A 57671-nucleotide genomic window follows, 5' to 3' on the forward strand; every position below is an offset into this window, starting at 1 on the left:
GAAACAGCAGCGGATCCGGCAGCGGATCCGGCAGCGGATCCGGCTCCGGAAGCAGCAGCGGCAGCAGCAGTGGCTCCGGAAGCAGCAGTGGCTCCGGAAGCAGCAGCGGAGGCGGAGGCGGAGGCGGCGGAGGCGGAGGAAGCAGCAGCAGCGGAGGCAGCGGCGGAGGCGGAGGCGGCGGAAGCACCAGCGGCAAAGGCAGCGGATCCGGCAGCGACAGCACCGGAGGCGGCAGCACCGGGACCGGCAGCGGCGGCAACCACGGCAACGGAACGTCCCCCAAGACCGCCGCTTTCAGCTCCGGCGGCTCCTCGGGCTCGGGGCTCTCCCTGGGCTCCACCGGCCTGAGCGGTTACTCGTCCTTCGGCCAGAGTGGTGTCGGCAGCCCGTTCAGCGGCGCCTCGGGGGCACTGTCGTCGCTCGAGAACATGCTGCAGACCATGGCTTCCGGCGCGTTCGGCGCGTCGTCCGGTTCGCCCGGTCACTCCGGATCCGGATCCAGGACATCGGGCGTGAGCGGTCTCTGGGGCAGCGGCAACCCGTTCGGATTCGACACCCGCCCGGCGGGTATCGGTGGCGGCGGCGCGGGAGGGGGCGGCGGCAGCTCCGTGATGGCAGCCCCCGACGAGTCCAGGCTGTTCCCCCGCGCGGCCGGTGTCGCCGCCGTGAGCGGCGTAATGGACGTGGCCGCCGAGGCGGCCGTCCCCCGGGCGGGCGTGGTGGAGACCGCCGCTGGGCCGGTGGGCGGCTATCCGATGGGCGGCGGCATGGGCGCCGGTCAGGGTGGTCAGGGCAATCAGCAGAAGGAGCGCAAACGCGCGCCCTATCTGGACGGTAAGGAACATCTCGAGGAGGCCGTCGGCGAGGACCCACTGTCCGTGCGCCCCATTATCGACCGCTGATCCCGACGTGCCCCGCCTCGTCCCTCTGTTCCCGAATGTGAGCCTCCGCCTTGCGATTCCACGTCGTCAACCAGCCCAATACGCAGACCACCCAGTACTACCAGCCGTGCGCGTACACGCAGAAGAACCGTCGCTTCGCGACCATGATGACGCGGCTGGGCCACGAGGTGTTCCTGTACGGCGGCGAGGAGAACGACGCGGAGTGCACCGAATTCGTCACCCTCGTGACGAAGCAGGAGCAGGCCGAATGGTTCGACAACTTCGACCCCTACCGGCAGCTGGCCAATATGACCTGGGATCAGCGCGCCCCGCACTGGGTGGCCTCGAACGATCGCGCCATCACCGAGATCGCCCGGCGCAAGCGGGACCGCGACTTCATCTGCATTCTCGGCGGCACCTGCCAGAAGCCCATCGCCCAGACGTTCCCGGAGCTGATGACCGTCGAGTACGGCATCGGCTACAGCGGCGTATTCGCCAACTATCGGGTCTTCGAGAGCTACGCGTGGATGCACTCGGTGTACGGATCGCGCACCACCGTACCCGGCGTGATGAGCGCCCGCGGCCGGTTCTACGACACGGTGATCCCGAATTACTATGAGGTGGACGACTTTCCGTTCTCGGCGGAGAAGGACGACTACTTCCTGTTCATCGGACGGTTAGTGGAGCCCAAGGGCATTCAGGTCGCCATCGACACGTGCAAGCGGTTGGGCGCGAGACTCGTCGTGGCCGGGGCGGGGCAGCCGCCGCCGCCGGAGGTCGCCGAATATGCCGGCGTGGTCGATCATGTGCGCCGCGGCGAGCTGATGAGCCGCGCCCGCGGAGTATTCGTGCCGTCGCTGTATCTGGAGCCGTTCGGTGGCGTGCACGCGGAGGCGATGCTCTGCGGAACCCCGGTGATCACCACGGACTGGGGTGTTTTCACCGAGACCGTGCAGCAGGGTGTGCAGGGCTTCCGCTGCCATACGCTGCGCGAGTTCTGCGATGCCGCCGAATCGGTGGACAAGCTGGACTATCGGGGCATTCGCGAGTACGCGATCTCCCGTTTCTCCACCGATGTCGTCGGCCCTCAGTACGTGAGGTACTTCGAACGCCTGGAGTCCCTGTGGGGCGATGGGTGGTATGCCGCGTGAGTAGCGACAACTCCGGTGGCAGCGGCGCCTCGGGCAGCGGCAACGAGGCCCTGACCACCTTCGGCAGCGGCTCCCATGTCGTCGAGGTCCGGCCCGACGCCCTGATCGCCGATGGCAAGAAGCTGGCATCGCTGCCGGAATTGGTGGGCGGAATCTTCGACACCCTCACCTCACTGCACAACAACATCACCGCCCTGGGCCAGCCCTGGGGCGACGACAAGACCGGGGAGCAGTTCTCGCAGGGCGCCTCGGGCTATCTGGCCGCGTTGAATTCGCTGGTCGGGAACGCAAGCACGGGTAACGACGCCTCCGGGGCGATTCCGGTCTTCGGGCAGATCCTGGTCAACTACGGCGAGACGATCCAGACCGCGGGACAGGCGTTCGCCTCCGGCGACGACCTCTATGCCGAGTGGATCCTGAAGAACTACGTCGACGAGAGCGCCTCCGGCGATCCGGGGAAGTACTCGGGCCCGCTGAGTTCGATTCCCGATTCGGGTGGCGGCGGCTCGACCGGCCCGAACAACTATTACTACAACACCGGCGGCGGTGGTGATTCCGGCGGCGGTGGTCATTCGGGTGGTGATCCCGGTGGCGGCGGATCGGACAACGGTGCCGGGGGCCTCGGCGACGGGTCGCTCGGTGGCGGCACCGGCGGTTCGGGGCTCGGGCAGAAGGACGAACTCAACGGCTCCCAGCCGGACCCGTCCGGCGACACCTCCGGCACTGCGCCCACCACCTCCGACCTCTCGCCCTACGGCGGCGCGAGCGGGGCTCCGGATCCGCTCGGTGCGTACGCTCTGGGCCCCAGCGGCGCCGTCCCCGGCGGGCCGTCCGATCCGGGTGGCGAATTCGACTCTGCCGGTGTACCTTTCGGCGCCGACGGGCCGAAAAGCTATGCGGCGGGCCTGGGCAAGGCGGGTGGCGGCGCCGCCGGGCTCAGCGCCGCGGAGAAGCTGGACCGCTCGCCGTTCCAGGGCGAGGAGCTCGCCTCGAAGCTGGGAGCGAAGGGGGTGAGTGCGCGCGCGGGCGGTGCGGGCGCCGGCATGCCCGGCATGCCGGGTGGTCTGGGCGGTGCGACCGGCAAGGGTAAGGACGACGAAAAGAACAAGCGTCGAGACCGGCGGCGGGGGATCTCGCCGGATGTGCAGATCGAATCGGGCGGCGACGATGCGCCTCGGCAGCCCGGCGACCCGTGGGAGCGGTCGGGCTGGACCACGGGTGGTGCGTGACGTATGACCTTGCCTCCGGTCATCCCACAGAGCGATATCCCGCTTCCTCAGGAACTGCACTGGCTGGCCGCCGTCACCGGCGGCACGTGGCCCAAGGGCAGCGAGGGCGGCATGTTCGCGCTCGCGGACGACTGGAACAACGCCGCGACCGCCCTGAGCAATCAGGTGCAGGGCATCCAGGACGTGGTGAACGACATCATCTACCACGCGTATCCGTCGGTGTCCGACGTGGACGCGACGATGGTCAAGACGCTGACCGATCTGATCGAGCCGTCGAGCGACGCCTCGTTGCCGTCGATCGTCACGTCGATGCAGAGCATCGCGAGCTCGTGCAACAAGGTCGGTTGCTCGATCCAGGAAAACAAGATCATGACGCTCTTCGCCCTGGCGCAGCTCGCGATCGATATCTTGCTGGCGTGGATCTTCCCGCCGACGGCGCCGGAGGAGCAGGCCGCGGCGATCGGCCTGTTCCGGGTCATCCTCGCGTGGGGGAAGAAGATCCTGCAAGAGGCGGTGCTCGAAGCCATCGCGGGTGCGGTGTCGCAGGGGCTGCTGGATTTGGCCATCCAGCTGGGGCAGATGTGGGGTGAGCACCGCCGGGACAGCGTCGACCTGAAGGAGCTGGAGGCCAGCATCGCCGGCGGTGCGCTGGGCGGTGCGCTGGGTAGCGTATTCGGCCATGCCATGGGCGGGGTGTTCAAGGGGCTCGGCAAGACGGGGGCCGCCGACCTTGTCAACAGTAGGATTGGAAATGGGTTGCGCCACTTGGCCGTCGGCGGTGCCGGCGGCGTGGGCGGCATGCTCGGCGGCGCCCTGGGCAACCAGGCGATCTACGGCGGCCCGCTCGAACTGAGTCCGAACGGCATGCTCGCCGGCGTGGTCGGCGGGCTGAGCGGCATCCGCGGCCACGGCGCCGGGGACTCCGGCATTCATGTCGAGGCGAACGAGCACGAGAACCTCACCGTGCCGAAGCCGGAAACTACGCTGCCGCCGGAAAAGGCCCCCGAAGCGACGACTGCGCCTCCGAAATCCATTGACGGTCAGCAAAATCCGGCCGATCAGCGGCCGTCCGCCGACGGCGCCGGGAATTCGCCCTCCGGGATCGAGAAGCAGCAGTCGGCGAACAACGAGTCGCAACAGTCGTCCTCGACGAGCATCGAGGGGCAGAACTCGGACCGCGACTCCAACCAGAACTCGCAGAACAACTCGTCCTCGAACGGCGACAGCCAGCAGCGGTCCGGTCCGACGGGCACGTCGAATGACAAGGGCGCGCAGGATAATCAGGCAAACCAGGTCGGTTCGGCACAGCAGAACGCCGGCGGCGATCAGAGCCGGGGGGACAGCCAGTCGCCCGGCGGCTCGCCCTCGAAACAGGACGGGATGTCGCCGCAGCCACCGCTGTCGTCGAAGATCGACCCGAACGCCTCCCGCGGCATCGATTCGAACGATCGGTCGCAGCTCTCGGACAAGCCGAGCGGCAGCACGTCCTCGGACAAGGGGCCGCTGGCGGGCGCGGGCAAGTCGGAGTCCGGGATCCAGGGTCCGGTCGCGGGGAAGAAGCAGGACGTCGCGGTCGGCTCGACCAGCGCCTCGGAGAAGGCACAGGGGCAGACAACCGAACCGGTGCACGATCAGCAGGCGTCGAATTCCACTGCGGGCAATTCGAAATCCGTTGTTCCAGAAGGGAAGTCGACCAATCCCGGAAACCACGAGGAGAGTGGCGGCGAGACGGTCGGCAAGGACGAGAACGGCAACGCCCGCAAGGGCATGGACGAGAACGGCAAGCAGGACAAGGGGGAGCCGGACAAGGGGGAGCCGGACAAGCAGTCCGCGGGCGGGAGGACGAAGGACCCGAAGACCCTCGAGCCGAGGTCGAAGCCGAAGGACGACAACAAGGGCGCGCGCGACGTGAAGGATGACGCGCCTCATGCTCCCGCCGCGGCGAAACGGAGCTGGGCGCGGCCGTCGAACTGGGTCGACCGCATGAACCAGATCACCGTCACCGTCGACCGCGATCTCTTCCGATCGTCGTGGCCAGGATGGGGACATTTCCTGCTGAAGTGTGTCGGCCTGCACGGCCTCGCCACCCTCCACGACGGGCTGAAGGCGCACGGCTACCTCACCAGCCGCCCCGAGACCCCGCCGCCGGTGCGCGGCAACGACGTCGGCAACGACCTGCGGATCGCCAAGAAGCACGGCACCGACGAGGACGGGCACGACCTGTCGCTCTCGCGCGGGGTGCGCCGGTTCACCACGCAGGAGGCGCAGGACCATTTCGTTCGGATCGCCAAGGGCAGGCCGCTGCGCGACGCCGAGGGTGATCGGATCGACACCGGCTTCGACGTCACCCGGCTCGTCAGTAAGAAGCACTGGTTCCGGGCCGAATCCGAATGGCTGCTGGTCGCGCCCCAGGACTTCGAGGACAAGGGCGGGGTGTACCTCGCGCCCGGTGACGGCACGACGATCACGCACGAGTCGTTCCACAACACCGGCCCGTACGCGGTGGCGACGGTCAAGGTGCGCGACGGAAAGATCGTGTCGATCACCGACAAGTCCCCGATTTATCACACCCGCCGCAAGATCGGCGACGGCGAGGTGGACTACTACAATTCCGCGCGCCTGCGGAACGTGTTCACGAAACTGCTGGGCAAGGACGGCTACGACGAGATCGCGCATCTCGACCGGTTCGGCAAGCCGTATTCCGATGAGGCCAAGGACAAGTGGCGTCCGGAGGATCCGCCGTCGGAGCGGGCGGAGGATTTCCTCGACGACTCCAAGTCGACGTCGTCCGAGAACGAGTTGGATTCCACGCGGGTCGAATTGGAACCGAAGGGCTCTGCCGAGGACTACGTCGAGCACCTGTCCACATCAGACCTGGCGGACGCGGTTCGTATTCAGAAGGATTTCATGGATCGCGAACTGTCCGCCGTTCCCGACGGGAAGCTGGGCGGCAGGCTGTTGCGCGATATGGTGCTGCACGGTTCGGAAGACGACGTGCTGGCCGCGCAGATCGAGATCGTCCGCCAAGGCGAACTGCGCAGCGGTGGTCACGGCAACATCATGTATCCCGAGCAGATCGCCGCGGCGAAAGCGCTGCTCGGTGCCCAGCACGACGGCTCGCGGACGTATAACGCCGTGATCAACATGGAGGCCGGTCAGGGGAAGACGATGGTCGCGATCGCGCATGTGGCCCGATTGGCGATGGAGCACAAGGCTGTTCATTATCAGCTCTCTCAGGAGCTGCTCGCCAGCCGTGCCTTCACCGAGGCGGTCGACGCATACCGGGCGATCGGGCTGGATATCCGCATGGTGGATCACAACAAGCCGGAAGAGCCGCCGAGCAATGAGTTCGGGACCGTGTATGTCGGTACGCCGAAAGATTTTGCGTTCTCCATCCTGAACGGTCATCCGGTCCCGGGGCGGCACCTGTTCGGCGACGAAATCGACCAGACGTGGATCCTCGACAAGGCGTCGTTCATTCAGTCCATGGGGGGCAGTCGTGACGCTCGTCCCGAGGTCGAGCGTGCTGTCGAGGGTGCCCGCGATTTCCTCGCCGATGCGTTGGGCAAGGGCGACATGAGCCATCTGGATTTCGGCCGCACCACCGATCGGCCCGGTGGCCCGGCGATGCTCACACCGGAGGGGGAGGCCAAGGTTGTGGAGCTACTGAAAGTCGATCCCGACAAGGTAGATGAGGTGATTCGCCGGGTAAACATGGCCGCCGCCGCCAAGTGGGAATATGTCAAGGGCGTGCACTACATCGTGTACAAGGGCAAGGTCGTCATCCTCGACCCGTTCAGCGGTGAGCCGCTCGCCGATCCCACCCAGTCCACCGAGAACCGTTGGAACGGCGGGCTGGCACAGGCCATCGAGGCCAAGGAGATTGCCGCGGGGAGTGGAAATGTGCGAATACGGGATGATTCCGATACGGGCGAGGTCAAGACGCTCACCGGCGACGTTTTCTACAGCAAGAAAACGTACGACGGGAAGGGGGGCATGTCCGGTACGGTGCGGCAATTCGCGGACATACTGCACGAGAAACATGGTATCGAGAAGGTCGTGGTCATTCCCTCGCACCACGTCTCCGGTCGGCAGTCTCTCGACGACACGGTCACCCACGGAGAAAGGGAGCACGTCGACACGATCGTCACAAAAATCATCGAGAGGCAGAAGACGGGTCAACCGGTGCTGGTCAACGTCCACGAGGACCACCTCGTGCAACGCGTCGTGGACGAGTTGAAGGCTCGCCAGGAGGCGACCGGAAACCATTTCGAAGTCAATTGGATCGATGCCGAACGCCGCCTCAACTGGATCGAGGAGGAGGGATCGCGAGCCGGCATGCAGGAACGGCTGCAACGCGACATCGTCGATAAGGGCGGTAAAACCGGTGCGGTCACCATTGGAACAGGACTGAACCGCGGCACGGATATGAAACCGGACAAGGAATGGAAGAAAAACGGCGGCATACATTCGATTATTACCGGCCACTCCGAACACGAGGTCGTCGATATCCAAACCATCTCCCGCGTCGGTCGCCAGGACGATGACGGTACGTATGAGTTCGTGATCGACGCCGACAGCCCCCTCTACGCCCTGTCCGACAACCCGTACGTCCAACATGCCGTCATCCAGTACAAGCAGGCTGTCGAAGCGCACGACACCGAAGGGACCGACAAGACAAAGGACGAGCTCTCCCGGGCCAGCGACACCTTGAGGGCTCTCGTGAAGCCGATTCAAGAGGCGGCCGCGGATCGCATGCGGCAGCAGTTGGGGGTGCACGGCCCGCTCACACACCCGGCCAACGCTCCGCCCGGTGCCGGTATCTCCGCTCCCGAGCAACAAGACCATGTCCCCGAGGGCCCTGCCCACACGGGATACACGCGGGCGCATGTGACGCCCGTGGTCTCCTCCCCGCTGGACGACGAGAACCGGTTGCTGGACTACGGACCGCCGAGGGGCACGGTGTCGCTGGATTCCGGCCTGTCGTGGCTGATGCTGCATGACGGAACCCGGGAACTGGCCGTGACCACGCCGCTCTTCGACGGCATGCCGAAACCCGGGGACGTGAAACAGGGCGGCGGGAACGACTGTTATCTGCACGCACCGCTCATCGAACTGGCGGAAAGTCATCCGAAGTGGTTGAAATCGCTGTTCGAAACCGATGACCACGGTCGGGTCGGGATGTGGTGGCGCGACGAGAAATCCGGCGAATGGGAGCTCGTCCCGAGCAATCTGACATTCCCGGCGAAAACGGACGACACACCGGTCTACGCCGATTTCCGCACCGTCTCCTGGGTGGCGGTCGCCGAGCAGACCTATGCGATCAAATTCGGCGGCGGTGACTACGCGAAGCTCGAACTCGGCAATTCCGGCGTGGTGACCGAGCGGCTGCTGCCGCCGGAGGTCGCGGGCTCCTTCGGCCAGCGGATGCCCCTGCGTGGCGCCGACAATCTGCACGAATTCCATCCCCTGCGCCTGGGGCCGGACGAGTTCCTGGACCGCTACGGCGACACCCCGTCCACTCGCGCGATCCTGGCCGTGGCCGACAGGTGGGAGCAAGACCTGCGTGGCTGGGCCGATTCGATCGCCACATCCGAGACCATGGCACTCGGTGAACGGCCGTCGTGGGCGCCGCTGGCAGCGGTGTACCACAAGGCCGGCGACACCCCGATGACTCCGGCCGAGGTCGAGGCCTGGCTGCTGGCCCACGATCCCGCCACCTCCCGCGGCTTCGAGGACGTCGTAGAACGGCATATCGATCCGAACCTCGAGCAGCAGACCCGCGACCGGATCGCGCACATCGCGAAAGAGATCGCGAAAGACCTGCGTGTGGTGGAAACGGCCGCAACCTTGCGCAACGACCAGATGCCGATGGCGAAACATGTGCTCGCCCAGGCGATCTGGCTCGCAAAACGGGGCGACACGGTGTCGTTCTGGGGCCGGACCACCGCCGGCGTCGCCGGCGGCGCACAGCATCCGGGCACGGGAGTGCGCGCCGCACACCAGTACACCTTCGGCGGCCCGCTACACAACAGCACCGGGGACCCGGTCGGCGTGTGGCTCATCGACCCGGCGAAAGATGGCGCCGACCCGGCCCGGGTGGTCGACGTGCCGCTCGAGCATATGAATCATCTCGCCGGCATATCCTCCGGCGGCGTGGGCGGATCCACCTTGCACCGGGACACCGTCCTACCACTCGACCAGGCCGATCCCGCCTACGATCATGCGGCGGCTCCGGCCCCGTCCCGCACATCCAAGCCGATAGGCAAGGCTCGATCCGGTTGGGGAACCGAACGGCAGCGCAATCGGCAGGGCCCTGCCGCGCCGTCGCCGCTTCCGGTGAAGAGCGAGCAGCGGCAGCGGGACCGCGCGCACGAGTTGTCCTCGGGTGTGGTGAATCCGGCGAGTGACGGTAGCGCGCCGCCGCTTCCGATGATGAGCGCGCGGCGGTCGGCGATCCGTGTGCGCGAACAATTCGGAATGTCCCCCGCAACCAGGGCGAAACTGACGCATGGTGCGGCGTCGCAGGCAAATCCGGGCAATGGGATGCCTCGCTGGGTGCCGGAGTGGCGGCGCATGGAGGTTCATGACCGCGCAGCCGCTTGGCACGCCGCCATGGTTCGCCCAGCTGTCTCCGTGGAATCCCTGACGGCTCTGGTGAATACGCTGGAATTCGACAACCTCACCCACCACGCCGTTCCCGACGAGGCCCTCGTGAACGTCACGTTGTCCCCGCCGCAACAGGCCACCGCCGAGCAGACCGGTACCCTCGACCACACCCGCCGCATCGTCGCCACCCAGGCGCAGGCCCGCGAGACTACTCAGCGCAATGCCGCGTGGTGGCAGGGTCTGTCCCTCGGCCAGCGGCGGATACTGATGGAGTTGTACCCCGAGCGGATCGGCAATGCGGACGGCATCCCGCCACGTGCCCGCCACGCGGCCAACCGGATCGCCTTCGACCGCGATCGTGCCGCGCTCAGCGAGCTGCGAGGCTTGCTCACCGCGCAGCAGCGGGCGTTCCGGAAGAACGTGCTCAGCCTGGACGACAGTCTGGGGAAGATCAGGGCGGAAGCCGCGCAGTTGCCGGACAACCCCTCGGTGCGGATGCTGTCCTACGACCCCAACGCCTTCCGGGGCAAGGGCCGTATCGTGGTCACCCTCGGCGACTTGGACACCGCCGAAGAGGTCACTTGGCATGTGAGCGGATTCACCGGACGGCTCTCGCGGCTGTTCGACGGCTGGAGTTGGGTGCGCAACCTCTTCCAGGAGACGGTGTCCCCCCGCGCGGGGGTCGCACGCGGGACACGGATGGCCTCGGTCATATGGATCGGCTACGACCACCCCACGGTACCGACGGAGGTCGTCACCCCCAAGCTGGCGAAGGACGGCAGCGTGCTGCTGGCCCGCGATATCGCGGCCTTCGGCGCTTGGCGCCGGGGCAGCGAGAATCCCAGGCCGCGTACCCATCTCCTCGCGCACAGCTACGGCTCCGCCATGACCGGCTGGGCGGCAGCGAATCGCCAACTGCGAGAGGAACTGTCGAGTATCACGCTGCTCGGCTCGCCCGGCGTCGGGCCCGTGCGCGAGGCCTCGGAGTTCGGGGTCGGAGAACACGTCTTCGTCGCCTCCTCCAAGTGGGACGTTGTCACCCAACTCGGCCGGGCCAGGCAGGGATTCCGCAATTGGTTCTCCGCCGTGCCCGGCATGGGCATCGACCCGTCCACTGCGAACTTCCGCGCCCGCCGCCTGCACACCGGATATAGACGCGGTGCCGTGCAATTCCCGAATATCATTGCGCCGCACACTCTCTACCTGGACACGGTCCCGGGCCCCGCCGGCACCCGCAACCCCAACGGGGTCCTCACGTTCCTGGGCGGCTTCATCCGAGGGGAGAGCGGCACCGGCAATTTCAAGGACCCGCGTCGCAGCGCCCGGCCGATCGTGAACTCGACTGTGGTGCAACCGATCGTGAATCCGGCTGTGGCGCAACCGATCGCGGACCCGACTGTGACGCAAGATGGTTTGGCGGTGCGTCCGGAATCCAATGGCGGCAACTCGGTGTACGACCTGCTCGATGACTACATCGACCCGCTCGTGGTGGCTGAGGAACCGCTCTCAGCCGATCGTGCCAATGCATTGCTGACAGTGCAGTGGCTGCAACAACATTCGCGGACCGAGCAGGATATCGATCCGTCCTCGCCGCAGCGGGACCAGTCGCGGGAGCCGTCCGAACTCTCGGTGCCGCCCGGTGGCTCGAGCGTAGACAGGTTTCTGGCCTGGGCAGAGGCCGCGCTCGGCGCGTCCTGGAGGAGGACCCACCACGCGGAGTTGGACATCGCCGCCCTGCCGCACGGCACCAAGCTCTGGTTGCCGGCGCCTCGCACGATCTACACCATGGCGCTGGTGCGCGACCACGAGGATTTCCTCGTGTACAACCCGCAAACGCGGTCGGCGGTCCGGCGGTCCGCGGCGGACGTTGCGCGAGAACTGAGGTTCGCGGCACCCATCGTCGGCTTCAGTCACGCGCTGATCCAGGAGCCGCCACGGTCGCTGACCTCGAATCCGGGTTCGAGCGTGAGTATTCCGGTGTCCGAGTTCGTTCCCACCTCGGGCGTGCCGGCGACGCACCTGGACGACGCGACCGCCGGCATCCTGCACGATCTCGAGACGCTGCCCCACGACCTCGCCGAATCGTCGGCGCCTCACGGGTACTACCACCCCGCTCCCGAGCATGACTCCGAGGATTTCGTCGACATCCCACTCGAGGCGCCGCAGGAGCTCTACCAGGATTCGCAGAGCGGCGACGAAACCTCCGATTCGGAGGATTCCGACATTTCCAGGCCTACCCCAACGAATTCGGGTCATGTCGTCAAGAATTTCGGCCATCAGCGGGACGGACACAAGGATCTGGTCCATCTCATGCCGCTGCCGGAGAGCACGGTGCGGGAGCTGCGCAAGCACGTGATCGACGAGGTGGAAACCCACGGCGGCCAGCGCGTCAGGGGCGATGACGACGACTTCCGGGACGACGATTTCCGGGCCGAGGTCGAGCAGAAGCTGACTTCTCGCCTGGGTGTCGCGGAATGGGATCGGCTGTTGAGCGAATCGGGCCTGCCCTTGGGTGTGAAGTACCAGGGCAGCCCGTATCCGGCGTTCCTGCGCCTGGCCCTGCATGCCCGCAACCCGCAGGAGCCGCTGGAAATCGGGGGTCCGGCGGTGAGTACCCAGCGGTGGACGCACGGGTTCACCGAGTCCGGTGACAGCGTGGGTAGCCACGACCTGCGCTCGGGGTCGATTCCGTTCTCCGACGTGTTCGATCTGTTCGAGCACGGGCTGCTCGATTGGGGCCTGACACCGCAGCTCAATGCCACCCACAACCAGTTGTCCACCGCCATGTCCGTCTTCGCGACGGTGCAGTCGATCATCAAGAAGCGCAGTACCGACGCCCACGCCAAGCCCTTCGACTTCGAGATGCGGTGGGAGATACGCCGCAACACCGAGGGGCAGGACGGTGTGCTGTCACCCGACGCGCCGAACAAGACCGACTGGAAACCCCTGCCCCCCATGCCGGACGATCTGGTGGCCTGGTTCCCGCAGCATCTGGCCGACAGTACCGAGATGCCGAAGGTACAGCAGGACAAGCCCGAAACCGTCCCCGTGCCATTCCAGCCCGCGGCGGCCGAGGACGATCAGACAAAAGAAATCACCCTGAAGCAGTTCCCCTTCTACGGCCCGCAGGACTTCCCGCATCACGACCGGCTCTTCGCCGATGTGATGGCGGGATTCCCCGACCGCGTCCAGGGCATCTCCGAGGGGTCGGTCGTAGCGTTGCGGGAGTTCTTCGGCCGCAACTTCCTCGCCAATACCCCGGGCGCGCACGGCGGTTCCATGCAGTCCCCGACCCTGAGGGCGCCGTCCGGTAAACCGCTCGGGTTCTTCAAGGTGAAGGTCCCCGGCTTCCGCGGCGGGAAAGACCTCACCGCCCCCACCATGAAGGGTGGCTCCCGGCTCGAATACAACGTGCTGCGGGCGCTGCGCACCCAGGGAAATTCCACGATCAGCAACTCCCTCGGCGCCTCGCTCGCATTTTCTCTCGGTCTGGGCAAGGGGAAGTCCGACAAGGAGACCGGCTACTCACCCATCGGCGCGACGCTCACCCCGCTGAAGGTCGGAGCCAGCTATCAGAACAGTCATTCACTGACCTACGGCGGCAGGGCCTACACCTTGCGCGCGCTGCGCCTGGTCGCGGATCTGCTGCACACGACGCCGGAGATGGCCGTGGAGGTCACCTTCGTCCGGCCCGACGGCAGCGAGGTCACCCCGCTCGCTGACACGCCCCTGGCCGGCGGGAACAGCTATCCGATCAACATGCTGGTGCCCTCGAAGCAGAGCATCGGCAAGGCGCCCGAGGAGGCCAGATACCTGCAGCCGGACCTCCTGCATCTGCAGCAACTCGGCCTGATGGTTACCCCGCTCGAGGTGGAGATCCCCGACGAGGTGTTCACCGGTATCAAGAAGGTCCTGACCGATCGCGGGTTCCTCCCGCCCGAACGCGACAACTCGACGTGGAAAGACTGGTTCGAGTCGAATTCCAGCAAGAATCAGCGGCTGGAGAATGTTCGCAAATTCGAGCAGATGAGCGGTCGGCTGGGTCTGCTCGCGGAGGCGGACGAGATGATCCAGGGCGGTACCCGCACCGTGTTCGAGAAGTCCGGCCTGGCCGATACCGAACGCATTACCGTCACAATCATCGCCGAGCGGGACTACGAGGACGAGAAGGCGCCGCACAAGGGCGTCACTCACGACTGGTCGGCGCCCGAGATTCAGACGATGAACTGCACCGGCGTCGTCATGTCCGGTGGAGAACAGTCCTCGAAGGCGCCGTTCGCGTGGGATGTCGGCATGAGTGCCGCGCTCACCAATCCATTCAACGCCAAGCGCAGTGAGGTGGTCGCGAGCCTCGGCGGGTCCTACGACCGCACCGGCAACGAGACCCGCACCGAGGAATTCGACACCGGCTTCGGCGAGGAAAACTATACGATCAGCCCCAAGAACAATACCGGCGAGTCCGGTCTCCAGCTCTTCGGCGTACCCACCCGCTACCGCGTGGAGATTTCCTACAGTCACGGACCCGACCCGGAAATGATCAACGCCAACGGCAGCATCCACCTGGCCGTCCCCACGTATCTCACCACCAAGGAGGAAACCGACAGCGCGCCCCGGCCGGCACCCACCACGCGCGAGCATCCCACCGACAAGAGCAGAATTCCCGACGAGGACGCCCGCCTGCTCGACTTGCCTACCGCGAGCCACCTGACGGACAAGGTGCTGAAGGACGGGGTCGGGCTGCTGCCCATGTCCGCCGTCGTCACGGGCCACCCCGTCGCCAAGATCCTGCAGGACACCGTGTTCGACCTGATCGGCTCCATCGAACGGGACGGCGCCGACGCATCCGACTCGAAGCTGCCCGGCAGTTACCCGGTCGAGAACGACCATCCGACCGAGACGCTGGCCACCGAAATGTCCACCCGGGCTTCCCGGTCGCGCTGGACCCGGAACACGGGCTCGTTGTTCCGGTACTTCCGGCCGCGAGGGCCCGTGAACGAGGAATACGTCCTGCCGCGCTGGAACCCGGCCTCGGGCTCGACGTCCCGGCCGCAGGACTCCAGCACCGAAAGAGTAACCCCGGCAACCAATCCCACCGACCTGGTCGCCCTCGGCACCACCACCACCACCGAGACCACGGACCCGTCCCGGAAGGGGCCCGGTACCCCGAAGGAGGGGGACGCCGACGAGGGCGCCGAGCAGGGCTGGGGTTCCTGGGCCCTGGGCAAGGTCGTCGGCGCCGGTACGTGGGCCTGGCGCAACGCATTCGGTGACGCGGCCACGAATCCGACATCGACGGCCCACTCGATCATCCACACCGCGCTGTCGCCGCATCACGCGAGCTCCTACGCCCCGTTGATGTTCCGCGACTCCTACGAGTTCGAGGTGCCGGTCCCGGGCGGCGTGGCCGGCACGGACTACAAGATCAAGATCAAGGCGTACTTCGACAACGTCAGCGTGAAGGAACCGGTGGCGGTCGACACCGAGCACTGGCTGGAGGCAGTCAATGCCGCGGTCCGGACCGAGTCACGCAACCGCGGCAACCAGGGCTCGGTCACCGTACAGGGTATCTACGGCGACAAGTCCGACCCCAGCTACCGGCCGAGCGGCGGCTGGCAGGGCAACGCGTCTTCGTCGACACAGTCCACCGCCACCGACGGGATCGACACCCTGCGAGCCGTCTCCGACTACGGCGGCAACGGCGTCCACCAGTTCACCGCGGACGCACACTACGTCATCACCGTCGAGGCCGGCACCCGCAACATCGTCAACGGGATCCTTCGCGGCGGGCCGCATACGACTCGCACGCGCGTCATCGACGCACCCCGGCGGCTCGATTTCCTGCTGGTCGACAACGACCTGCACAACAATCCGGCACTGCAGGCTCTTGTCGAGCAGGCCGCCCACGACCGCGGCGAGGAACCCGCGATCGCCGAGAAACAGGAACCGACTCGCAAGCTGGGCGCCACCTACACCGACAAACTCAGGGGCACGGACCAGGCGAAGGGGCAGATCGCCTTCGGTGGCGTCACAGAAGTCATCTTCGCCAACCGCAGCGCCTTCCAGGACGCCGCAACCGCTCTCGTCGAGGAGATATCACCCGGCGCCACCAAGCCCGGCTCGGCCAACTTCCACCCGGGCGTCGCGCCGCTGATCGACCAGCACACCACCAGCTTCGGCGTGCGGACCCTCGCCAACGCCGGATCCGGGGGCAATCACTCGTTCCACTTCGTCGACCGTTCCGGCATCTTCGGCCCGCGCGTGGTCGGTGTCACGTTCACCCAGCGCCCCCGGACCGGGGTGGACCTCGCCGCCCTGCGCGGCAGACTGGTCCCCAGGAGCGCCGCGCTGGACAATGTCCATCGCCACGACCGCGCCGACGGCAACGCCCTGATCACGCCCGGCGCCACCAGCGTCGGCACCAGCAACACCAGCGGCCAGCAGCTGAACGCCACCCTCCTCGGCGGCCAGATCCACAAGCAACGTCCCGCAGTCAGTGTCGCCGTTCAGCGCTCGGGCACCGACAGCGGTACCCAGAACTCCAGCCGCGCGCTGAGCGCCTGGGAGCGCAGTGGCGACGAGCAGTACCAGTTCGACGTTCCGACCGAGTACGTCGTCACGGTCGATTGGCGCCCCATGACCGAGACCGCGTCGAAATACCTGGCCGACTTGGCCGGCGAGGGCCTCAGCCGCACCGGGCAGGGCCTCGGTTACGTCGGGCAGCTCATCCACGCCGGGCAGTGGGCGGGAACGTTTACGGACGTGGACGCCACGCAGCTCCCCGCCCCGAGCTCCCACTCCAAGTCCACCACCGTCAACGCCGTGTCCCACCTCCGTCTCCACAAGATCGACACCGAACCCGCACCGGAATTCGCCACCGGAGACACCCCCGAGAAGCCTGTTGTCGCCCGCACCGCACCCCGCATCTACGGGTTCGATCCCTCCGTCCGGCCCTCACCCCGCAAGACTCTCGACCGCAGCATCGAGGCCCCGGCGACCCGGAATTCCGACGCCACCGACCTGGAAGCGAACCGTCAGGGCGCCGACGAGGTACCGCACAGCGTGCAGACCCTGCTGTCCGTCGACAACTGGGTGCCCAAGCTTCCGTTCGTGATCTACGACTTCGACGCCGCGAAGGAATTCGGCCAGGCCCTCCTGGCCGTCGACCCCGCACTGAAGGCCAACAAGCAGACTCGCTCGGCCGAGGGCATGAATATCCGCCTGAACACACTGATCACGAGCAACCGCCAAACCCTCTTGGCCCCCGAAGCCACCGCCCCCTTCCTCAACGTCGAGGCGGCCGACCAGGACGACATGCCCCGGCCTCAGCCGCACGCTCCGGGCACCAAGGTCACCGGCATCACGGTCAGGGTGAGCCTGTACTCGCCTCGCGCCGAGGACAGCGGCACGTCGATCGTCACCGACCGTTTCGAATTCTCGAACGACAGCTTCCAATCCCAGGAGAGCAAGTCCACCACGGTCGCTCCGACCTTCACACCCAGCGGCCCGATCAGCGCGGACGGCAACCACCGCGGCGGCATCTCCGGCTTCCCTCTCGGCGGTGAGACCGCGAGCAAGGGCCAGGCCGCCGCGACCGGCAGCGTCCGGCGCCTACTGAAGCGCCAGAACGCACCGGCCGACGGGCACCGCCTGCGGGCCGTGGCCCTCGTCGAGGTCCGCGGTCCCAAGGGCACGGTGTGGGTCACCGGCGATGTCGTGGGCCAGTACCAGGAGACGCCGCCGCAGGTGGCAAAAGTCCTGCCGCTCTCCACAGGACAGTCGACGACGCACCCGCCCGCCCGGCCTTGGACGGAGTTCGCGGAGTTGTTCGGCACGGATTACCGGGAGCTCACCAAGGTCTCGTTCGGGAAGTCCCCCGAGGCCGCCTCCGCCATCGCGGTACTGGGCGACGAGTCCGGCGCACGGTACGTCTGGCTGCCCTCGACCGATAAGCTCATCGCTGTCGCCGACGGCCGTCCGGTCGCGGCGACCCTGCAGCAGGTCCTGGACAGTCCCGAGATCACCGTCGTCCGCATCCCCAGCCACAGCGCTACCACCCCGGGCAACACATTGCCAGGCGGGTCGCAGAGGCCCGGCGTGGGGTCCGCCGAAAGAATTCTCGGGCGACGGATCCAGGGATCCCCCCGCGGGAGCCACACATTCGATAAAACGAGGCAGCGGACGAGCGGTCGTTCGTGGAATAGCCGGCCGCCGTTGAGAGGTGGTGCGAACGCGTCGGACGTTCGTGAGTTCCGGTCGGTGTTGGGGAAGGAGCAGGTTCGCCCGCCGGTGCCGGGTGCTGTGTGGGAGTCCCAGCCCGGGGTGGGGAACAATTGTTTGTGGCATGCGTTGGCCCGGGCTTTGGATATTCGGGTTGATGAGCCCGGGGTCGGGGGGATCGGTGTCGATGAGGCGCATCGGGATTTCCGGGATGCGGTGGTGGGTGCGATGCTGGCGGCTCCGGAGAAGTACATCGGCGAGTTCATGGCTACGAAGCCGTTGGAGGTGCGGGTTGCCGCGTTCGTCGAGCAGTTGAGAGTGTTGCTGGTTCCTGGTGATGCGGGTCGTCCCGCGGCCGATAATGTGCTTCCCGCGGCCGATCGCTCATTGGTGGTGGCGGCGGAGGCGCTGGGGCTGAATCTGGATATTTATTCCGAGGGCAGTCCGGTTGTGGCGTTGCGTCATGGTGTGCCGGGGCAGCGCGTGGTGGCGTTGTTCCGGACGGGTGTGTCCGATGTCGATGGGCATTATTGGGTCGCGGTCGACGCGGATGGTGCCGGGGCCGCTGGTTATCTGCGTGAGCCCGATGTTTCCGAGGTTTCGGGTTCGGTGGATCGAGTGCTGCGTGGTGGTACGGATAACGCAGTGCGCATGGGAACAATCGGGAAAACGCAGAACACGGTGGTTATCGATGAGGCTGGTGAAGCCTTGGTGATCGGGCACGGTCGGACGGTGACCTGGGTTCGCGAGCGCGATTCTGATGGTGTGACGGAGCGAAATTCGATCGGGTTGGCTTCGGACCCGAACTACTCTATGCATCGCGTGAATCCGGGCCTGCTCGAATTCTTTGATTGGACAGTTCAGCCGGATGGGTCGCGGTTGGGAACCCTGAGGAACGTCTCGTTGCCCAACAGTCCCGGATCTTCTCGCACTCAGCTGATGCATGCCGGCGCGAACGGGGTTGTGACACGGCTGTGGGGGGGTACCACGGTATCGATCCGTCCGATTTCGGTCGGTAGGTGGGAGATCGAGCATCGGACGAGCTCGATCGTGATTCCTGAGGCGGCTGTGCACGCGCTGGGTTTGAGCCTGCCGGTGGTGTCGGCAGCTTCTAGGGAAATCGCCATCTCAATCGGAGCGGAGCCCAAGGAATATACCGAAGATGAACTTATCGAGATGTTCGGTGTTGTTCCGAAGCTGAGAACGAGCAATGAAACCCTCTATCGCGGCAGTGATGTTTCCCCGAAGATTGTCTTCAGAGCAGGATTCATCCCTGAGGATGTGAACAGCACCAATCTGAGGGAATATGTGCTGAAACAGGTCAGGTCATCTTTCGTCAGTGCCTCGATCGACGAAAATATCGGTAAGATCTTCTCTCGGTCGTACATTTACAGGATCATCGTTCCGGGTGGAATTGATGTGAACGAAACGTTGGGGTTGGAGAACTTCTTCCAACACGAACAGGAGATCGCATTTCCCGGCGGGATTCCAAGAGAGTTCATGGCCGGCGTCTTCGTCTATGATAAAGATAGAAAGAAAAATGGTAGATACTTCGAAAATCCGAATTTTGGTCGGCCGCAAGGGGTGCAGGACGACATCTTCGATGATTCGTCCATTGATTCGACAGAATATTCCGACGACCATATCAACCCCATCGATGTGCTCGACGGCCAACCTGATCCGGTACCCGTCGGCTATGAGCCCACGGCCGAGCAGATCGGAGCGCTCCCGGGGTATCGGATAGCGCCTGTAGGGCAATTGCATGGCGTAGGCTCTCTTTTGTGGGCGATCGGCAAAGCTCCGATACAACCGGCGCCTTCGGTGATACGCGCCCGAATTTTGGAAGCATTGTGGTCTCAGTGCAGAGAATCTCCGGAGGGGGCCGGTGTTGCAGACTTGATAAAAGACATCGATGAACTCGAGAAGGAGATCCGAAGGCTCGGTGAGCACGACTCCGCGACCCCGGAACTTTCGCGCCTGAAAGGCAAGCTGGAAATACTTCACGTTGGCCGCCGCTGGATGTTGGATGCGCAGTTCGACGCATTGCTCAGGTCGGCTGTGTCCGATAGCGCGTCGAGGGACCGGCTGGTCCGGCTCACCGCCGACGTACTGCACCTACGTCTCGTCGTGGTGAATCCGGATGGCAGCCGAGCCGTCTTCGGGTCCGAGGACGCGCCGGAGCTCGTCCTGGTGAGGGTGGACACCGGTGAGGGCCACTATCACATCGCTACCCCGATCACCCCCGCGGCAGCGGCTTCCGGTTCGGCCGATAGCGCCGAGGGGGAGTTGGTGGGCCAGACCTGGGAGCACGCGGGTGTGGACTACGTAACCGATGGGGCGTGGGACGACATCCTGAACTGGGTGGCAAACTACGGGCGATCATCATCGGACGTCGCCTCCCTGTCCATTCACGACGACCAGGCCGGTGCGGTAGACGCAGCCATGCCGGCCTCGGATGGGTCGAAGCCGCATGCTGGGATCGGTGCGCGTCCGGCGGACGCCGACCTCCCCCTCCAGAACGACTGCGGGCGGCAGGCACTACAGAGACTCTTCGAACTCACCAACAGTTCGGTAATCGATCTGCCGAGCGAGCCGGTCGGCGCCGCCGGAATGTCCGTCGAGCAACTCGAACGGGCCGCGGGCGCCGAACTGCAACAGTTCCCCGATCACAACGAGATAGCCAGGAGGTTGCAGACTCTCGGCCACGGCGCCACCGCGCTGGTCGTCGACAGCTACTACGGCCCCACCAACCAGGACGGCGTCGGCGCACACGCCTACCTCCTCACCAACCGCGGCGGAACCATCCGGGTCATCGACCCCACCACCGGACTGGACGACACCCTGGCGTCACACGTCCCGGCGAACGTCCATACCTATGCCATTCTCTACACCCGCGATGGCGTGCCCAGTGCTGATGGTCAGGTATTCCCGAGTGACGACGACCGGGAGTGGCTGTACGAGGGTGAGCCGAACGGGGGTGTATCGGCTGCCGAGGCGATCGCGACCAGGTTGGCTGCGTTCGAGTCGGCGGTTCGTGCGCCCGAGGGCTCCGCGGACTCCCCGCCGGAGCGCTTGCAGATCACAATGGCGTCGACAACGGTCGCAGCGCCGAGTGATTGCCTGGTGGTGTCCAACAGTGCAGGCGAACTGGTGTCGATCCCTCTCGATATAAGGGCGAAGATCGTCGGTAAGCGCACGGTTGGCGCTGTCGAGGTCGATGAGGTCGAGCTCTTCCGCGGTTTCAGTCACGAGTTGCCCGCTGCCGTCGTGGAACAGGCGTTCAACGAACGTGACGGTGTGCTGGTGCCCAAGGCGGGCCTTGTCGTCATCGACGATCAGGGCGACGCTCTGCGGTGGGATCGCGACTCGTCTGTCACCATCCAGCCGCATTCGACCGAACCGACAAAGAAGTTGGAAATCAGCCATCCCTGGGGTGTGGGCTGGATCGCGGTCAAGGATTCCGGACTGCTTGGAATCAGTGCAGAAAAGGCAATCGGCCCACTGTATGCCGGGGAGATCCCACAACCGGGAGACGTCAGGCAAAACGGGGTCGGCGATTGCTATCTGATGGCCAATCTAATCGGTTTGGCGCAGGACAATCCGCAGCTTGTCGTCGATATGATTCACGAGAAGCCCGGACGGCCCCGTACATTCAGTGTTCGGTTCTATGATTCCAATGAAAACAGCTGGGTCTGGGTCAAGGTGGATGATACCTTCTACGAGGATTCCAGTGGCCGGATGATGTATGCGGCACAGGATTCTTTGCAGCCGCTGTGGCCTGCGGTGATCGAGAAAGCATGGGCGGTATTCCATGGCGAGCACCAAGGTTACCAAGGCATCATCGGTGGGTTTTCGGGGGAGACGGCCGCGCAACTGCGACCGCCGCAGATGCCCGGGTTCGCGGGACGCATTCAGCGGACTCGCAGCGTCGATGCGAAGCCGTTCGCGGATCTGTCCCAGGTGGACCTGGACACACTCGCCCGTCTGGTAGGCAGTACCGGCTTCGCTCGGATGGTTCTGGAGGGAGGCGGCGGGAATCGGCGCTCCGACTCGCGCTCCGCAGCGTTGCGGGTATGGGAGCGCATGCGGGCCGGGAAATTGACTCCGTCGGGTCTGGTGCAGAAGGATCACGCCGAGCTGGCCGAGCTGCTGGGGGCTGACGGTACGGCGGCCGCGGTCGAGGAGGCGCTGGCGCGCTGGAAGCCCGAGGACGGCGATACCGCCGCTGCGTTCTGGGGTTTTCTCAACAAGCAGTGGAACGCGCCCGGTGCCGCACTGCAGGCACATTTCGATGCTTGGAAATCGAACGACGCGTTGCCGGACACCACGATTGCGGAGTGGCTCGCCGGCCGGATCGATTATCTGCTCCGAAGCGGTGACACGGTGAGCCTGGAGACGAAACCGGATCTTTCGGGTCAATCTGCCGCCATCGCTTTGGTTCCCCTTCACGCGTACTCTGTTGTTCGCGTGAACAGGGCTCGCGCGGATGACGGAGCGCTCCGTGAACCGACGGCAGTGGTCCTGCGTAACCCTCTCGGTGGCGATGAGATATCCGTACCTCTGAAACATCTGAATCTATTCGTCAGGATCGCCTCATCCGGCCCGGGCACCCTTTTCGCCTTCGGTCCGGAGGACTCTGCCGCCGGGGGCGTGACAACGGCATCGGCGGCCGAACCCGCGGAGGCAATGGCCGAGGATTCGGATGCCCTTCCGTACCGGGATGTTCAGTCCGAGTCCGATCGGCGCGCATGGCTCGCGCTCGAGCTGATGGCGGCAGCGGCATCGGACCGCGACAGTGCTGACCACGGTGCTGGAGACCGGCCGCATCCGGACGCCGCGGCAGCGGTGGGGCCGCAGGACGGGCAGCGGACGGAGATTCCCGCACCACGCGAACGCCCGCTGACGACCCGGAGTCTGCCGGTCCTGGACAGTGCGTCGTTCGCGGATCATCGCCCCTCCGAGACGGCGGACCATATGTCCGATGACGTCCGGAATTCGCACCGAATCTTCGTCGGTTCAGACGGCAAGTTCCATCACGCGAATGACGGCACCCTGTACCACACCGAGGGTGCGAAATTCGTCATGGACACATGCGGAAATGTCTACGCGAATAATGGATCGAATTCGGACGCGACATATCATTCGTCGTTCCTCGGCCGGGGTCCGGTTGCCGCCGCGGGTTACATTGTCGTGGACAATGGGACCCTGACGGTGATGACCGACAGCACCGATCATGGCCCAACGGCTCCGAAGCTGAACGACGTTGCGCTCGATTTTCTTCGCCAGCGTGGTCTCGAGTTGGGCGCCGGTTTCGAGCGCAGGGCCTTCGACCCCGCGGATCCGTCGGGTCTTCATGGTCCGGCGCGGGAGCGAGGTGGAGAGTCGGACCGGCAAGAGTCCGAGATACGACAGCGGCTGTTGTTCCTGGATCGGCGGGAGATGGCGGTTTCGGGCCGGCTGCGGCGGGCCTCGAACTCCCAGACGGCTCAGGGCATTCTGCGGGACGAGCACAAGGAACTGGCCGAACAGCGGAAGGAGCTCGGTCGGTGGGCGCTGTCGCTGCAGCGGGGAGTGGTGCGTCCTGCTGTCGGACTCGAGGGCGTGTGGGCACATGTGGAGCCGGCATCCGATGACGACCGGATCGTGCCGCCACACCTCGCCGCGGCACTGGGAGCGACCGATGAGCGTGATCGAACCCGGCGGTTGACGACGTGGTGGGACGAGCATGGCCGCCAGTGGTGGAATGAGCTGCGTTTCTCGAGCCTCGCTCCGGAATTCCAGCACCGCCTGGTCACCGATTTCCCGGAACTGCGCAATTCCGATGGCATTCCCGCCGATGTGCGGGATCTATTGAATCGGAGTTGTCTCCACACCGAATTCAGCAGGTCGGTCGGTGCCGGGCGGAGCTTCGGAAAGCAGCGACAGCACATTCTGGAATCGATGCTGCTCAATCTGTACTCGGCGGAGTTGGAATCCCGGCTGATCTCGGGGTTGTCGGCGATCGCTGTTCCGCCGAGGGTGTATCTGCTGAAATTCGATCCGGACGCGTTCGGCGGGCGTGGCGCGGCGGTAATGAGCTTCGGAAACGTCGATACCGCGCCGTCGGTGGTGTGGCATGTGCCCGGGGTCGAGACCTCGATATCGTCGATGAGTGATGGCGTGGCCAGCGGCATGAATCTCTATGCGGCTGCGCGGCAAGAGGACCCGACAGAGGAAACCGCGGTCGTGGTGTGGATCGACGACGGGATCCGACGCGGGTCTGGACCGCTGTCGCAGGTGACGCGCACTGCGGAGGCGTTGCTCGGCACGGGTGCCGATCGGTTGGCCGACGCGCTGTCCGCCTTCGGTCTGGCACGCCGGGGCAGCACTGTCGGCGAACCCGTCATCGATGTGTTCGACGACAGATCGGGTCCGATCGCCTGGCCCATCGGCGACGATTACCGCCTCGACCGCCCGCGTAACCACGAACTGGCCCAACCGGCCGCAATGGTGCGCCTCCCGGCCGCAGGGGCCCGCTTCAGGTCACGCGGTCGGATGGTCCGACTACCCGGCGGCGTGAATGTCGCGGTCCGCAGAGCCGAAGGCCACGCCGACGACATGGTGTGGGTGCGCGACCCGGCGGAGCCGCGGCCCGAGCATGCCTGGCACCTGGTGCCCGAGATGGCACTCGGGGTGGGGGTGCCGAAACCGCAATACGTCACCGGCCCGTTGTTCCGAATGGACGCCGACCCCGCTGCGCGCGATGTGGTGCAGGGCGCTGTCGGAACGTGCTACCTGCTCGCTGGTCTCCAGTCCATGGCCGAGCGGCATCCCGGTTGGATTCGTCGGATGGTCCGTGAGCGCTCGGACGGCAATTTCGAGGTTCGGTTCACCCAACCGGACGGCAGCGTGGTGCGAGTAGCAGTGGATCGCTGGTTCCACGCCTACCGCGGGGAGATCGTGTACGCCGCGCACGTGCCGGGGCAGCCGTTGTGGCCTGCGGTGATCGAGAAAGCATGGGCGGTGCTGCGCGGCGGGGACAGTGGCTACAGCGGCATCAGCGGCGGGCTCCCGGGGGAGATGGCTAGGATGCTGCGACCGCCCATGCCACCTGGTGATGCGGGGCGGATACGGCCGCCGCGCAGCCTTGACAAGGAATTCTTCACCGATCTGTTCCAGTTGGACCACGACACGCTCGCCGAGGTGCTCGGCAGTCGAAGTTTGGCGCGGCTGGTCCAGAGCTGGGAGGGCCGGTTGCACGAGGTGGACCGCCTCGACGAGTTCTTGACCGAGAACTTGCAGGAGGCGATCGACAATGTGTATGAAAACCTCCTCGATGAGGGCATGCTTCCGTCGAATCTGAAGGAGGATCTGGAAGACGATCGGGTATCCTTGCTGAACGATTTCGGCTGGACTGATGACATGGCCGGAGCAGTCGAGGATGTGCTGGCCGGATGGAATTCCGAGACCCATGAAGATACGCCGGCCGCATTCAAGAGGCTTCTTGAAAATCGATGGCTCGAGAACAATAAGCTGCTGATGCATCTGGCCGCCTGGAAATCGGATGTCCAGCTGAGCGATACCACAATTGCGCAATGGATGGCAGAGCGGATCGATCGTCTTATCGGGTACGGCGACACGGTCACCCTGGGTACCAAACCGAAGTTTTCGAGTAATCGCCGGCACGGCGTCGAGCTGTTCCACAAGCATGGGTATACCGTCGTCCGTGTGGAGCGCGCCGGCGCGAAATCCGGAAACCTGAGACTGCCGACGGCGGTAGTGCTGCTGGACCCGCGCGGCGGGGCCGAGATCACCGTGCCGTTGGCGGACTTCAGCCAATTCGACGGCATCGGTTCTTCGGGGCCGGGTACCACGTCCATCTTCGGCACGAATACTGATAATGCCGCGTCGGCAGCGGTCATGGATCCGGTGCCTGCCGACCTCGGCGTATCGCCGATCGAATCCGCTCCGACCGCCGATGGTGAGCTGAATTCTCTGGACTCGGACGACGATTGGTCCTTCGGGCCGGTGCCATATCTCCCCAACCGTCCGAGCAGCATCCATTCCGTCTACTCGGTCGTATCCGGGTCGTCGGAGGACGAGTCGGCTGATCCCCCGAACATGGGTGATACCGGGGTGCCGGTGCCGGCTCCGATGGTTGACAACCCATCGGTGAAGCGGCAGCTGGGGCGCGGCGTGGCTCCTAGAGTATTCGGATACAATTGGTTGCCGCTTTCGGAGCGTGATCGTTATCGCCTGGTGGTGGGGCCCGATGGGTTGTTGTATCGGGCTGTGAATGGTGAGTTGTTCGACACCGTATCCGGTTCGGCGGCTGTTTCGGATGAGTCGAATTCAAATCGCAGTCCCGGGGTTCAACCGTCGAGAAATCGACGCGCTGTAATGGTGATGGACCAGAATGGAAATCTTTTCGCGGTTGCCGAATTCGAGCAGGGTCGACCGCGGATTACGCATGCGTCGCTACTGTATGGCGATCCCGCACTGGCGGCGGCGGAGATCGAGGTGCACGCGGGTGTTGTGAAGATTCTTTCGGATCGAGGCGGTGAGTATGTCGCCGGTCGGGGATTCAACGATGCCGCGGTGCGCTATCTGCGCGATCAGGAAAATAAGCTGGCGTTGCATCCCGACTTCCGGTTGTTGCGCCCGAGGAGGCTCGCGGGGAAGCACTCCGGTGTGGAGACGGAACGAACTCCGGAGTTTGTGATCGATCGGCCCACGCGGGGTGTGGATGTTCAGTTGGATCCGATCGCAGTGGGTCTGCCGGAGCTGAACGGCGATCAGTTGGTGGCGGAACCGCCGCCCTCGCTCGGGGCGCGGGCTGTGGTGGAGAATGCCGTTTCCGATGTGCGGCCGGAATCGGCGAGCGAGTCCGAATCAGCTGACCGGGTGGCTCGGTGGGTAGACGACGTGGCGCGGGAGCCCGTGCTGATCTGGGACGACGAGTACCTCCTCGCCGACGCTCCGGATTCTGTCGACGCCGTGCCCGATTACGGGAATGAACTTTTCGAACAGCAGCACCACTACGAGGGCGTAGAGACCACGGTGGCACGTGACCGCGGGCCGGTGTTCGCAGGGACGGAAATTCCGATTCCGTCACGGATAACCGATTCACCACAGTTGGCGGGTGTGCCGATAGCACCCGGCGAGAAGTTCGCCGAACTATCACCCGCGCACCGTGAGGAATTGCGGATTGTTGTCGGTCCGGGAGGGTTGCTGTATCGGGCTGTCGACGGAGGTCTTTTCGATACCACCTGGGATGCGAAAATGGGGGCGCTGAGCGCGGCTCCCGGCACGTGGCAGAAGTTCCAGGATCCCATGAACCGGCGCGCGATGATGGCGGTCGACGTATACGGAAACATGTATGCGATCACCATGAAAGAAGTAATGGAGCGCAGTCGTGAGCGAATCTCGCTCGCATCGCTGCTCGCCGGCGCTTCGGCTGCGGCCGCTGCAATAGTTGAGGTCCGAGCGGGTGTGCTCACCATTATGCTCGGTCAGGATCAGCAATATGCGATCACGTCTGATCTAAACGCGGCGGCGCTCGAATATCTGGGATCGAACCCTTACGGGCTTGTGCGTGGAAATGATTTCCGGCAGTCGGTTGCTGTCTCGGAAACGTCCTCGGAGCTCGGCGGGGAAAGCGAAGGCGAGGAAACTGCCGGCATAGTCGAGCTGCCGATGCTCGAAGATTCACATGCGCTCGGGCCGGAGACCACCGGCCCGATTCCGCTCGCTGCCCGCGGCGCAGTCGGTGATTCGGTGGTGAAACGTGCCTATCCGGGTTCTCGATTCGAGCTGCCGGCGAAGCTGCCGGTCGATCTGCCGGACGAGAACATCAACAAACAAAACCGGGCCAAGAACAGATTTTTCGACGTGAAGACGGAGGCCGGTCAATGGCTCGAACCGCTTCCCGGCGGCTTCCTGCGACATGGAAATAGTCCGGAGATGCAACGAGTCGATCAGTACGGAAACAAGCTGTACTTTGTGACCGGAGCGAACGGAACCGGTTGGGTTTCCTGGCCCAGGTTGTCTGCCAGGGGATATCGCGGGAATGCGGAGAGCGGGCGCTTCGTCCTCAGCGTCGGTCTGTCCGGCCTGGACCTGACGGTTCACGATCGGGTCTTTGTCGAGCCGGACGCCGGCGATGCGCGGAAGGTGTGGCTCCGGCGGAACGGTGACTCGGTGTCGGTGTCGGCGCAGGTGGCTGCGCGGTTCGGCCTGCGTCCGCTGCGGAGGCTGGCCGGCCCGAAGTTCGCCGCCGACGGTGTTCCGAAGGTCGAGGATCTGGCAATACTGGACTGTCCGGCGGTCGACGGGGTGGATCTGCTGCACTCTCCACGCACCCATGTCGACGCCCTGGACCTGCAACGCTCTCCACACTTGGCCTCGAGCGCGGCGGTCGTGCAGCTCCGTCGCTTCCTCACCGACCATCCGGGGGCGATCGAGACGATGATCCGGGAAGATCCCGCCGGTAGCACCGAGCTGTTCGAGGTGCTGCTGGAAGTGGCCGGCCGGCCACAGTGGGTGCAGGTGAACCGTTTCACTGATTTGCCGCTGTCGGCGGCCGTCGACGGCCCGATCTGGCCCGTCCTCATCCTTGCGGCGCATGCCGTCGTGCAAGCGGATGATCTGACGCACGCCGACCGTCAGGCCCGGCGCGACCGCGATTATGACGTGAAAACGGGCACGTGGGTCCCCTTCGCGAAGGCTGGAATCGAGCACTCGGCGATGCGCGCGAAGGTCGAAGACTGGCTGGGTGATGTTCCCGTGGGGGCTGTCCCGCCGGCTGTCGCGAATTCGGGACGGCCCGACCCCGAGACCGGGGCGGGTGACGTGGTGCACGGGCAAGGCGCGGTCCCGCTGACCATCGAGAACCTCGCACAGCACGATCCCACGATCATCACCGAGAAGGTCGACCCATGGGATCGCACGGACGACACTCCGGCAATTGCTCCGGCGATCGCTCCGGCGGCGTTCGACGAGCCGGACGCAGCCTGGCGGGTCCCGGCAGCAGTAGTTCATATCCCGGCGGACGGGTTCACGTTCAGTTCGGGCGGCAGACAGGTAAGCCTTGCCGGTGGGACGGCGGTCGCGGTGCGCATGGACGAGAGCGCGGCCGACCGGGTGTGGGTGGGTGAACCCGTCGGCGTGAACGATGGACCGATATGGCACCTGGTCGGCAGGGACATCCTCGGAAACCTGAAGGTGCCGAGCTTGGTGCGAGCCACCGGCGACCTGTTCGGTCCGTCCGGCCCACGTGTCTCCGATGTGCGGCAGGGTGACGTCGGCACCTGCTATTTGATGGCCGATCTCATCGGCGTGGCAGACCAGCATCCGGACTGGATTGTCGACATGATTCGGCCCCGTCCGGATGGTGATTTCGAGGTGCGGTTCATGGAGCCGGTTGGCGATGGGCGGGTGACGCTGCCGACCGGCGAGGTGGCGTTCCGGGAGCCGGTTCGTCGTGAGGTGTGGGTTCCGGTGGATCGGAGGTTCTACGCCTACGACGGCAGGATTGCGTATGGCGTGCACAAGGCGGGACGGCCTTTGTGGGCGGCGTTGATCGAGAAGGCGTGGGCAATCTACCGAGGCAAAGGCCTGGGATATGCGGGGATCGGGGGCGGCCCGCCCGGGGCGACCGCAGCGGCATTGTGGCCTGCGGGCCGAGTTCGGTCGCTGCGCGCGGTGGACGACGTGAATTCCGCGCATCCGATGACACTGGGCCCGGACGTTCTGGCGGAATTGGTCGGGAGCGTGGAGATCGCGCAGGAGGTGCTGGGTCTCGAGGAGGAATGGCGTGCTTGGATGGAGGGCTGGGCTGATCGGGACAACTGGAATCGGGCGAATGATGAGCGGGCCCGGCTGACTGTTCTCGGACTGTCTTCCGATGATGCGAGCGCGAAATTCACGCAATGGCATAAGGACAACGATGCCCGGAAGTCGGCCGGCTTCGGCGTATTCCTGGAGGCGACGTTGGGCGCCGTCAGGTATGGGCAACTCGAACAGCAGTTGAAGCCGTTGCTGGTGGAGATGGCGAAGTGGGAGTCCGGCGAGCCGTTGGTCGAGTCGGTGGTGACTCGGTGGGTTCTGGACCGCATCGACTATCTGCTGAAACGCGGCGATACGGTGGTTATGGGCACTCGCGTCCTTCCGACGGGGGGAACGCACCCTTACACCGGCCTGCCTGATAGGCATGCCTATACCGTGTCGGGGGTCGAGACAGACCCGGCCGGACGTGTGACGGGTGTGCGCCTGGTCGACCCGAACGGATGGCACCCGACCCAATTGTCCTCGGACGGGATTGTGGTGCCGGCGGCGCACCTCAATCAGTTCATGCAGCTGAGCTCTGCAGGTCCGGGTACACGGTCCGTACACGGTTGGAACCGCGATGTGACTCGTGCGCAATACCCGGGCACTGCCGGTGCCCTCGTTGCCGAGCAGACCGTCGGGTCGCGGAGCTCGGCGATGTCCTCGGCGCTCCCAGTCGAAGAATCATTGGACGACATGCTGGAATGGGTGGCGGGTTACGGACAACCGCCGTCCACACCTGTCGCCGCCGAGGAATCGACGTCGTCGGCCTCGCACGACATGCCGGCAGCGGCGGTCGCCGTCCCTGTCGGCGGAATTACCGTCATATCGGGCCATACCGAGTTGAGCCTGGTCGGTGGGACGATGGTCGCGGTTCGCCTGGACGAGAGCGCGCCCGGTCGAGTTCTGGTGCGCGACCCCGCGAGCACAGACGCCGCACCCGTGTGGCACCGGATGGACAAGGACGTCTTGGAAACGGCCGGTCTCGAGATCCCCGACCTGGTGCTCGTCGACGGCGATCTATTCGGTGCGTCCGGACAGCCCAGCGTTGACGATGTGGTGCAGGGTGCGCTCGGCACGTGCTACCTGCTCGCTGATCTCATCGAGTTGGCGACGGAGCACAAGGAGTGGATCGTCGACATGATTGTTCCCTCGGATGATGGCTTCAAGGTGCGGTTCACCGAGCAGATTACCGACGGGCGGGAGACGCTGCCGACCGGCGAGGTGGTGTTCAGCGAGCCGGTTCGTCGTGAGGTGTGGGTTCCGGTGGACCGGCGGTTCTATGCCTACGACGGGAAAATCGCTTATGCGGTGCACAAGGCGGGGCAACCGTTGTGGGCGGCGGTGATCGAGAAGGCTTGGGCGAAATACCAGGGTGGAGACCGGGGATATCAGGGGATCGACGGCGGCGCCTCCGGCAAGACCGCGGCAGCCCTGCGGCCGGTCACGTTGGCGGGTAGCGCGGGCCGGATGCAGTCGACGCATGCGGTAGACGACGCGAATTTCGCGCATCCGATGACGTTCGGCCTGGATGCTCTGGCACAGTTGTCGGCCGGCGGCGGCAAGGTCACGGACGAGGCGCTGAGGGTTGCACGTGAGGTGTTGGCCCTCGACGGGGACTGGCGTAAGTGGATGAACGGCTGGAACAATCATTCCGGCTGGGAAATAGCTAATAATGCCCACCGTGATATTATTTCGCGCGCTTTGGAAAGTGTCGATGAGGTAGACGACTGGAACGAATATCTCAGGTGGCTGAGAGATAACAACGCGCTGAAGTCGGTCGGCTTCAAAAATTTCTTGGTGGCGACGCTGGGTGCCGATGAGTATAGGAAACGGGAAGATTACCTGGATCCGATTGTGGCGGAGCTGGCGAAATGGGAGTCCGACGCTCCGCTCAGTGATTCGGCGTCGACCCGATGGGTCCTGGATCGGATTGTGCGTCTGCTGGCGCGTAAAGACACGGTGATCATGGCAACGCGCCTGCTGGCGGACGGTGCATTGCATCCGCATACCGGACTGTTCGGAGGACACGCCTATACCGTGTCGGGAGTGGTTACCGACCCACTCACTGGACTCGCGACCGGTGTGAAATTGACGAATCCGAACGCGGATTCCGGTGCTCACGACCGCGAAGTCGAGGTATCGGCGGAGCACTTCAACCAGTTCGTACGGCTGTCTTCAGCCGGGGCAGGCACTCGCAGTGTGCACGGTTGGGACGAGTCCGTGACGGGAGATATGCCCATCGTGCAGGCCGCGGCGACATCAACCGTGTCAACTGCCGAGCACTCCGACCACGGTGCGCCCGCTGTGCTGGATGACGCTGAGGACGAGTCGATGGGCGAGGACGAGTCGGAGGATGACGAGGCCGAACTCCCCGATACATTGCGCGGTGGTGAGATTGCCGGTGACGAGGTTCAGCCTGCCGGCGCCACCGACATCGCGGTAGCTCGGGCGGCCGCGGCATTGATACCGGATCGACCGGGCTCTCCTGTTCGGTTGCCCGGCGGCGAGCAGACGACGTTGATTGCCCGTGCCCGGGATGGCGGTGCGTACCAGGAGCTGGTGCTGCGCGAGGGCATGAGGTTCGTCGTCGAACCGGTTTACGGTGATGCGAGCGGGTTGTGGGTGTGGTTGCGCCAGGGCGACACGGCGTGGTCGGTGACTGCCGATGCTGCCGCCGCAGTGGGGTTGTATCCCTTGCGGCGGCTCGACGGACCACTGTTCAGGATGGATGATGATGGCAGGCCGCAGCTTTCGGTAAACGATCTCGAATACCTTCGGATGTCTTCGCCTTCGCCATTTGTCGAGCAGCTCTACGAACTGGTCGCCGAGGATTCGGCCTTGGTCCGGGATATGGTGCGGGAAGACGAATTCGGCAATATCGATGTGTTACTGAGGGTCGGGGACGAGCCGCGGTGGGTGCGGGTGGATGGTCTCACCGAGACTTTCTCTGCTCCGCTCGGATCTCCGGTGTGGCCCATTCTCTTTCGCGAGGCGCACGCCGCAGCGGCTGCGTGGTTGCGTGGGCCGGTGAGCTCATCTACGCAGGGGCAGGCCGAACCGCAGGGCGGAGCGAGGCTGCCGAATGTGCTGGAGCAGCCATTCGCATGGCAAGACGGCAACGTGAACGTGGTGACCCGCGAGTGGGTGCGGCGAATTCGGCCGACCGGAGCTGTGATCACCCGGACCAACCAGCTCATGCGGCCGTACGAGGGCGGTTTCCTGAAGTACGACGAGACGGTTCCCGAGGCTCGCAAGGAATTCTCATCCAATGAGAAGGCGAAGATGTATCGCTTGGTGCAGGGCGCGGGCGGTGTCGCAGCGTATGTAGCCGAGGAGACATTGAGTCGGGTCGGCTATCGGCGAGACTCACTCACTCGGGCAGGAGTCACCGTCCCGGTTTACCGGCTTTCCGCTCCCGAGTCCGTAGAGGTGCCAGGCCCCCGTGGCCCTGTGACATTCGACGTCGGTGAGCGAATTACCGTCGAACCCCGCGCCAGTCTCCACGGTGCCATCCTGTTGCGTCGCCACAACGGCGAGTCGGTGTGGGTCGACCCGCGCGCAGCCGCGGAATTGGGAGTGCTGCGTCCTCGAGTGCTCGACGGCCCCCTGTGGGGGAGGCCCTCTCCGACAAGGGACGATCTGATCAGAGACCTGTCGATGCTCCCGCCGCCGGTCGTCTCGGAGCTTCGGGGGATTATCGGTAGCAACCTGGCCGTGGTCGGTCAGATGCTGCGGGTGAACCGCGGCGACAGCGCCGATGGTGCGCAAACGTCGGCCATCGGGGCCGTGCCGCTCGACGAGAATGGCGTCGAGCGTCGACGCTTCCGTAGTGTCGAGGTTCGCATCGATGGACCGGGTGGGCAGCGATGGGTATCGGTGGACTGTCTCACCGATCTGCCCTATACGAGCGGGCGGCCGATCTGGGCCCACATGATTATCGAGGCACACCGCGCCGTCCGGGCGAACACCGAAATCTCGGGGCAGGCGCCGGATAATGCGCCGGGGCAGGAACTTTCGTGGCAGGATGCGGCAACCGGAATACTCGGAGACGAGCGAAATCGGTTCGGGGTCGACGACAGCGCACAGCGGTCGGGCACTCCGGGGCCGACCCCGGTACCGATGCCAGGAGCCGCTTGGCGGGACGCTGTGCGCGACCAGTTGGGGCCCGCGGGCGCGGAGAGTCCCCCGCCCGGTGACATGTGGGCATGGCTGGCGGAACGCGGCGACCGCATGCTTCTCCTCGGCCGCCACGGCCATCACTGGGCCACCGTGTACTCGGGCCCTGACGGCGAGTTCCGGTTGGTCGACTCCGGGTCCGCGCGCGTCGAGTTGGGTGCCGACCGGATCCAGGCACTGATCGATGAATACGGGCTCACCGAGACGGTGTTCGGCCATGCGCCGGACGACCGCTACGAGCCCTGGTATCGGGTGTCGCCGGCCGGACCGGATTCGACAATTGCCACCCGGGTGGGTCCGAGGGGAATAGCCACGAGCCGCGGCTTGAGCGTCCGCTTTCCCTCCTCGGGCGGCGCACCGATCGTGGTCACCGGTTTCACCGACGGCGGCATGGCGGCCGTCGAGCGGATCGATCTGGCGCGGCTCGGCTTCTCGGTGATTCGCGGGAACGGCAGCCTCGAGCCTATCGGCGAGGCGACGGCGGTCGGTCGTGGCGACAGGCTGGTGCACCCGCGGTTACCGGTCGGGTGGGGAGCGAGTTACCTGGTCCGGCCGGGCACTCGCGAAGGTTTGCTGGTGGTCGAGCACCGTGGCCGATCGTGGACCGTTACCCGGGAAGCCGCCGAACACGCCGGTTTGGTGCGCCCGGATGTCCTGGCGCGCTGGAGGTTCGCGGATCCGGCGGTAGAACACGGACCGGCTCGGACTGTATCGGCCCTCGACGCGGCCGGCTCGACGGGCGAGCAGGAATCGCCTGGGTTCCGTCCGCCGGGACCGGTAGGCGTGTGGGAGCCGCAGCCCGGGCAGGGGAGCGAGCGGGTGTGGCATGCGCTGACACGAGTCATGGAGATCGCCATCCAGTACGGGCCAGGGGCGGCGACCGCGATGCTGCATCCGGATCAGGGTGGGGTGGTACCGGTGGGGAATCACCTATCGGCCGACGGATCGCTGTCTGCGGCAGCGCGAACGCTGAGGCTGAATCTGGACGTCTATTCTCCCGACGGAACACTGCGGCAGTTGCGTTTCGGTGGGCCGCGGCAGCCGGTGGGCAACCTGTACCGGTCCGTCGACGGCGCCGTCTGGGTGGCGGTTCCCGCCGATGCGACAGCTGCCGTCGCGTTCGCGTCGGGCGATGCGGCGATCGCCGAGCACGAGATTCATATCGGTGCCGACGGCCGGTGGTACGACCACTCCGGTCCGCTGGAATCCGGGTGGGGTGCGCTCGGCCCCGGCGGTGTCGAATACGAATGGGAGCCGAGACCGGCGGATACTCGGTGGCTGAATGTGGTCGTGACCGAAAACGGTCGCACCTTCCGGGTGCCGGCCGGGGTCCCTCCAGAGGCGTGGGCGCGCGAGAGGTTCGGTCACCATGCGGCAGTCGCCGGAGTGCAGATCGAAGTCCACGACGGCAGGATCACCGCCGTGATCGACCAGTTCAATGGGCGTGCGAGACCGCAGGCGCAAGCCGACCGGGCGCTGGCGCTCTGGGTTTCGAACGGGCTCGTACTCGGTAACGACTTCCGGCTGCTGGAGCAGGACGGGGACGTAGCCGGCGGTTATCGGGAGCGGTCGGGCGATCCGATGCCCGCCGTGCCGCGGTTCGGTCCGCAGCCGTTCGTGCCCGAGCCGCCGGTGCGTGCCGACGAGCCGTACCGTCCGTTCTTCGTCCCGTCGGCCGGGACGGTTCCCCGTCTGACGGAGTGGGCACCGCCGCTACTGCGGTATGTCGGGGGCGCGGCCGCCGTAGTGGCCGCGGACGGCACTCGGATCGTCGCCGCGGGCAACCGGCTGCTGACCGTGGTCGATGTGGAATATGCGGGGCAGCACGGACTCCCGTCCCGGGTGCGAGTCGAGGGCCAGGGCCGGACCACCGCGTGGGTCACTCCGGCCGAGCTGGCAGACGCGGGGTTCGTGGTGCCCGGTGACGACGGTTTCGTACGGGTCGATGTCGTGGAGAACACCCTGGAGCACGGCGACGAGTTCGTGCGGTTCGTGCGCACCGCCGACACCGAGTTGACGCAGGTCGCGATCAACAGGTCCGGCTGGGAGCAGGATGTGGTGGCGGAGGTGACCGACATATTCCGGCGGCCGGACGGCACGGTGGAGGCAGTCGAGGTCGATTACGAGGGGAGCCTCCGGCGGATGACGTTGGCGGAGCTGAGCAGCGAGGGTTTCGTCGCCGAGGCCGTCGGAAGTTTCACTCGGCCCGATTCACTCGGTATTCTCCGGCCCGGTCAGACGCTCGTGTCCGCGCGGCGCGTGGAGTGCGGCACAGCCGCCCCGCTGTATCTGATCCACGGCACGACTTACGAGGTGATGTCGAGCGGCGTCGACGTGCTGGTCCGTGACGAGGATGGCAACGAGTGGTTGATAAGCCTCGAGCAAGCCGCAGCAGCCGGGCTGCACCCGCGGGTCGAGCTGCCCGGCCCGCTCTGGGATCCGGCGACCGGCCCGCGTCCCGACGACGTCCCCGCAGACCTGGGTGATCCCCATCTGACCCAGTTCCTGCGCGAGTTCGCCACCAGGAACCCCGGCGAGATCAGGCGGATGTTCACGCCGATCGGCGGCGAAAGAGGCGACATCCTCGCCGCTGCCGACGAGAACGACGATGCCCTGTTCACCGGGGTTCCTGCGATGGCGGAGGCGGACCTGATCACCGCGGGCCACTACGCGATGCTGCTCGAGGTGGACAACGGCCCGATCCGGTTCGTGGTCGGCCGGGATGTGTACCCGGCCGCGGGGCCGATGCCCGGCCCCGGTCAGCCGATCTGGCCGTGGTTGGTCGCGAGCGCGTATCGCCATGCGTTGCACGAGGAGACCTCGGCCGCCGAGGAGGAGTTCGTCAACCGGCGCGGGTTCGTCGAATGGTGGAACCGAGGCACATCCGCCGATGCCCCCAAGGTGCCGGCCGATGGGTCGCAGCCGGGCCCGAGCAACCGCACGCGAAGGCCGCACGGCGCCACCAACATCGACGGTCCCGTCAGCAAACGGCGGCGTACCGAGAGCGGGGAGGACGGGTGACAGTGCGGTGGCGGTAGCTTTACCGCACCGGTGTGCAGATATGCCCGGGTGAGGACGTGAAGGGCGATCATGACTCTCGGGATAGACCGTTCGGGCCGTACAGCCGAGCGGGGCGGGGCGAGCGTGCGACTCGGCCGCTGGCATCGCGGACTGGTGGTGGCGGTGTTGTGCACCATCGGATTCATGACCAGCTTCGACACCGCGGGGCACGCCATCGCGGTGCCGACGCTGCTGCAGGAGCTGGGGGACCGGCCCGTACTCCATACGTCGATATGGATTCCGAAGGTGTATGTGCTGGCGTTCACCGCGTTTCTCATGATCGGCGGCACGCTCGCGGACCGGTTCGGCGCCAAGCGGGTCCTGCTCTGCGGCGGTCTGCTGTTCGTCGGCGGCACCGCCACGCATTTGGTGCTGGCGATGACCTCGATCCCGCTGGTCGTGGCGCGGGTGTTCATGGGCGCGGGCGTCGCCGCCATGTTCCCGGCCGCACTGTCCATCCTCACGGCCGTGAGCGACACCGCCCTCGCGCGGGCCGGGGCCGTCACCCTGTGGTCGGGTTCCTGTGCCGCGGGTGTGACCGTCGTTCCACTGGTCAGCGGCCTGATTCTGAACAACGTGTGGTGGCCTCGGGTGATCGGGTCGGTCGGGGTGGTGGCGATGCTGATGATGATCGGGGTCGCCGTCCTCGTCCCGGCCACACCGGCGGATCGGGAGAGCCCGGCGGACTGGCCGGCCACGATCGCGGTGACGCTGGGGATCGGGCTCGTCATGTTCGCCCTGATACAGGCGCCGGATTGGGGATGGAGTTCGCCACCGGTCATCGGGACATCGGTGGCCGGGGTCGTGATGTCGGTGGTGTCCGCGATCATCCGACGCGGTGGCGCCCTGCCGCACGATTGTTTCGCACGAGCGGATCCACGCGTCCGGCCGGCCATGTTCGCGTTGGGCACGGCCTGGTTGGCTTTGTTCGGGATCGTGTTCCTGATCGTGCAGTATCTGCAGGCCGTGCACGGTCATTCACCTGTCGTCGCGGGTTCGGTCATGTTCCTCCCCACGTGCGGTGCGTCCGTGATCGGTGCGAAGCTGGGGTCGAAGGTGCAGCGCCGGTTCGGGATGACGGCCGCACTCACCATCGGCTTGACGGCGGTCCTGGACGGCCTGGCCATCGGTCTCACCGCCGACGCCCAGGGCGACCTCGGCCCGATCGTCGCCATGGCGACGGTCGCGTGTGTGGGTTTCGCCATGGTGCTCAGCGTCGCGCTCGATGCGGTGAGTGCGGCCCTTCCGTTGTCGCCCAACGCATCCGCATGGGCGGCGACCACAACCGCGGTGCCGTCCAGCGGACTGTTCGGCTTGGCGATCGTCGCCTGCACGGTCGATAGCGGCTATCACGCACACCTCGTGGCGTCGGGAGAGTCTCTGCCGTTCGGCGGCGTGGTCAGCAGCGAATCGCTCGGCAAGGGGGTGGCGATGGTCGCCTCCGCCGGAGACCGGGACAGACGACAACTTGCCGCGGCCGTGCAGAACGCGTTCCTGGCAGGCTACCGGCACGGCCTGCTGGCGACCATCGCCATCGTCGCCGCCGTGATGGCGGCGATACTCGTAACGGCCGCCGGCTCGAGGAGGCCGTGGCGATCTCGTTGACTGCGGAAGGAACCATCGAACGTGCGTGGTCGTCTGCTGATCATGTTCACCGTGCTTGCCGCGATCTGCATGAGCCTTCTCGCCGTGGGGATCGGCGCGGAACTGGCGGCCAGTCGGACCCGCGGGATGATGATCGAGCGAATCGAGGACGCCAATCACTTCGCGGCGCTGTCCGTCGGCGATCCGGTCACCTTGAACGAAGCGGCCCGGGATTATCGCTCCCGCACCGACAACGGTGTCCTGGTGATCGACGCCGGCGGGACGGTGGTCTGCGACGTCGGAGTGGATCGGCGGGATCCGATGGTGGCAAGCGTCATCGAACGGTCCCAGCGGTTCGAGTCTCCGCCGCTGTCGCTGCCGCGGTCGCTGCTGCCCTGGAGTCCGAACGTGTTCCTCGTGGCGGAGCCCCTCGGGGCGCCACCGCGGGCCAGAGGGATCGTCATCATCGCGGTATCGACTGCCGCGACCCGTGGCGCAATCGCTGACGGCTGGATACAGCTGGCGTGTCTCACCGCCACCGCACTGCTGATATTCGGCGGTCTGGCGCTGGTGCTGTCCGGATGGATACTGCGACCGGTATCCGAACTGCTGCGCAAGGTCGGCACGCTGACCGCGACGCTGCCCGCACCGGAGGGCCGACCGCCGCGGCCCCGGACCAAAGACAGTGGGCCACCGGAGATTCGGGAGCTGGCGGATGCGGTGGAGGCGATGACATCGGCGGTGGCCGAGATGGCCGCCATCGAGCGGCGGCATGTGGCGGATACCGCGCACTCCATGCGTAATCCGCTCGCTGCCTTGGCCGCTCGGCTCGAAACGTTGCGGCCCCAGATCGCTGGTGGCGGACCGGTCGAATCGACCTTCGACAGCATTGTCGTAGAGGTGGATCGGCTGACGGCACTACTGGACGTGCTTCTTGCCGGCGCGGTGGCGCAGGCGCGGAAAACGATAGAGGTCGCGGCAATCCCCGAGTGGTGTGATGTGGTGCGGGTCGCGGTGGACCGGGTCGATGCGTGGCGCGCCGCATTTGCCCGCGCCGATATGGCTGTGAATATCGAGTTCTCGGTTCCTACCGCGGCGGCGAGGGTGCCGGCGGAGACACTGTGTCAGATTCTCGATGTCGCATTGAGCAACTCGTCGCGCTACGCCGGAGCCGGCACGCATGCGACAGTATCGGTACATGTCGAGTCCGATTCCGTGGTGGTGTCGGTGCGCGACACGGGCATCGGCGTCCCCCAGGACGAGATCGACCTGCTCACCACCCGATTCTTCCGCGGTGCGGCCGCCGCTCCGGGTGGTTCCGGGCTGGGTCTGCCGATTGCCGCGACACTGGCTGCGAAACAGGGCGGACTGTTCTTCATCGACTCCGCCGACCCGCACGGATTGATTGTGACCGTCAGCTTTCCCGCGGTGGCCGACGGCATGGAACCGACATCCGGAGTGTCGAGCAGGTGAACAGAAGGTTCGCCGCACGGCCTCGGCCTGGCCCGGGCGGCGGTCCTCTCGTAGTCTCCCGACCACAGTGTCGGCGTCGGAATGAGGATGTATGCCGCGGATTGTAGGCAGGCGGGCGGACGGCGCCGTCGTCGTCGGCGTCGGCGGCGTGTGCGTGGTGGTCGAACCGGAGGCGCTGGACGGTCAGGGCCGTTGGACGGTCGGCGCGGGCGCGGCCGAGATCCGTCCCGCCTACCTGGCGACGGGGGAGCCCGGGGTGACGTCCGCCGACGACCCGATGCCGCGGAACATGCTGACTGCCGCGCACATCGAGGCGATTCTGCACTGGGAGGTCGGCTTCGTCGAGGGTGTCCCGGGCGATCCCGCGCGCCCCGGACTGGGCGCCGAGGCCGAGCTGTACCTGCGTTATCGGCCCGATACCGGTGACGTCTATCTCGAGACCGTTGCGCAGCACACGGATCCGATATTCGCGCGCGAACCGGTCACCGCCCCACCGCACGACCTCGCCGAGCTTCCGGAGCCCGCTGACGGGGATGCCGACCCGTCACCGCTACACCAGTTCTGCGCGTCCATGTCCTACATCGAGGATCTCTCGGGGGAGGAACTCGTCGCCGACGCCGCGCAGGACCTGATCGACCGGGTCAGCTACGCCCCCACCGTCGCGGAGTTCTATCCGGCGCTGGCCGGCGCGGTCGCCGTGGGCGACCTGCCGGACGACGTAGTCGAACTGACCGACGGCTTCGCGCGCGAGGAGATCCTGGACTTCCTGAAAGACGTGGTGGCAGAACTGGATCGGCGCCGCCCGTGGCCGGACCCGGCGGTGGTGACGGTGGACCCGCAGGAGTGGCCGTCGATCGGGGCGAGTCGGCTGATCGGCTGGGTAGGTATGTTCACCGACGAACTCGAGTGGGCGCTGAAGGAGAGCATCGGCGAGGTCCCCGACGACGACCTGCCGTTGTTCGTGCTGCGCCTGCGGGGCGGTCAGATGGTTGCGCTCGTCGGCGACGATCCCGATCCGGAACGTTTCCTGGTGTTGTTGCCCGAACTCGGCGGCCAGCGCGAACCGCGCGACGTGATCGACTACCTGGCCCGGTACGCGGGCCTGGAGGTCTCGACCGACGGCCTGGACACCCTTGTCGAGGAGGTGCCGTCACCGTGATCCACCCCGAGAACCGGCGGCTGGCCGAGCAGACCAGCGAGCTGGTCGACAACTTCCAGCAGGCCATGAGCCGGATTGCCGACGCCCGCAGCGCGCAGCGGACGATGACGGCGACGGCGTCGGCCGAGCACGGCCGGATCGTCGTGACGGTCGATGTGACCGGTGCGATCACGCGCACCGAATTCTCCGACAAGGTCGCCGATCTACCGTACGGCGCGATCGCCCGCGGCATCGTGACCGCAGCCCAGCATGCGGCGGCGGAGGTGCGGCGGAAACGGGAGGAACTGCTGGCGCCGTTGCGGGCGTTGCGCGCGCGCATGCCGACGGTCGACGAGCACCTTCCAGGACTGACCGCGCTGGCGGGGCTGCGCGCCGAGCTGCCCCAGCCGGTGCCCGCCCCGCTCACCCCGCCCTCGGAGCGCGAACAGTACTCCGGCCCCGATTACGGCGACGACATGGAACCGCGGCGCCCGGCGCCCGGCATCCTGGATCGCTGAGCCGCAGGACAGACAGGAGCCCTCGTGGCCGATAACGAGTTCGACAGTGCCATGGCGGATTTCCGGGCACAGGTCGCCGATATCACCCGCCTGCGACAGGAACGTGCACAACTCACGGCCACGGCCACCGCCGCGCAGCGCCGGGTGAGCGTGACGGTGAACGCCGACGGCATCGCCGTCGACGTCCGATTCTCCGGCGCCATCGACGATCTGAGCTACGAGGAGATCGCACAGGCGGTGACCGAGGCGTCGAGGCAGGCGGTCGCCGATGTTGCCCGGCAGAAGGCCGGACTGCAGGCCTCCGGCGCCGCGGCGCCACGGCCAATGGATCTCGGATCCCTTGCTGCCGTTATGGATTCGCTGCGCGATATATTGCGCTGAACCCCCGGGCGATTGTTCAGGCCGCGTTCGGCCGCAGGGCATGTCTGGTTCAAACTCGTACGTTTGTCTGATTGTTACGCACGGACGGCAGTCGAGCTTGGGCCAAGGGGTGGTGAATCGCCGGTGTCGCTGTATCTTCCGCCGCAGTGGCGGTGGCTGGCCTGGGTAGCGGGCACCACCTGGCCGGATGGCGACGAGGACCGGATGTGGTCCGACGCCGCGGCGTGGAAGACCGCGAGCGACGCGGTGCGTGAGCGGCTCGACGACGTCGACGACGCCCGGGACGCCACCCTGGCCGCCTATTCGAGCGGTGACGGCGCCGCCAGGATGACCGCGATGTTCGACGGCCTGCACGACGGCGACGGCTCGGTGAAACAGCTCGCGGACTACCTGGACCAGATCCACGAATCCTGCTTCGATATGGGCACCGAGCTACAGGACAGCAAGCTCACGATCATCCTGTCGCTGTCCTGGCTGGCGCTGGAGATCGCGTGGGCGATGGCGTTCCCGCCCACGGAGGCGGCGGTGGAGGCCGCAGCGATCTCCAGCACCCGGTCGGTCCTGCGGCTCGTCGAGGACGCGGCGCTGGACAGGGTGAAGGCCCTCGCGGGCCGGTTCGGCGCCTACTCCGGCAAGGGGCGGCTGTTCTGGAAGTCATTGGCCCACGGCGAGTTCGTGCTGCCGTCGGCAAAGGGAGTGGCCAGTTACAGCATCAAACTGGCGGAGGGCGCCACCACCTCCTTCGGGATGGACGCGGCGGTGCAGCTAGGACAGATGGCGACCGGCAAGCGGCACAGCTTCAACTGGGCTGAGGCCGGGCTGTCGGTGCTGGGGTCGACAGCCGGCACCATTCCCTCCCGCGAGTTCGCCCGGTACCTCGGCATGGGGATCGATAACCTGGCGGGCCGTTGGCTGGCCAACGGGTTCGGGCGCACCGCGCGGGCGGCCGTGATCGGCGCCGGCGCGGGCGCGGTGAGCTCGGTCTTCGGCAACACGGCCGTGGGCCTGGCCACCGGCAACTTCTCCAGCCTGAGCAATCCCTCGAGCTGGGTGGGCGGTATCGCGCGCGGTGCGATCGCCGCCGGTGCGCGCGGTGCCGCGGTCAAGACGACGCCGATCTCGCCCGACGATATCCGGTACGGCCTGTGGGGCAAGGGGCGCAGCGAACTCAAATATCTGCCGACCGACGGTTCGGTGACCGACGTGCCCGAAGGCCGGCTGCCCAAGGCTCCGACCGTGAGCGAGCCGGTAATGGAACCGGCGCCCGAGTCCGTGAGCGAGCAGATCCGAGGCGGTCCGCTCGAGAACGGATCGGTGAACAACTCGAATCACGCCGAGTCGCAGCTGGAATCGGCGTCGATGAACTCGAATCACGCATCCGGCGGGTCGCGGCCGGAATCGGTGAATTCCGCCGAGGGCGCCTACGAGAACTCGATTGGCGCCGGGGACAACGAGCCGGATCGGCAGTCGGTGCATTCGGTCTCCGAGAACGGGCCGTTGGAATCGGATGGCGGGGCATACAACGAATCGGATCTACAGTCGGTGCATTCGTCGGACAGCGGATCCAGCAACCTCGATCGCGCGTCGGTGTTCTCGTCCAGGAACTCGGATTCGGAGTCGGTGAAGTCGATGGGCTCGATCCGGGATATCGGCGGTTCGGATTCGGACTCGGCGAGGATCCCGGTTCGCGGTGGGTCCCGGCCGAATTCGATCGTCTCCGGCGCGGGCGCGGGCGCGGGCGCGGGCGCGGGCGCGGGCGTGGGCACGGGCGACGACGATCTCGCGGCGAACCTCACGGTCCGGAGCAGGGGCAGCGAGCCGGACGATCGAGACACGCCCCCGCCCGGGCGGGTGTACCCCACCAAGGAGCTGCCGGACCAGTCCGCCTTCCTCGGCAAGGCCACCGACATGAAGTCGAAGACGCGGCCCAAGCGGGAGCCGGAATGGGAGCGGCCACCCGAGGGCTACAACGCGAAATCCGCTCCGGGAGAACCGTTCTGGCTTCCCGATATCCCGTGGACGCCGCCGGGCGGTGGTGGCAAGGGCGGCCACCATCATCATCACCACCATCGTCCGCCGCACAAGCATCCTCCCGAATCGTGAAGTACCGAGGAGATAACACATGGCCGGCCAGATCGAGCTCGACCCGACCAAGCTGAAGGCAGCCGCCGAGCGGTCGAAGTCCATCGCCGACGCCATCGGCACGGCGCGCACCGCTCTGTTGCAAACCCTTACCGCCAACGGAAGCCCCTGGGGCAGCGATAGTTTCGGTGACAAGTTCGCCAAAGGTGATCAGGGGTACGTGGCCGCGCGCGACAGTCTGCTCGCGGGCATGGCCAACCTGGCTGGGACGTTCGAGCAGATCTACCAGGGGCAGGTGGACGCCGCGAACTCCTTCGCGGAGACCGAGACCGTCCGGACCAAGCAGTTGGCGGCCGTTGCCTGACGATTCAGCGGTGTGCCCGGCGATAGGCTCGGATGGCGCCGGGGTGTAGCCGGACCGGCCACGTATCTATCAGCGATCCGTCGTCCATGAACTGCGACCCGGCGGAGCCGTCGACGAGCTGATGCGAATGGCGTAGCAGTAGGTCGGTGAGGCTCTCCGCGGCGGCGTCCGGCAGGTGCGGATCGACCACCAACAATACGGACACGCCGATGGTGTGATACTGAGCGGGAAGCTGGTAGATATCCTGGCTGATCTGCACTCGATCGTAGAACGAAGGATAGCGCCGGCGCAGCGGAGCGGTCACATCGTCCAGATCCAGAAGCCTCGTGGTGCGGGAGATTTCCAGTTCCGGGGTGGGTATCCCGCCGAGCCAGACGACCGCGTCGACGCTCCGATCACGCAGCGCCGCAACCGAATTCTCCAGAGGCAGGTAGCTGACCCGGATATCGTCGCCCGGCCGCAACCCCGCGGCCTGCAGCATCCGCATGCCGGTCAGTGATGCTCCGGATCCCTTGGCGCCCAACACGATCCGCGCACCGCGAAGGTCGGCCAGGTGCCGCACGGGACTGTCGGGCCGCACCACGACCTGCGTGTATGCCTCGTACAGGTTGCCTACCGCGCGGCATCGGGTGATATGCGGAGTGACCGCGTCGGCCATGACCAGCGCGGCGTCCACGCGACGCCCGGTCAGCAGGTGCAGATTGTCCATCGCCCCCAGGCTGGGCACTTCCTGAATCCGCACCCCGCTGCCCGCTGCGGCGGCCACCAGCACGTCACGGAACATTCGGGTCGGCCCCATCGAACCGATGGCGATCCGGATCGGGAACGGATCGGGATCGCGCTCGGGCGTAGCGAACGGGACGCCGATCGCCCCGGACACGGCTCCCGCGGTCAGTGTGAGGAAGGTCCGCCGCCCGATCCCGGCGGACCGGTTCACCGCGCGCACGGTTCGCTCCCGCGCCCTGCCGGTGATCGTGTCGTTGCCGCATCGGCAAACGCCGTGCCCGCCAACGGCATACGCAGGATCAGGCGCAGCCCGCGCGGGTCGGCCGGCTCGAGCAGCAGGGTGGCCCCGTGCCGGTGCGCGAGCGCGGCAGCGATGGTGAGCCCCAGGCCCGACCCTCCTGCCGCCGCGCCCCGCCCGCGGAAGAACCGCTCGGTCAGGCGTGCGATATCCGCCGCGGGCACCCCGGTTCCGTCATCGGTGACCGAGACGGTCACCGCGCCGGGCTCGCGCCGGACCAGCACCGTGGTGCTCGCCCCGTCTCCGGCGTAGCGGCACGAGTTGCTCAGTGCCACATCGAGAATCTGAATCAGCGCGCTCTGCGGGAAGGCGGTCTCGGCCGTGGGCGCGGGCGTGTCGAGCCGTAGCGTCCGCCCGGCCTTCGCGAAGGCCGAATGCCACGCGTCCACCCGGTCGGCGGCGGCGAGCGGCGCGTCGCACCCGGCGGTGTCGCTGTCGGTGCCGGTACCGGCGCGGCCGAGCTGAGAATCGGTGGGTGTCTCCGCGACCGCCAGGGCCAGCAGCCCGTCCAGCAGCGCGGTGAGCCGGTGCACCTCCCGCACCGAGCCCTGGAAGTTCACCTCGGCCTCACCCCGCACCGCAGGCTCCAGGGACTCCAGTCGAATTGCCAACGCGGCCAGTGGGTTACGCATCGCGTGCGCGGTATCGGCGACGAGCTGACGCTGCGCGTCGACCGAGTCGGCCACCGTCAGCGCGAGGGTGTCCACCGAACGGGCCAGCGCGCGAATCTCCGGCGGACCGTTCTGTGCGTCTTCGATGGGGCGATCGTCCCCGCGCGGGGTGGGCAGTGCCGCGGTCAGCTCGCTCACCACGTGTGACAGCCGGTCCAGTGGACGCAGAATCCATTGCGCCAGACGCAGAGCCAGGACGGTGGACGCCCCGAGCGCGATCAGTGCCCCGGCGAGGATGCCGCACCAGCCGGCTCCGATGTCCGCGCGTGCGCCGGCGGTGTTGACGACGAGCAGGACGGCCCCGCGCATCTGTTCCGGGTCGCCCCAGTGTCGTGTGACGAGTATGTGCGCCGGACCCCAGGGCCGCAGCGAATCGATTGCCGGACCCGGTAACTCGTTGGCGCCGGCCTCGGACAGGGCCGTTCGCACCGTGCGATCCTGCAGGTGTACGCCCGTGTTGCAGCGCACCCGGCCCATGGCGTCGACCAGCACCAGATCCTCGCCGTACAGGTCGTGAAAGCGCTGTGCCTGCGGGCACAGCTTATTCTTGTTGCTGGTAGACATGGCCGCGAACCGGTCGGCGTCGCGGGTGCGCTCCAGCACGAGCTCCCGGGTGCGGCCGGTGGCGATGGCCTGCGCGAACGGAACGGCGAAGCACGTCACCGCGATTGCCGCCAGCAGGAGCAGAATGGTCAGGAGCCGTCGACGCATACGCCCTCGGTCACCCGAGCGCTTCAGGCGGTGAAACCGATGTGGATGCTGCCGGCGTGCGCTGCCTCCGCCCTCCATCGACGGTAGCCGTCTGCATCGTCGTCCCAATGCCTTTCGATCCGCGGAACCGGCGGTCGAGGCTGGCCCATCGTCAGTCAACACAAGATGTTCGCTAATGTCCAGTGAACTCGGTTTCCGCTGGTACCAGCCGTATTAGGGCGAGACGCCCGACCGTATCGGTATGGCGGTGGCCGGACTGGATGGACCGAGACAGGTGAACAGCGCGCGAACAAACGTATCCGCAGGATTCCTGGGACGCACAGGCCGTGCCGTATGCCTAGCCTTCGCGATCGAAGAAGGTGTCGAGGAGTGCGTGTTCCGCGCCTCCTGGCGAAGCTGGTCGCGAATGGTTCGGTGGTGTATTTATCAATTGAATCAAAACTTCTCAAGAAGTTCTAAAGATTGCCAAGGAAATCAAGAATTATCCAGCCTTTCATAATTATTTATATTCGGGTTGACCCGGTCGGAATTGTGCACCTAATTTCGGAGGAGCGTCGCTTCGTGATGCCGACCCATCGCGGCGGCGGTTGAGGGACTATGGAGAGGCTGGACATCCTGTGGAGGAATTCGACAAGCGTGTACGCCGGAATCGCCGTATCGCACGGACGGTCCCCGAGGCCGAGCGGGCCGCTTCGCTCCAATCGGCGCAGGAGGTGCTGCGCCGCACGCGCCAGGACCGCGCCCAGCTCGAACAGGCGCGCCTGTTCCATGCCACCCTTCTGGATAACGCGGAGGAACTGCACGAGGAAATCCGGCTGCTGCAGGAGGAATTGCGGGAGATCCACCGAAATCTGAGCGGTCTGCGCCGTCGGTTTCCCAGTCTGGTGTCGGGGGCACCCCGGACCGTGGGCCGCCGGACGGTCGGTCTGGAGTCCGAGGACGCCCAGGCTCGGCAGCGAGGCAATGTCAGCGCCTGAGATTCGGTAGAGCGTGCCGATCGCTGCCGCCGACCCGGCAGTTGCGTTGTCGCCCAGATGGGCTGGTGCGTCGACAAGTCGCCGACGATTCGTTTAGCATCACGCTTTGCCAAGGGTCGGAAGGGTATGCGGTGCATGTGGTGTTGGTGGAAGACGATGAGGGTGTTGCCGGAGCCGTCATCGATGGGTTACGCGCACACGGATTTCCGCTCGTGGACCACTTCCGCGAGGGCTTGGATCTGCTGACCTTCTACCCCAAATACGACGTGGTGATCCTCGACCTGGGCCTGCCCGATGTGAGCGGGTATCTCGTACTGCGCCAGCTTCGCAAGGTCAGTTCCGTTCCGGTGGTGGTGCTCACGGCCGATAGCAACGAGTGTGCCGTGGTGTCCTGCCTGCGCGCCGGCGCGGACGACTTCGTGGTCAAACCGCCTCGCGTGAGCGAGCTGGCCGCCCGCCTGGAGGCGGTCACCAGACGCCGGAGCGGGGACGAACGGCCCCCGGCCGTCGTGGTCCTGGGGGATATCCGGGTGGATGTGGTCGCGCGGACCGTGGATGTGGCGGGCGAGCCGATTCAGTTGACCCAGAAGGAATTCGAGCTTGCGCGGGTGTTGGCCGAGAGGGCCGGCGCCGCGGTGAGCAGGGACCAGATCATGACGGAGATCTGGGGCGAGACGACGCCGTCGGTCTCTCGTTCGCTCGATGTTCATATGGGTGCCCTGCGGGCCAAGCTGAATCGTCCCGGCCGGATCGCCACGATTCACGGTTACGGCTACCGGTGGTCGCGCTCGGCCGATTCCGCGATGCTCGGTGGCGTGCACCCCGATAGGAATAGAGCCATCGGTGTTTCGAACCCGGTAAGGCCTTGGGGCTGAAGCAAACTGACCTGATCAGTGATCGCGATGAGCCAGCGCGGCGGCGACGAACGAGGCGACCAGTGGCCGGCGGTCGCGCTCGTTCCAGGCGAGTACGAGGCGGCTGGGTGGTGCGTCGGTCATCGGTACGCAGACCAGGCCCGGCGGCACGGGCTCGACCAGCGATCGGGGCAGCACCCCGATCATCCGGCCCACGGTGATCATGTGTAGCAACTGGACCACGTCCGCGACTTCGGGGCCGTCGCCGCTACCACCGGGGATCCCCTTCCACCGCGGCAGTGTCTCTCCGTCCAGATCGGACATGCGTGCCGACGCGTGGGCGGCCAACCGGTGTCCGGACGGGACGATGACCACTCGGTCCTCGGTGTGCAGCGTTTCGTGGGCCAGGCCCTCGAGGTCGTCGAAGGGCACGTAGAGCAGGCCGACGTCGGCCCGGCCGTAGCGCAGGAAGTCGGTGCGGTCGGTGGGGCCGCTGAACAGGATGTCGACGCGGCGCGCATCGGGCTGGTGGGAGTATTCGGCCAGCATCCCGGACAGCAGGCCGGCGTCGCCGCCGGGTTTGAGCACGAGTCGCAGATGGGCCTGGCTGTCGCCGGCGCGGCGGGTGTTGCGGATGGCCGCGCTGACCGCGTTGAGGGCATGTCGCCCGTGTTCCTGTAGTGCCTCACCGGCCGGGGTGAGCGCGACGTGCCGGCTGGAGCGGACGAACAGCGGGACTCCAAGGCGGGTCTCGATGCGCCGGATCGCCTTGGACAGCGCCGGCTGGGCGATCGAGAGCCGGACGGCGGCCCGGCCGAAGTGCAGTTCGTCGGCGACCGCGAGGAAGTATTCCAGTTCGCGGGTCTCCAGTTCACTCATGCCTGCAGGTTATCGCGGAAGATCGAAATGGTCTTGGACGCTTCCGCTGAAGACACGAAGAATGGCTGCATGATCACTCATACGATGATTGTTTCCTTCGATCAGCCCCTTCCGGATACCGACCTCGATCAGTATCTGAAAGATATCGAACAGGTGATGCGCGACACCGGTCTGGTGCAATCGTTCGCGGCTCGCCGCCACCTCGCCATCCCCGGCGAGGAGGCTATTGCGGCACTGATTGCGACCGCGGTCGTGCAGGTCGGCGTGGCGGACATAGACGCACTGGCGAAGGCCTTCGCCGCGCCCGATACGCACGAGGTGATCGATCGCTGGCAGGCGCGGTACCCGTACCACGTCGCCTGGGCCAACCACGAGCCGCTCGCATGAGGGCGGGACTGGTCACCGGTGCCGGCAGCGGGATCGGCCGCGCGGCGGCGCAGGCTTTCGCCCGCACCGGCGCGGCGGTGGCCGTGATCGACGTCGACGAGCGCTCGGCGGGCGAAACCGTGGAGCTGATCGAGAAGGACGGTGGCGTAGCCTTGGCCGTCGCCGCCGACATCGCCGACGAGGAATCGGTGCGCGCCGCCGTCGAGCGCACGGTCGCGACCTTCGGCAGCCTCGATTTTGCCGTGAACAACGCCGGAATGGCCTCGCACCACCGGCAGCTCGACCGGATGCCCCTGGCCGAGTTCGAGCGCGTGGTCCAGGTGAACCTGGCCGGGACCTTCCTGTGCATGAAATACGAACTGCCGCAGCTCGAACGCGGCGGCGCGATCGTCAACATCGCCTCCAACGGCGGCCTCTACGCGATCCCCACCGCCCCGGCCTACGTGGCCGCCAAGCACGGCATCGTCGGACTCACCAAGGTCGCCGCGGTCGACTACGCGCCGCAGGGAATCCGGGTCAACGCCGTCTGCCCGGGACCCACCCTGACCCCCGGACTCGAGCAGGTCGCGGCCGGCACCGACATGATCGCGCGCCAGGCCGCGATCACACCGCTGGGACGGCTGGCAACCCCGGAGGAAGCCGCCGCCGCGGCCGTCTGGCTGTGCTCGGATGCCGCGTCGTACATCACCGGCATCGCGCTGTCGGTCGACGGTGGGCGGCGGGCATGAGAACGACGAATGGGGGCCACCGCCCCCCGCCGTCGTTCCTTGCTCCCGACGATCTGGCCGCACACATGACAGGCGCGCATACCCAGCGCAGCTGAACACGCGCTGCCCCGAGCGCCGCGGCTGTGGAAGGCAGCCACCGCAGCCGTGACCCGTGAGAATGAAGGAATCCACAGGTGAGCACATCACAACCCGGCGTGAAAGCAGACGTAGCCGCGGGATCGGCGCCTGCCGTGCTGCGGAAGGCCCTGGTGATCGGGCTGGGCGTCATGGTATCGGCCATGGCACCTGTCCCTGTCGACGCTGGGTCTGCTGGGCAGTCTCACACCCGTCGGAATGCTGCTGGGCGCCTTACTGGTTGGGCAGTTCACCGATCGATACGGGCGACGACGGACCACGCTGGTCAGCCTGATGCTCGTCTCGCTGTGGCGCCACTGATCTTCGAACTCGCACCGGCGAAGCGAAAGAACCTGACCTCGGCGATCGTGCAATGCGGCGTGACGATAGGTTCATCGTTCGCCGCCGTGGTGACCAACGCGTTCCTGGATGGGCACGATTTCCGGCTGGAGTACCTCATCGGTGGTGGCGCAGGGCTGTTACTGCTGCCGACGACCTACCGCTGGCTGCCCGAATCGCCCGCGTACCAAGGGAATTCCGCCGCCGGGCGGAGCGCGTCCCGGGACGGTGGATTGGGTCTCGTGCTGCGACCGCCGTACGCGGGAACGACGATCCTGTTCTGCGGCATGGTGATCTGCTCGTTCCTGCTCGTCTTCGGGATGGATACCTGTCTGCCGCAGTTGATGCAGGCCGCGCACTATCCGCTGGGTTCCTCGCTGACCTTCCTCGCGCTGCTCAATGTCGGTGCCACCGTCGGTGGCCTGGCCATGGCCGTGCTCGCCGACCGGGTCGGATCGAACGGGCCCGTCCTCGCCGGTTTCTTCGTCGCGGCGGCGGCCGTCGTCGCATTGAGTATCAGGTCGTCGCCGGCGATTCTCTATCCCGTCGTGATGATCGGCGGCGCCGGTGTGCTCGGTGTGCAAGGACTGGTCAACGTCTACATCGCACGCTGGAACTTCACCCTCTTCGCACTGCCGGCGCTCGCGGGCGCGCTGCTCACCCTTGCTATGGGGGCACGAAAGTCGGTGCGGCGCAACAATACAACCGATTTCATGCGGTCGGCCGAGCAGCTGGCCGAACCGGCACAGTGAGAGAGACAGTCATGGACACGTACGACATCGCCGTCGACGAATCGGAATCATGTGCGATCCCTCTCGGTACGGCGGCCGGGGCCGTCTGTTCGGATGTCGCACAGGATTTCGGCGCACCCGCCCGGCCGGTCCGTCGCGGCCATACCGTGTTCCGGCCGCTCCTCACATGCCGTTGACCTCGACGATCGGCGGCGGGTAGTCCTGTGCCAGAGTCAGTGCCCGCCACGGCCGGTGGACGGCACCGCCGGGCAGATCGGCCAGTTCAGGAATCCAGCGGCGGACGTACACACCGTCGGGGTCGTGGCGTTCGGCCTGCCGGATCGGGTTGAGAATGCGGTGCGGGCGGGTGTCGGTGCCGGTGCCAGCGGCCCACTGCCAGTTGAGCTGGTTGTTGGCGATGTCGGCGTCGACCAGCCAGTGCAGGAAGTGGGCAGCACCGATCCGCCAGTCGACGTGCAGGGTCTTGGTGAGGAAGCTCGCGGCGATCAGCCGGGCCCGGCCCGGCATCCAGCCCTGGGCGAGCAGTTGCCGCATCGCGGCGTCGATCACGGGAAACCCGGTGCTGCCCGCCCGCCAGGCATCGGCCGCATGTGGGTCGAAGCGTGGCGGAGCCGGTGGTGGCCGGTAGTCGGTCCAGGCGAGTTCGGTTCGCGCGGCGAGTAATTGGTGGTGGAAGTCGCGCCAGGCCAGCTGCCGGGCGAAGGCATTGCCGCCGGTTGTGGACAGATCGGTGCGGTGCACCAGTTCGGCGGCCGACAGGCAGCCGAAGTGCAGGTAGGGCGACAGCCCGGAGGTGGCGTCGGTGGCCAGTTCGTCACTGTGCGCACCGTATTGCTCGACGGGACCGGACAGCCAGGCGCGCAGCAATTCCCGGCCGGTCGTCTCGCCACCGACGGCCAGCAGGGGCGAACCGTGTTCCGGGCACAGCTCCGCCGCGGCCGGTATCCGGCCCGGATCCAGCTCCGGTGCCGGCAGCGAATCCGGGGCCGGGTAGGCCGTCCGGATCGGTGTCTGTAGCCAGCGCCGGAAATATGGTGTGAACACCGCGAAATGGGCGGTGCCGGACGACGGCCGGAGCGCGCCGGGCGGCACCGCGGTCACCGAGTCGTGTTCGTACAGCGGGATGCCGTGCGCGTCGAGGCGTGCGCGCAGGCGCCGCGCTCGCCGGGTGCAGTAGCGGCTGACATCCGTGGCGATGTGCACGCCGCCGGCCCGTACCTGGGTGGCCACCCGCTCCACCTCGGTAGTGACGTCGCCGCGCCGCACGATCAGCCGCGTGCCCCGGGCGCGCAACTCCTGGTCCAGTTCGGTCAGCGCCGTGATGAGGAACCGGATGCGATTGGGAGAGAGCGGTGCCCTGCCGAGGATCGCCTCGTCCAGCACGAACAGCGGCACCACCTGGCCGGCGGCCCGGTGGGCGGCCCACAGGACCGGATTGTCGTGCACTCGCAGGTCCCGGGTGAACACCGCGACAGCGATACTCATGGGGCCCGCCCCGCGAGGGTGGCGATGCGAATCATGGAACTCCTTACCGTGAGGTATCCGGCGCCGGAACGGGGACAGGTTTCGAAGGAATCGCATCTCCACCCTAGACGCTATTTCGATGCATAATCGATTCAAACGGACGGGAGGTCCCGGAATGCGGCTGAATGCGATCGTCCGGCTGCCGTCGGCCCGCCGGCCGGGCGATCGGCACAATAAGGTCATGTCCGTCGGATCCGAGGTCGCGGTCGGCTATCCCGTTCGCGCGGTAGCCGAGCGTCTCGGCGTGCCCGTGGCCACGTTGCGCAGCTGGAACCAGCGGTATCGGCTGGGTCCGAGCCACCACGAGCCCGGCCGACACCGCCTGTACACCGCTGCCGACATCGCGGTGCTGGAGCGGGTGGTCGCGCTGGTCCGCTCTGGCGTGAGCCCGTCGAGCGCGGTCGCCGCGATCCGGGTGCCGGTTCCGGAAGTGGGCGACTACTCGGCGCTGCTGGATGCCGCGTTCGCCCTCGACGGTGCCCGCGTCGGCGAACTGCTGGCCGGCTACCTGGACCGCCACGGCGTGGTCGGATTCTGGGATGAGCTGTGCCGTCCGGCATTCGACAATATCGTGCATGCCCAGCAGGAGCGGGGCGGCTGCGTCGACGTCGAGCATCTGCTGTCCTGGTGTGTGACCGCCGCACTGCAGGCGATCCCCGCCCCGCGCGCCGAATCGACAATCGTGCTGGCCTGCACCGGCGGCGAAGCGCACGTGCTACCGCTGGCTGCGCTGCGCGCCGCACTGGCCGAGCGTGGCCGCGCGGCCACGATGCTGGGAGCGAACGTGCCCACCAGCGCACTCGTCGACGCCACCGCCCGGACTTCGGCCGCCACGGTCGTGCTGTGGTCGCAGCAGGAGTCCACCGCACTGGCCTCGGCGGTGACCGCATGCGCCGGCACCGGCGCGGAGGTGTACGTCGCGGGACCAGGCTGGGCATCGATACGTCTGCCTGGCGACGTCGTCGCCCTGGCCGGTCTGACCGGCGCCCTGGACGCGCTCGGCTGATCGCCGCGGGCACCGCTCGCGTGGATTCGGGACGCCGGGCGTCCCGAACTTCTCACCGAACCGCACGGCACCGCTGATGCGGGTCCCTGGCATCACCTGACACGGACAATTAAACGATGCATAATCGATGCATCACGGTCGAGTGGCTGTCCGGCTCCGAGGAGATGAACGGGCACGCGAGCACACGGCGGCGCCACATCACTATCGCGTCGTTGCGCATCCGAGTCGGTACGGGAACCGGACAGTCGACAAGGCCGACGAAACGGCCGGGACAGGAGTGGACATGAACGTCCGACAGCTACGGAACGTGATCCGGACGGTGATGGTGACCGCCGCCGCGCTCGCCGCCACCTCAGCCGCCATCACGGCGGCCGCGGCCGATCCGCTTCTCGGCGCGCCACCGTCGCCGGTGCCGGCGCTGGATCTGACGCGATATCTGGGAACGTGGGATCAGCTGGCTGCTGTTCCTCAGCCCTACGAGCTGGCATGTGCCCGTGATACGCAGGCCCGGTACACCCTCGACCCGGCCGGGAATGTGCGCGTGGACAATACGTGCACCACCTGGTCCGGCACCCCGAACCGGATCACCGGCACCGCAACGGTCACCGACCCCGATACCGGAGCGCAGCTGCACGTGAGCTTTCCCGGCGTGCCGACCCAGGACCAACTCGACGGCCCGCCCAACTACATCGTCACCGCGCTCGACACCGACTATGCCTGGGCCGTCGTCACCGACCCCTACCGGCTGTCGGGGTTCGTACTGTCCCGCACCGCGGAACTGTCTGCCGCGCAATGGGATCGAATCCGTTCCGGCATCATCGCCGCCGGTATGAACCCGTGCTTATACCTGACCTCACCCACCACCGGGGGAATCGACACCATCGAACCGCTGTGCACCCTGCGACCTGCCACGTGAGCCGCCGGGACCTGGTTCCGGCGGGCCCGCGGCCTTACCCATCGCCCGTGCCACCACCCGCGCGACCGAGTACATGACGTAGACAGGAGTCCAGATCCGAGTGGCGAAACCGGTATCCGGCCGCGATGAGGCGAGCGGGGGCCACCCGTTGACTGGCCGCCGCCAGCTCCCGGGCGCCCTGCTCACCCAGCAACACCGCAGGACCCCAGCGCGGTACCGGCAGCAGCGCGGGCCGGCGCGACACCCGCGCCAACGCCGCGGTGTAGTCGATGTTGCGCACCGGATTCGGGGCCACCGCGTTCACCACCCCCGACAGCTCCGGATCCCATAGCGCCCGGTGATAGATCTCGACCAGGTCGTCGATACCGATCCACGACAACCATTGCCGGCCGTCGCCGATCCGGCCGCCGAGCCCAGCGGCGAACAGCGGACGCAACAACCGAAGCGTGCCGCCACGCGGGGATTGCACGATACCCGTGCGGATCCGTACCACACGCGTACCCGACTGTGCCGCGGGCCGGGCCGCGTCCTCCCAGCGCTCCACCAGCTCGGCCAGGAAACCCGGCCCGCGCGAAGAAGTCTCGTCCAACAGTTCGTCACCGTGATCAGGTCCGTAGTAGCCGATGGCCGAGGCCGTGACGAACGTCGGCACCCCGGCCGCGGCAGCACGGTCGGCGAGAGCTCCGGTGGGGCCGACCCGGCTGTCGGCGAGAGCGCGGCGGTGCGCGGCGGTGAACCGGCCCGCGATCGAAGCGCCCGCCAAATGCACCACGGCGTCGACACCGTCGAACAGATCGGCCGCAGGCGCCGCGACGTCCCATTCTCGCTCGTCCGCACTGCAGGCCGGGCGGCGGACCAGCCGGATCACGGTGTGCCCGCCGGTGGTCAGAAACGCGGATAACGCCGATCCGACCAGGCCCGACGAGCCGGTCATCGCGACCACCGTCGGCCGGAAGCCCTGGGCGTTCGCGCGGTGATGCGCGGCGAGGTCATCGGCGAGCTGCCGGTAGCGGTAGTCGAACATCGGCCGCAGCAGTCGCGCAGGGACAGGCGTGGTAACCGTATCCGCGACCCGGGTGCGGCCGTGGTCGGCCGCCTCGAACTCGTGGATGTGCCGCCATGGCACCAGTCGTCCCACCGGTGCGGACGTAAGTCCTTCGACCGCGGTCTCATCGGCAAAAGACCGTGGTGGATCGTAGGCTGCCGGCACGTGCCGGGCCACCCACCGCAGCCCGCCTGGTAACCGCAGAACCGCGCAACCGTCACACAGGGAATCGGCCTCGGCCACGATCGTCACCGGATGCCACGGAGGCACCAATCTGGCCAGCGCCCCCGGGCGGGAGAACCACTCGAAGACCTCGTCACGCGATTGGGCCACCACACTCGAACACTCGATGCCCATCACCCGACTGTAACCCCTCCACCGATAGGCTTGACCAGTGCCGATGCATCAGCGCGGCCCCTTTCTGGCGTATTCGGATCCCACCCCATGCTGGCGAACAGTTCCCGGTTCGCGGCGCGGGCCGTGTCCATGCTCCCGCCGGAACGCCAGCCATCGGCTGTGGTGGGTCGCGCAATACGGGTGGCGGCCGACCGCGTGCTGAGCGGCACGTTCGGCGGCATCGGGCAGATCCGGTTGGCCGGGCCAGGCTCGATGCCGTTCAGGGACGCCCGCGTTCCCCGAGCCTCGTGAGCCACTCACGCAGAAGACCGGCCTCGGCCGGACTGAACAGCTCTCGCGTCAGCGGGTCGGCGCCACCCTGGGGCGAAAGGACCGCGAGCAGGGCATCCGCGCGCGCCGACGTGATCACCTCGGGATCGTTCCCCGGCGTCGGTTCGGTGGTCACCGAGTCGAGCACCGCGTCCCGAAGCGGCTTGATCAGCTGTGGATCGCGCAGCGATTCGGGTTGTGCCAGCAGCAGCAGGACCGCACCCGTGGTGGAGGCTTCGATGGCGCGCGTCGCCGCCTCCACGGGAACCCGGAGACGTCCCTGGGTGTTCGCGCGTTCGAGCATGTGCCGCAGGATGTCTGCGTTCTCCTGGGCGGCCGCCGGTCGCCGCCCGGGTCGCACGTTGCCGTACATGAGCGCGTAGATCGCCGGGTTCGTGAGCCCGAAC

General features: G+C 66.5%; 24 protein-coding genes and 1 pseudogene (1 of these 25 running past the window's edge). 18 read left to right on the top strand and 7 right to left on the bottom strand.

Annotated elements, in window-relative coordinates; translation table 11 throughout:
- Positions 1-340: pseudogene (locus KO481_RS25425) on the bottom strand (hypothetical protein); the annotation flags it as partial.
- A 172-nt stretch (positions 341-512) separates the two neighbouring features.
- On the opposite strand from KO481_RS25425, the gene KO481_RS25430 reads away from it, so the two are divergent.
- The 11 genes from KO481_RS25430 (at position 513) to KO481_RS25480 (ending at position 44671) form a co-directional block, all read left to right on the top strand.
- A complete protein-coding gene (locus KO481_RS25430) occupies positions 513-902 on the top strand; it encodes a hypothetical protein (RefSeq protein ID WP_215920441.1) in 390 nt (129 codons plus the stop codon).
- A 50-nt stretch (positions 903-952) separates the two neighbouring features.
- On the top strand, positions 953-2032 hold the full coding sequence (locus tag KO481_RS25435) for a glycosyltransferase (RefSeq protein ID WP_215920442.1): 1080 nt from the start codon (positions 953-955) through the stop codon (positions 2030-2032).
- Positions 2029-3261: a hypothetical protein gene (locus KO481_RS25440; protein WP_215920444.1), complete on the top strand. Its 1233-nt coding sequence runs from the start codon at positions 2029-2031 to the stop codon at positions 3259-3261. The genes KO481_RS25435 and KO481_RS25440 overlap by 4 nt, the downstream gene beginning before the upstream one ends.
- A 3-nt stretch (positions 3262-3264) precedes the next feature.
- Positions 3265-37092: a C2 family cysteine protease gene (locus KO481_RS25445; RefSeq protein WP_215920448.1), complete on the top strand. Its 33828-nt coding sequence runs from the start codon at positions 3265-3267 to the stop codon at positions 37090-37092.
- A 69-nt stretch (positions 37093-37161) separates the two neighbouring features.
- Positions 37162-38736, top strand: coding sequence for an MFS transporter (locus tag KO481_RS25450; RefSeq protein ID WP_215920450.1), 1575 nt, complete (start codon positions 37162-37164; stop codon positions 38734-38736).
- Positions 38737-38757: 21 nt separating this feature from the next.
- Positions 38758-40188, top strand: coding sequence for a sensor histidine kinase (locus tag KO481_RS44420; RefSeq protein WP_215920452.1), 1431 nt, complete (start codon positions 38758-38760; stop codon positions 40186-40188).
- 91 nt (positions 40189-40279) lie between these two features.
- Positions 40280-41347, top strand: coding sequence for a hypothetical protein (locus KO481_RS25460; protein WP_215920453.1), 1068 nt, complete (start codon positions 40280-40282; stop codon positions 41345-41347).
- Complete coding sequence (locus tag KO481_RS25465) at positions 41344-41844, top strand: YbaB/EbfC family nucleoid-associated protein (RefSeq protein WP_215920455.1); 501 nt, start codon at positions 41344-41346, stop codon at positions 41842-41844. The genes KO481_RS25460 and KO481_RS25465 overlap by 4 nt, the downstream gene beginning before the upstream one ends.
- 24 nt (positions 41845-41868) lie before the next feature.
- Entirely contained in the window at positions 41869-42225 is a 357-nt protein-coding gene (locus KO481_RS25470; RefSeq protein WP_215920457.1) for a YbaB/EbfC family nucleoid-associated protein, read from the top strand.
- Between the two features lie 123 nt (positions 42226-42348).
- Complete coding sequence (locus tag KO481_RS25475; RefSeq protein ID WP_215920459.1) at positions 42349-44328, top strand: WXG100-like domain-containing protein; 1980 nt, start codon at positions 42349-42351, stop codon at positions 44326-44328.
- A 19-nt stretch (positions 44329-44347) separates the two neighbouring features.
- Positions 44348-44671, top strand: a complete 324-nt coding sequence (locus KO481_RS25480; protein ID WP_215920461.1) for a hypothetical protein — start codon at positions 44348-44350, stop codon at positions 44669-44671.
- 4 nt (positions 44672-44675) lie between these two features.
- On the opposite strand, the gene KO481_RS25485 is transcribed toward KO481_RS25480, so the two are convergent.
- Together KO481_RS25485 and KO481_RS25490 are read right to left on the bottom strand one after the other, a co-directional pair.
- Positions 44676-45608, bottom strand: a complete 933-nt coding sequence (locus KO481_RS25485) for a TAXI family TRAP transporter solute-binding subunit (protein WP_215920463.1) — start codon at positions 45606-45608, stop codon at positions 44676-44678.
- Positions 45605-47077, bottom strand: a complete 1473-nt coding sequence (locus KO481_RS25490) for a sensor histidine kinase (protein WP_215920465.1) — start codon at positions 47075-47077, stop codon at positions 45605-45607. The genes KO481_RS25485 and KO481_RS25490 overlap by 4 nt, the downstream gene beginning before the upstream one ends.
- Positions 47078-47694: 617 nt before the next feature.
- Between KO481_RS25490 and KO481_RS25495 the strand changes: the two genes are divergently transcribed.
- Both KO481_RS25495 and KO481_RS25500 read left to right on the top strand, forming a co-directional pair.
- Positions 47695-48054: a hypothetical protein gene (locus KO481_RS25495; RefSeq protein ID WP_215920467.1), complete on the top strand. Its 360-nt coding sequence runs from the start codon at positions 47695-47697 to the stop codon at positions 48052-48054.
- 131 nt (positions 48055-48185) lie between these two features.
- Entirely contained in the window at positions 48186-48929 is a 744-nt protein-coding gene (locus KO481_RS25500) for a response regulator transcription factor (RefSeq protein WP_215920469.1), read from the top strand.
- A 15-nt stretch (positions 48930-48944) separates the two neighbouring features.
- Here KO481_RS25500 and KO481_RS25505 read toward each other — a convergent pair whose 3' ends face one another.
- Entirely contained in the window at positions 48945-49787 is an 843-nt protein-coding gene (locus tag KO481_RS25505) for a LysR family transcriptional regulator (protein WP_215920471.1), read from the bottom strand.
- A 27-nt stretch (positions 49788-49814) separates the two neighbouring features.
- Here KO481_RS25505 and KO481_RS25510 point away from each other — a divergent pair, with 27 nt between their 5' ends.
- The 3 genes from KO481_RS25510 (at position 49815) to KO481_RS25520 (ending at position 52107) form a co-directional block, all read left to right on the top strand.
- Positions 49815-50174 carry a hypothetical protein gene (locus KO481_RS25510; protein ID WP_215920473.1) on the top strand — a complete coding sequence of 120 codons (360 nt, stop codon included), beginning with the start codon at positions 49815-49817 and terminating at the stop codon, positions 50172-50174.
- Complete coding sequence (locus KO481_RS25515; RefSeq protein ID WP_215920475.1) at positions 50171-50902, top strand: SDR family NAD(P)-dependent oxidoreductase; 732 nt, start codon at positions 50171-50173, stop codon at positions 50900-50902. The genes KO481_RS25510 and KO481_RS25515 overlap by 4 nt, the downstream gene beginning before the upstream one ends.
- 422 nt (positions 50903-51324) lie before the next feature.
- On the top strand, positions 51325-52107 hold the full coding sequence (locus KO481_RS25520) for an MFS transporter (RefSeq protein ID WP_215920477.1): 783 nt from the start codon (positions 51325-51327) through the stop codon (positions 52105-52107).
- Positions 52108-52269: 162 nt separating this feature from the next.
- Here KO481_RS25520 and KO481_RS25525 read toward each other — a convergent pair whose 3' ends face one another.
- Entirely contained in the window at positions 52270-53592 is a 1323-nt protein-coding gene (locus tag KO481_RS25525; protein WP_215920479.1) for a cryptochrome/photolyase family protein, read from the bottom strand.
- A 220-nt stretch (positions 53593-53812) separates the two neighbouring features.
- Between KO481_RS25525 and KO481_RS25530 the strand changes: the two genes are divergently transcribed.
- Entirely contained in the window at positions 53813-54637 is an 825-nt protein-coding gene (locus tag KO481_RS25530; RefSeq protein WP_215920488.1) for a MerR family transcriptional regulator, read from the top strand.
- A 283-nt stretch (positions 54638-54920) separates the two neighbouring features.
- Positions 54921-55553, top strand: a complete 633-nt coding sequence (locus tag KO481_RS25535) for a lipocalin family protein (RefSeq protein WP_245401525.1) — start codon at positions 54921-54923, stop codon at positions 55551-55553.
- A 34-nt stretch (positions 55554-55587) separates the two neighbouring features.
- On the opposite strand, the gene KO481_RS25540 is transcribed toward KO481_RS25535, so the two are convergent.
- Entirely contained in the window at positions 55588-56955 is a 1368-nt protein-coding gene (locus tag KO481_RS25540; protein WP_215920490.1) for a TIGR01777 family oxidoreductase, read from the bottom strand.
- Positions 56956-57214: 259 nt separating this feature from the next.
- On the bottom strand, positions 57215-57671 hold the 3' portion of the coding sequence (locus tag KO481_RS25545; protein ID WP_215920492.1) for a TetR/AcrR family transcriptional regulator. Its footprint extends 299 nt past the window's final position; 457 of the gene's 756 nt are visible here — the last part of the coding sequence; its start codon lies off the right edge, out of view; it ends in the stop codon at positions 57215-57217.

The sequence above is a fragment of the Nocardia albiluteola genome, assembly GCF_018860155.1.
GTDB lineage: Bacteria > Actinomycetota > Actinomycetes > Mycobacteriales > Mycobacteriaceae > Nocardia > Nocardia albiluteola.

What these genes read in the sequence shown, in the direction of transcription:
- KO481_RS25450 (WP_215920450.1), top strand. Translation starts at nt 37,162, where the DNA reads ATGACTCTCGGGATAGACCGTTCGGGCCGTACAGCCGAGCGGGGCGGG.
- KO481_RS25460 (WP_215920453.1), top strand. Translation starts at nt 40,280, where the DNA reads ATGCCGCGGATTGTAGGCAGGCGGGCGGACGGCGCCGTCGTCGTCGGC.
- KO481_RS25515 (WP_215920475.1), top strand. Translation starts at nt 50,171, where the DNA reads ATGAGGGCGGGACTGGTCACCGGTGCCGGCAGCGGGATCGGCCGCGCG.
- KO481_RS25510 (WP_215920473.1), top strand. Translation starts at nt 49,815, where the DNA reads ATGGTCTTGGACGCTTCCGCTGAAGACACGAAGAATGGCTGCATGATC.
- KO481_RS25505 (WP_215920471.1), bottom strand. Translation starts at nt 49,787, where the DNA reads ATGAGTGAACTGGAGACCCGCGAACTGGAATACTTCCTCGCGGTCGCC.
- KO481_RS25480 (WP_215920461.1), top strand. Translation starts at nt 44,348, where the DNA reads ATGGCCGGCCAGATCGAGCTCGACCCGACCAAGCTGAAGGCAGCCGCC.
- KO481_RS25535 (WP_245401525.1), top strand. Translation starts at nt 54,921, where the DNA reads ATGAACGTCCGACAGCTACGGAACGTGATCCGGACGGTGATGGTGACC.
- KO481_RS25490 (WP_215920465.1), bottom strand. Translation starts at nt 47,077, where the DNA reads ATGCGTCGACGGCTCCTGACCATTCTGCTCCTGCTGGCGGCAATCGCG.
- KO481_RS25530 (WP_215920488.1), top strand. Translation starts at nt 53,813, where the DNA reads ATGTCCGTCGGATCCGAGGTCGCGGTCGGCTATCCCGTTCGCGCGGTA.
- KO481_RS25445 (WP_215920448.1), top strand. Translation starts at nt 3,265, where the DNA reads ATGACCTTGCCTCCGGTCATCCCACAGAGCGATATCCCGCTTCCTCAG.
- KO481_RS25540 (WP_215920490.1), bottom strand. Translation starts at nt 56,955, where the DNA reads ATGGGCATCGAGTGTTCGAGTGTGGTGGCCCAATCGCGTGACGAGGTC.
- KO481_RS25525 (WP_215920479.1), bottom strand. Translation starts at nt 53,592, where the DNA reads ATGAGTATCGCTGTCGCGGTGTTCACCCGGGACCTGCGAGTGCACGAC.